Origin of the sequence: Leptotrichia trevisanii DSM 22070, assembly GCF_000482505.1 — a bacterium.
GTDB classification, from domain to species: domain Bacteria; phylum Fusobacteriota; class Fusobacteriia; order Fusobacteriales; family Leptotrichiaceae; genus Leptotrichia; species Leptotrichia trevisanii.
Genome location: NZ_KI519444.1, coordinates 1 through 46547 on the forward strand (window position 1 = coordinate 1; position 46547 = coordinate 46547).

Consider the following 46547-nt stretch of genomic DNA (forward strand, 5'->3'; position numbering starts at 1 on the left):
AAGTAGTCGTTCCCTTTTACTTCCAGTCTCATTTCCCCTCTGTCTTCCTTGATGTCGTTAAATCTTCCATATTCCATCTTCAAGGCTCCATATGGACGGAAATGTGTTCTCTCACTCAATCTTACATCATATCCCAAATCAGTCTTCAAAGCAGCACCATAAGAATGATAATCAGATTTAGCCTGGAATACGTCATCCACAACCAAATATCTACGTTTCATGTCATTAATACCTACAAATACATCTCCACCGATTGTCCATTGCAATGCCCCGTTGTAATCCTTCTTCGGTGACATTGTCTTGAACACTCCTGCTTTAAGTATTGTCTGATTTTCTTTTGATTTTCCGATGTCCTTGAACTTGAATCTGTTTGTTACAGCTCCTGCATACCATCCGCTTGAGTTACCCATCTTGATTTTTTCATCCTCATGAACGTAAGCCACACCGTAGGCATTACTTGTGTAATTAATAATTCCAGCAGTATCAGTGTTGTATTCATCTCTCATACCGAACACTTTAATCTTGTTGTTTTGTTTAGATGGATTTCTCCAGTCGTGTTTTAAGTATCTGAACTCTTTGTCCAGCAAGTTTCCAGTTGCATTGATTCTTTGTTGTAGGTTTCCATACTGGTGTCCCATCATTTCATCAAAAGCTTGGAATAACAAGATTTGTTCATTCTTTCCTATTCCATTTAATTTTTGGAACACTTGATTTTCTCTTGAACCTAATTTTTCAACACCGTATCTTTGTTCCAATCCATCTGTAAAGTTATACGTATCTTTCTTATCAACTGGTGTTGATTGATTTCCTGCCCAATGAGTATATGGTATTTTTGCTAAGTAGGCATTTTGCATAGTACCATCAGTTTGGTTTTGAGAAACTGTCGCCATCCAAGTTAATGATCCTGCATAGATATTCCACTTTTTAATTTGTGGATTTTTCTTTATCATTTCATTATATGGTTCCAATATCTTTTGTGCAACTTGGATATATTTACTTGTTGTATTTTGTGTAGCTTCATTACCCATTATTAAATCAGCTGTTTTTAAACCAGATAATGCACTTAAACCATTAATAGGATTTGTAAATCTCTTATTAGATGTGTCTATATACATACCAATCTTTGACAATTGCATATCTTTATATTCTTCAGCAGTTGTTGTTGCTAATGTTGGAACTACTGGTTTTCCATTTACAGTTATAGTTCCAGTGGTAGAACCAGCAGGTACATCTATTTTAACTCTTCCCATTGACTTTCCTAAGTCTTGTCCTCCTGAATCTTTCTTTATAACTGATGAATTAGTAGGATCTGTAACTCCATTGATATTGAAAGTTCCATAGTTCTTAATTATACCAGGGTTTGCCCCAGCTGCATTTCCTTTAGATAAAATTCCAACTGCATCTTCTGCTGATAATTCTATCTTTCCATGGTTTTCTATTGTAGAGCCATTTTTAACAACTATTCCAACTACTTTACTTAAACCAGTACCAGTAGATTTAATTGTACCATAGTTATATCCATAAGCTCCATTGTCTAAGTACATTCCAGTAGTATTACTTGCACCTAAATTTATTGTTGCTGATGAACCAGGTGCTGTACCATTATATACTTTTGTTCCTGCTTCTGTTCCATACATACCTATACTGTATTGACCATTTACATTAATAGTTCCTTCGTTAACTATATTTCCTGTGTATGCTTTTGCAGGATTACCATCTCCATTAAATCCAGCTGCCATACCTACTGCATATCTATCTTTCAATGGATCAGTAGGGTCTTTATAAGAAGCACCAACGGTTATATTTCTTCCTGCTAAGTTAGTTGCTCTTCCTCCATAAGTACTATAAATTCCTACATTTCCTAATCCATTTCCAAAGTTTATATCAGCATTATTTGTTACTGTTCCTGATGAATATAATCCATAGTTATATGAACCTATTGATGTCAATTTAGTATTATTATTAACAACTCCTGTTCTATCACTTGAATAAATATAAGTTCCATCATTTCTTAATGTTTGGTTTGCAACATTACTATTTATAGTATTTCCTTTTCCTTCATTTAAGAAACCAAATGAACTATCTCCTATTGACATAGTGCTTCCTGCATTTGCAGTTATTGTTTGTCCAGCACCTTTTGTGAAGACTCCAACGGCTTTATCAGATCCAGTATTTATTTTACTTGTTGAATCTAAAGTAACATTTCCACCTTCACTATATAGTCCTGTTCCACCATTACCAATAGTTACTATTCCTTTTTGTACTATTTCTTTTCCAAAAATACCAACAGAGTTGTTTCCAACAGTTACTGTTCCTGTATTTGTTATTTTATTTCCAGCTTGTGTTAGTATTCCTACACTAGGTTTAGAAGATGTCAATGGATTTGTCAAAGTTATATTACCTGTATTTTCTACTTCGGCTCCATTTGATATGATTCCATAGCCTTTATCACCTGTTATTTTTGCATTATTAGTTAACTTTCCTCCACCAGCAGTATAAAGTCCTACAAGTCCAGCAGTTGTTCCAACAGTATCTGTTAGTTTTACATTTGTTCCATTTACAATATTGGCTCCTGTTCCACCTTCATAGAATAAACCTACTCCTGTTCCAGTGTTTGAACCACTATATTTTAACTCAAATGTGTTTGAACCAGAAGATAAACTGCTTCCATCATTTTTAATGAATACTCCTGTTCCACCATCTTTAACTTCAATTCCATAATTTGAATTTATATTTACAGGTGATTTTTCAGCATAAACTCCTATACCTTTTTTACCTACAACTATATCTGAGCTTCCTGTTCCATTTAAATTAACTGTTGCTCTTTTAGAAACTATACCTACTGATTCATTTCCTGTTAAAGTTATCTTACCACTATTAGTTATAACTCCATTTACTGCACTTAGTTTTGATGAACTTCCATTTGTATCTCCATATAGTCCAACAGATTTATTTCCATTAACAGTTACTTGACCTTTATTTATTATTTCAAATGTCTTATCAGCAGCTGTTAATGTACCATCATTAATTTTCTTATCTGTTCCATAACTTTGTAATGAACTTGCTGATGTAAATGCAGCCATTCCTACACCTTGAGTAGTAATATTTATTTTACCTGTTGTATCATTTGTTAAGGTACTTCCATTTATTCCATAAGCGCCTATTCCATTTTCAACATTGACAACATTTTTATTATGTATTTGTCCATAACTTATATTAAGACCTATTGTTCCTGCTGATAAACTTCCACCTTTGATATCAACAGTTCCATTGTTTATAAACTGAGTCTTAGCATTATTTCCATCAGCATTAGCAGAGTCATTAGATCCCATTGCTAATCCTTTTCCTACTGTTGAACTAACAGTTTTCCCAGCATTTATAGTGACAACTTCTCTTGATAATCCTACTTTATTAAAGTCATCTGATGCATTACCTACATCAATATTTGAGTCTATATCAAATTGTCCATTAATGTAGTAAATCTTATATGAATGTTTATTATCATTAAAAGCAGCCACTTTCATAGTACTTTTTACTAAATTAGCTATTGTAGTTCCATCCCATATTTTATGTATTCCATTATTTGAAGCTAAAACTACATTATCTCCTGTAAGATTTACAGTTACGTTAGACATTCCATTATATTTTGTTGTTGTTCCTGTTGCTGCTGCATAGTCAGTAGCAGTTCCTGGAATTAATACACCATGTGATATATTTAATGTTGTAGCTCCTGTAAAGTTAATATGAGAACTACTATCAGCATTAAATGGAGTTGATGAATCATGGTCACCAGAGAAATTTTCTGAATGAGTTATTGTTCCTCCTCCAAAATTAACTCTTCCTCCATTTGTTGCGACCAATGCTCCTGATTTACCACTTCTAATTGTATTACCAGTTCCATTCAAATTGGCTACTGCATTTGCACCTGATGCCATTGCACCTATACCATAAATATCAGCATTTCCTGACACATTTACTTTTCCATTTGCTCCAGCATAAGCTCCTATATTATTGTATAAGTAAGGTTTTGTTGCAGCATCTTGTGCAGCTGCTCCATCCTTTGCAATAATATCTTTTGCTGCATTTACTACACCATTATTTTGTGCTAATGCTACTATTGAAGAATAACCCAATGCAGTTACTTTGTCTTTTGCATTTACTACACCTTTATTATCTCCTATTAAAGCTACTGATCTATTTAACTGATTAGAAGCATCTAGTTTTGCTCTTCCTGTCATAACCACAGGTTTATATAAATTAATTTCACTTGGTTTATTTGTTAATCCTGCTGCTGTCCCACCAGGCATATTAGCATTATTCCATACACCTGTTGAATAAGCAATAACTGTTCCTGTTGCTGCTTGGTTTGCATTATCATCATAAGAACTTGTAACATCTGTTGCTGCATCTCTTATTTCTGTTTGGGCTGCAGCTGCATCTTTTACTTCAGTTACATAGTTAGTTTCTCCAGTGGCATCTTTATCAGCTTTTTTAGCTTTTCCAATATCCATTACAGTACCACTTTCACTTGCAAACATGACACCATCTGTTGAATATTTTCCAAAATATATCTTTGCTGCCCCTATTTCAAGATTGTGCACTTTATCTAGATCATAATCAGGATGCTTATTTCCTTCGGCTGCTCTTGCAACACTATCAGGTGCTCCTAAATCTTTTGTAGGAACTATACCTTTTCTTTGTCCTGATTTAGAATAAACCCCAACATTTCCTACTGAACTAGATGTCATTCCAATCTTTGCATTGACATCTATTTCTCCTTGATATATACCTATTATACTTTTTGCCCAATTATCACTATTTCCTACAGGTCCTCTATTACCGTCATAATGTGGTGTTGATGATGAACCATATCTATTTCCAAAATATAGTACAGCATTTCTATTTCCATTAACATTAGTTTTTGATAATTGTATACTTGGTGTTAAATCTTTATCAACTTTTGCATAAGTTTCATCTTTAACACTACCACTATTTCTAAGATTTTCCCAGTTAGGTGAGTATCCTAAGCCTAAATAAACTATGTCATTATCTGAATTTATATTATAATCTCCTGTACTTTTAATTTTAAAAGCACCTTGAACGCCTAAAACTGTATAAATATAATTATTTTTCGCATTTATATTAGCTGTTAAACTTCCGTTGTATTCTCCTCTTTGATGCCAAGAGTTATAATCATCATTATTAAATCCTAAAGAATAATATGAAGATGGATATCCATAAAATACACTATTATATTCTCCTGTAACAGTTACATCTACACCATTTAACTGTACTTTTCCTGAATGCCAAGTTTCAGATGATATAAATGTTCCATACCCATGTAAATATCCATGTACATTTGTTATACTTCCATTCCATACTGTATGTAGAGCAATAGTTCCTATTGGATCCCATCCTTGCTTTCCTGCAACATGTACTGTTGCATCTTTAAGTGTCCATTTACTATCAGGATAGCTAGTACCAACTGCATGAATTCTTTTTCCTGTATTTAAATAAAATACATTTGGAGTTCTTCCAGAACTTGTTAAAACATTTCCTGATGCATCACGTTCATATGCAGATTCTGTCTCTGTTATTGTCCCATTTTTCCAACCTGACCAATATGTTTTATTCATACCGTCATTATTATCATTATATGTACTTCCTCCCCTTATCAAGCTACGTCCCCAAAATTTAAATGATACAACTGGTTGAGCATTTATAGTTGGTACTTTACTAGGTGCTGTCACTGGATCTGGTGTAGGTATATCCAATGATGGTGGCAACAAATTAGGTACATTTAATGCTTGTAACACTGGTGCGGCTACATTTACAGTAGGAGCTGTTACAGGATCTCTATATACATCTTTTGGTCTAATTGATGCATCAACATTCATTACTGTCAAAGGTTCTTGTTTTGGTGTTGTGCTTGCAATACCGTAGCCTAATACTCCACTTCTATTACTTGTTGAAGCTGAATATGGATTAGTTGATTTAGATAACAATCCATAATTTTTACTTAAAGGTGAAGTATATCTTTCAAAAGAATTTAAACTTCTTTGGAATATCCCTTCATAAGGATATTTTTCCTGTTTATCTCCACGTCCTTTGTATGTCCCGTTCCAGTTATTATTAAAATAATTTATACCATATTGCCAACTGCTCCAAGGTGATTTTACAACATGATCCCCTTGTTCCATTAGTTGAATAAGTTCAAGATTTGTATTTTTTAATAGTTTGTTGTTTTCTCTTCTTGTTTCCTTAACCTTTTGGTGCATACCTTTTATTGAAGATGAAATCTCCTGTTTCTGATTTTCTATGTTTTTATCCATTGTTGCTGAAAACAAATTACTTGTAACTGATACTATTCCTGTCATTAAAAATGTAACTAATGCAGAATCTGTATATTTAAAATCTTTTGTTCTTTTTGCAAATGCTCTCAAATCCTGCGAAACTTTTCTAAGATTATTTGTCATTTTGTTTTACACTCCTTAATTGTTAAATAATATTTCTGTAATTTTAAAATCCTTTTATTTCCAAAGAAAAATTTATTATTCCACACATTTAACAAACACAAAATTTACTAAATAGCCAATTTTGAACTCCTTTTATTTTAAATATGTGCATTTTCAAAAAAACTTTTGTTAAATTTTTTTTATTATACAGATACATTTGATAACAATACTTAATCATATGTTGAAATTCAAATTTTTTAATAAAAAATTCTACAAATTAATATGTTTTTACCATCACTTAACTTTGAAAAACATTTAAAGTTTTTTTATTGTTAATAAAAGTTTTTAAAAATTTATTACGATATATTGTATCAAAAACAATAAAAAAATACAAGTCATATTTTAAAAATATTTAACTTTTTTACTTAAAATTTATTCACAGAAATATTAGAGTTTATTTTAAAATTATCTTATAATTAACTTCCTTTAATATCAAACCAATGAAACTAAACAATCTTTGAAGTTAAATAATATAATCATAATTTTCAAGTTTTGCTTTATTATTACAAAAAAATCGCTGTCTTTTAAAACAACGATTAATTAAGAATTTTATTTTTTAATCAAAACAATATTTCCATTTTTACATTCCCTCTAATAATTCCCTCAATGTCCCAGAATCTGCCTTTGGTTCATTAATCGTCCTTTTCCAAGCCTTACTGCCACGTACGTTGTGAAAAAGTCCATGAGTGTGCATTAGGAACAGATGTGGACGAAGATTTTGTTTTTCCATATTTTCGACGTAATAAATCATTTTTTCTATAATTTCCTTACGGATGATATTTATTTCCTTTCCATAATATTTACCAAATTCAGTTAAAATCATAGGATTGTCGTAAATTTCACGTCCTAGCATTGTAGAATCCACGTATTTCAAATGCTCGTCAATTTCTTTGACACTTTTAATTCCACCATTGATTTCTATGTGTAAATCTGGGTTTTCATTTTTTACACGGTAAACTTCATCGTATCTCAGTGGCGGAATACTTCTATTCTGTTTTGGATCAAGTCCTGCCAGTATTGCTATTCGTGCGTGAATTATATATTTGTTCACACCAGCATTCTTCGTAATGTTAATAAAGTTCATCATATCTTCATATTTATCCAGCAATGTCCGCTCAAAAGTGTCAGGAAGTATATTTTTCCCATCAATCCCAATTCTATGTTTTATAGACACAGGTTTACTTGTTGCATCTTTCATTGCACTCACAATATCTGCCACTTCTTTTGGAAATGCCATAAGATAAGCTCCCATCATATTTCCTGAAACTCTGTCAGACGGACAACCGACATTTAAATTGATTTCATCATAATTATATTTTTCAGCAATTTTTATTGCCTCATATGCCTCTTTTGGATTAGTTGCCGCAATTTGCAGCACAATCGGATGTTCCACTTCATCAAAGCCCAGAATATACTCCAAATCCCCATTTAAAATCGCCTGTGCCGTTATCATCTCTGTATACAGCAAAACATCCTTATTTATCATTCTCACAAAATTTCTAAAATTCCTATCCGTCCTGTCCACCATCGGAGCTATACTTATCTTATTATTCACAATATTCCCTTTCATACTTTTATTCGGATTATTTTATTCAATGACTATTTTTCCCCTATCAAAATCCTATTAAGATTGGAACAAGGAGTTTACACTGATTTTTTAATTTATTGTTTTATCTTGCCTTATAATATTTCATTGCTTCGGGTAAGAATTTTCTGGCTGCTTCAATTCTGTTTTTTCCAGATGGATGTGTTGACAAAATTTCCGCACCTTTTCCTCCGCCTATCGAATCCATTCTCTCAAGAGCAGTAATTGCTTCATTTGGATTATATCCAGCCATTGCCATGAATATCATTCCATATTTGTCCGCCTCATATTCCTGCGTTCTGTTAAATTTCAGAAGAGTAATGGAAAGTCCGCTTGAAACAAGGGAAGATACAGCATTTCCACCTGTTACGGCATCTGTCACAGTCGCAGCAATTCCAGCAAGAGCCTTATTACTTGAGGCTTCCGCATGGTGTCCCCCGATAACATGTCCAATCTCATGCCCCATTACAAATGCAATTCTTGCATCAGTGTTTAGAACTGGCAATATCCCAGTGTAAAAGGCAATTTTACCACCTGGCATAGCAAACGCATTTATCTCGTTAGTTTTTATTAAATTAAATTCCCATTGTAAATCTGAAACTTTTTTTGACATTCCATTTTCATTCAGATATTGCTCCACCGCTGACGAAATTCTTCCTCCAATTCTTCTCAATCTCTGTCCATCCGCCGTGTTATTTGCAAGCAGCCCCTTTGCATTTGCCTGCTGGATAAGCTGTCTATAAGCAGAAACTGAACTTTCTGCCACACTTTTATCACTCACAAGTTTAAGCTGCCTTCTCCCTGTAAGTGGTGCCACTGTACAGCTGGCAACCATTCCTAAAGCTGTTACTAAAAACAATATTTTTGAATATTTTTTCATTATTAATTTTCTCTCCTTTTTTATTTTATAAATTATTCTTTATATAATTTTACAATTTTTTCTTATAATTTTCAATATTAATTCTCTTATAATTGTTTTAAAATTTATAAGTTACAATAAACTTTATCTCAAAATTTTTATTTGGATTTTTATTTTTCCAAAATTTAACATACAAATAAAACAAAATTCCATTGACAAATACCCCAAAAATGAAGTAAAATTTTAACAACAAAATGAGGAGGAAACTTAATGGCAAAAAGGAAAGCATCAAAAACACCATATAAAAAAAATAATAGTAAAAACAGTGGATTAAATATAACATTCGCATCAGTTTTAATTGGAATTATCGGAGCAATACTTGTATCCGCCAGCTCCTTTTACATCGTACTGAAATTTGGAGCGTTGCCATGGCCCACGATAATGGTTACGCTTTTGTCGATGATGGCACTAAAATTCTTTAAAAAGACGAATAATAAGGAAATTACGATTACACATACGATTATGAGTGCTGGTTCGATGGTAGCAGGAGGAGTTGCCTTCACGGTTCCAGCCTACATTATTATAGGTGGAAAATTAACAGACATAAATCAGCATCTGCTTTTTATCACAATTTTGATTGGAAGCGTTGCAGGTTCATTTTTGTCCTACATTTTTCGTTCAAAGCTAATTGAAGAAGAAGAATTGGAATTTCCAATTGGAGAAGCGGCATACAATCTTGTGGATTCTGGGAAAAATATTGACAGTATTCGTTATGTGGCCTTCGGAACATTATTCAGTTCTATTGTCGCCCTTTTCCGTGATTTCAGCTTTACAAAGGGAAAAACTCCTATTATTCCAGCATTAGTTTCACTAAAAAATGTGCCTTTCAGTTTTTATGTATCGCCTCTTTTAGTTGGAATCGGATATGTGCTTGGATTTGTAAATACATTTGTCTGGTTTTTAGGCGGTGCTGCTGTAATTTTTGTTGGGGAACCGCTTGCAAAAATGTTTAAAATTGCTGATTTTCCCATTATGAAAAATAGTTTTGGAATGGGATTTATGATTGGAATTGGAATTGCTGTAATTTTGAAGATTATTTTTTCAAATAAGTCAAAGAATAATTCAGAAAATAGAAGTATCATCACCAAATTATTTATTTTATCAGCCATTTCAATAATTGTAATAATTTTTATTTATAAACTTCCTATATTTCTTGCATTAGTTTTAGTCCTAATCTCGATTTTATGCACGATAATCGCAGGTTATTCGACTGGAAAGACTGGAGTTAATCCAATGGAAATTTATGCCATAATTACAATCCTAATAATTTCATTTTTAAATAAAATGTTAAATGGATTAAACATTGGCGGAATAAAATTTTCTACAAACTTAAACACTCTGACGCTATTTTTACTGGCTTGCATTATAGCTGTCGCATGCGGACTTTCTGGCGATATTCTAAACGATTTTAAATCAGGATATAAAATGAAAGTAAATCCATCGGAACAGCTTTTTGGTGAATTAATCGGCTCAATCGCAAGTTCTTTTGTAATAACATTCTTATTTTTTGTATTTTTCAAAGTCTATAAAACTATCGGTCCAGTAGAAAATACCGATTTGATAGCATTACAAGCCTCAATTGTAGCAACGGTAATAAATGGAATTCCGTTTTTGAATATTTTCTTTATTGGACTTGTAACGGGACTGCTTTTTAGCCTGTTAAATTTACCAGTTTTAACTTTTGGAATTGGAATCTATGTACCGTTTTATTTAACTTCAACTGTATTTTTAGGCGGACTTGCAAGTTTTTTTGGAAACAGAATTTCACAAAAATCTCACTCAAACCTGCTTTTAATTTCAAATGGATTAATGAGCGGAGAAGCGATTATAGGCGTTATTTTATCAATTGTTGCTTATATCAAGCTGTTTGTAAAATAAAATATCTTTATATATTTAAATTTAGACAAGATTTTGAGTTTAATCTTTTAATAAACTCACTAACAGAAAGGAAAAATAATGATTTTAGGATTTGATATTGGAAATACACATATTATACCGATTTTTTATAATGAAAATGGCGATATTCTAGCAACATTCAGAATACCGACACATCTGGAATTTACGGAAGATACTCTTTTTGTAATGTTAAAGGAATTTGCAAAAAACAGCAATTTAGAAATTTCAGATATTAAAAATATTGTTATTTCATCAGTTGTTCCAAATATTAACGAAAATTTTACAAGGCTTGGAAAAAAATATTTTAACATCAATCCAATGTTTGTAACACTTGACAATGTAGAAAATGAAATAAAAATTTTGCCAAATATGGAACGTGGTCTCGGTGCAGACAGGATTGTAGACATTTTGGCGGCAAAAAAACTATATCCAGAAAAAGAACTTTTAATAATTGATTTTGGTACAGCCACAACTTTTGACATGATAAAAGATTCCACTTATATGGGTGGCTGCATTCTTCCTGGAATCACACTTTCAATAAATGCCTTGTTTAGCAATACCGCTGCTTTACCAAAAATCGAATTTACCGAACCTGAAACAGTTTTAGGGATAAATACAATTTCGCAAATCAATGCCGGTATCTTTTACGGAAATGTTGGCGCAATAAAAGAATTAATTTTACAATACCAAAATTCCTTTCCAAACGCTTACGTTATCGCAACTGGCGGACAGGGACAAAAAATTTCAGAATATATCGAAGAAATTGATGAATATGTAGCAAAACTTGGGGAAATGGGAATTTTTGAATTTTACAGCTTAAATAAAAAAATATGATAAAGGAAATAATATGAATAAAATAGCAAAAAATATATTAATTGTCTCAATAATTACAGTAGCTGGAGCAATTGCAGCTCAAAATGTTGTTGCTGGAATTCTTTACCATGAGTACAAAATCAAGACATATTATGAAAAAGATGATAAATCTCGGAAAAATCAGGATTTTATGGTACTTCTTCATGGGATTTATGGGAAAAGTTCAGATATGGAAAGTATCGCACAAAAATTTAAAAATGATTACAGGATTATCAATATTCAGTATCCTACCACTAAGGAAACTGCTGAAGAGATTGTTGAACGTTATATAAAGCCAAATATTGAGGACGTTAATGGACAGATTTATGCTGACAATTTGCATAGAAAAATAGAAAATCAGTATTATGAAATTGATGAAAATGGAAAACGAAAAGAGAAAACAAATGATGAAAATGCACAAAAAAATGTAAAGATTAGTTTTGTAGCACACTCGATGGGAACTGGGATTTTACGATATTATTTAAAGGAAAATCCTCTTGAAAATTTAGGAAAAGTTGTATTTATTTCACCACCATCGCACGGAAGCCATCTGGCAGATGTTCCATTTGTAGACAAACTCCCAGTTATGCTTGGAAAAGTCGTTCCACAATTTAGCACAAAAAAGGATAGTTTTGTAAATCAGCTTGGCGAACCTAATTACAATTATATGATTCTGATTGGAAATAAGACAAATAATCCACTATATTCAATGATTATTCGTGGAAAGGACGATGGAATGGTGCCTTTGGAAACTGCGAAAATGGAATCTGATAATTTTAAAATTATTAATAACACTACTCACACGAGTATTTTGAAAGATAACCGAACAATGAAGGAGATTTCTGACTTTTTAAAAAGTTCTGATATAAAAGAAAATGATGAAAAAAACAACAACAAGACGAACTAACTACACAACAAAAAAAACTACAAGAACAAGAAATATTCCAAAACATGAGCACCCTTTCTTAGAAGGGATTTCCTGTGATATCTATGTTGGAAAAAAGGCTGGCATTAGTGTACGAAACGCAATCCAAAAAGCCAAAAAATCAATCACAGTAATTTCTCCCTTTTTAAGTGGAAATATGATAACTGAAGATATTTTTAGTTCATTAAATAAAGATGTGCAGGTAAATATTATTTCAAAAGATAATGAAAAAATTTATCCTTTTTTACGAAAAAACTTATTTAAATATCATTCAATGCCAGGTTTTGGAAAATTTATTATCCTCTTGGGAAAACTTATACTGATAATACTCTATTTAATTTTGTCAATTTTAATACTGGAAATTTTTACACTGTTTCTCTTTGATGTTTCCTTTATAAAGTCTGTATTTCCAATTGCAAAAGCTAATCTTTTAGCTTTAACAATTTTTCTAGGACTTTTTACATTTTTTTTAAAAACAGTAATAAAAAACAATGAATTTTACTATTCATTGCGTGATAATTTTAATATTCATATTTTAAGCAAGAACTACGATCTTCACAGCAAAATCTACATAATTGACAATAAAATTGCATTTTTAGGTTCCTTAAACTTTACCGACACAGGATTTATGCTAAATCACGAAACTTGCATAAAAACAACTGACAAAACTGCGATTAAGCACCTGAATAACGTTTATAAAGATTTGCTAAAAGTAAACTCAATATCACTAAAAGAATTGAAATATAAAATTAGCAAAAAAAATTAGAGTTGCCTAGTTTAACAATTTAGACAACTCTTTTTTTAAATACAATTACAATTAATCTATCGGATTATAGCTTCCGTCCCATTCCAACCCTAAACTGTTAGCATAATCAAAGTTATCTGTTGCAAGTTTACCAGTTCTCTTATTTACAGTATAACTGAACAAACGTGGCTCAATATTCGGATCTCTACCACATTTCGCATTATTGCTTCGCACATCAATTTCAAATTCCTCATCAGTTTCATCAACATAAAATCTCATGCATTCTATCCCTTCACTACCACCAAATTTATGCTTAACTATTGAATTTTGCACAAGTCTCACTGCTTCATTCTCACTTCTCACAGGTACAGCATTTGCCAATCCCGCACATACCAAAGAAAAAATCAAAACACCAATCTTTTTATTAAAAATTTTTTTCATCAAAACCACCTTCTCTTTCAATCTTTTTCATAATAATTATACCATATTTTTTTATAATGCAAAACTCGATTTTTAAAATAGAAATAAAATTCTATAAATTAATTTGATAGTTTTGCTAAAATTCTTAATTATTCATCTTAAAGACTTTTATAATTTTATTTATAAATATTATTATTAATAAATGTTTTTTCTTATTTTATTTATATATTTTTTAACGTAAGGGCATCAAACGCCATGCCCTTACAACCCCGCTTTACGCAAAACTTTCTTATAAAGAAAAAATAAAACTCGCTTCGTAGAAACTACGCTCAGACAGTTATTTTTTTTTAACGAAATTTTGCTTATTTAATGTTTTTCAAATTTCAGAACCATACTAAAACAGTTCTGAGTGTGAACCTAATCTATACAATACAAGTACCAGCACATTATCTATTATTTCATAAACTAACAACCAATCAGGCTCAATATGGCATTCTCTTGTTCCTTTATATTTTCCAGATAAACTATGGTCTCTATATTTATCATCAAGTTTTTCACCTTTTTCTAAAATTTTTATCACGTTAAATAATGTATCAAGGTTTTTTCTTTGTTTTTTTGCCAATTTCAAATCTTTTTTAAATTGTCCTGTAAATTTAACTTTATACACCAAGTGCCTCTCTCAACTCCTCTATGCTGTCATATCCCTTTACACTATCATCTTTTGCTATCCGTCTTCCTTCTTCAATTGCTTTCATTGTCACTTCATTTGGTTCTTCTTCCAATTTCAATTCAAAAGGGATTCTATTTTCTCTAATTGCAGTTTTTAAGAACATATTTACTGCTGTTGTCATTGTCAAGCCAAATTTGTTAAATAATTCGTTCGCTTTTTCTTTTGTTTCTTTATCAACTCTAATACTTAAATTTGCATTTGCCATAACAAATACCTCCTTTTTTCTTCATTGTATCAATTTTTAATTACATTGTCAATACAATAAACTGGTATTATTAATATTTAAAACCGAATTGATTTTATACTAAACCCCATTTAAATAAAAAATTTATTACAAACTTTTCCAACAAAGAATAAAAATTTAGTATTTCAAAATAATTAAAGTATAATTTTTAATAAACCGGCGGAGCTTTTATTTGTTCAACTACGACTGTTTGACGACTGAAAGGAGGAGTTTCGGAGTTGAATAAATAAAAGTCGTAGTCTAGCCATAGGTATTGCGTAGCAATCTTGCCACAATTTTAATTTTAGGATAAACCTTTAATGCAAGATAAGGATTTGCGGCAATGAGCAATCCTGCGAAAAAAAGAAAAAAACTAATAAAAACAGTAAAAATTAATATTAAATAAGATAGTCTAATACTAAATCCCATTATAAAATAGAAACTATATTAAGGACAAAAAATTTAATTCTTTATTAATATAGTATGTAATTCAAAATTTATTAAAAAATAGAATTATTTAACTAAAAGAAAAAGAGCAAGATGCATCCTCCCCAAACGAGAATCCTCTGCTCTTCCTATATAAATTAATAATTTCCTTTACATTATGATTTTAACTTTCACATTCTAATTAGTAATTGTTTCCATCTTTATCCTCACAGTACACATTTCCACTAGGATATTTGTAACATTTCACTCCTCTTTCAGCTCTTCTTTGACGCGCTTCTCTCCATTCATCTACGTCAAATAAACTACAACTGAACGTTGTCATAACCAATATAACCAACATAATAATCTTTTTCATAAATACACCATCTCTTTTTATATTGTTTTTTTCTATATCAAATTATCATTCCGTTTTATGTATTAACTATTTATGTGTTTTTTTATATTTTTATTATACAATATTTTGAGTTTGGGTGCACGTTACTTTATATTTTAATATTTTTCTACAACTTACTAATTTCCACTTCCAATTTATCTAACAGAAAATTAAACTGTTTTGCCACAGCCTCAATCGTTTCAATTCTTGATAAGTCAACTCCTGCCTTTTTAAGCTGTTCCATTGGGAAGTCATTTCCTCCTGAGCTTAATAATTGGATGTATTTGTCTAGTGTTTGTTTTTTCTCGCTTTCATCATTTGAATTTATCATTTTTTCATATAAAATTGCTGATGAGGCAAAGCAAGTGGCGTATTGATACACGTAAAATGGCGAGTTGAAAAAGTGTGGAACTCTTGCCCAGAAAATATAGATTAAATCATCTTTTTCGATTATATCGCCGTAATATTTGTCAAACAAATCTTCCATAATTTTGCTCAAAACTTCCGCTGTGATTGGCTCTCCAGCTTCTGCCAGCTTGTGTGCCTGATATTCATAATCTGCCAGCAATGCCTGAAAATAGAAAGTTCCAACAATATTTCCAATTTCCTGCTCTAGTAATGCGATTCTTTCTTTTGGATCATTGGTATTTTCCAGCATATAGTCGAGCAGTAATCTTTCGTTAAATGTGGAAGCCACTTCTGCTACGAAAATTGTGTAGTCTGCCATCGAGAAAGGCTGATTTTCATCTGAATAAAGAGTGTGCAAGGTATGTCCCAGTTCGTGTGCCAATGTAAATACGCTGTCTAAAGTCTTGTTGTAATTTAGAAGCATATATGGATGAACTCCGTAAACTCCAGCAGAATAGGCTCCCGTTCTTTTCCCTTTTGCCTCAAATACATCCAGCCAGCCTTCTGAAATCGCTTTTTTCATTTTTTCTACATAATTTTTTCCAAGTGGAGCAACTGAATTTAACACTATTTCCTGAGCATCATCATACTCGTATTCCTTGTCAAATTCTATTAGGTTAATTGAACCGTCAAAATTATAGTATTTTTCAAGTCCCAAAATTTTCTTTCTCAATTTTAAATATCTTTGCAATGGTTTTGTATTATTTTTCGCCGTATTGACAAGATTTAAGTAAATTTCTTCTGGAATATTGTCACTTTCCAGATGGCTTAACAAAAATGAATCGTAATTGTAGGCTTTCTTTGAAGCAATTCCTTTTTGCAAAATTGAGTTATAAATTGCCCCAATCGTATTTTTTTTCTTTTCATAAATTGTATAAAACGTCTTAAACATCAGTTTTCTGTCTTCCTGATTTCTATTTGTAGACAAAATTTTAGAATAATTGGCAGGCGTTACATCCACTTTTTCTCCAGAACTAAGCGTAACTTGAGGCCATTCCACATCCGTAACCGTAACTTCCGAATAAATGCTTCTCGGTGCTGAAAAGAATGAGCTGTAGTACGACAGCAATTTGCTTTCCTTTTCTTCCAGAATATGCTTTTGCAACCTAAATAAATTTTTTAGTCCAAATCTATAATCATCAAATTCTTTTTTTTCAATCCATTTTTGAATATTCTCACGATTATCAACCAGTTCTGAATTTACCCAGGACAATTCAGTAGAAACCTCCGCAAACAAAAACTGCACCTTCTGCAAATGCTCCACAGCCTCCTTATCCGATGAGTTCAAATCCCTCGCAAGCTGAGGATACCGATACAATTTATAAGAAATCTTATCCATCTCCTCCTGCTTCTGAAAAAACTCCAACAACTTCCCTTCGTTCCCAAATTGTCCTTTAAATCCAGCCAATTCTTTTTTCAGTTCACTAACTTTCTCAAAATCCTTCTCCCAAGCTGAATAATTTTCATAAATATCCGATAAATTCCATTTATATTCCTGTTTTATTTCATTTCTTTCCATCTTTTCATTCCTTTTCTATTTTTTATAATAATACTTTTTCAAATCCAAATGTAAAAGTTACATATTTTCAAGCCCTAAAATTACTTAATTATCAATTTGATAAAAATTTTTTAAAAAAACTATTTTTCTTTAAATTTTTCATACAAAAATAATATCAACGCAATAGGAATTATCCAACCTGCAACTGATAAAAATACCGAAAGTGCTAATTTCAGAAATGCAATCACTGCTACAATTCCAATTGCTATTACAAGACATCTTATCAATATTTCAAAATTACTTTTTGGCGTAACATCTTTCATTTTTCTACCTTCTTTCTTTAATTTAGAACATTTAAACCAAGTTCAATAAATCTATTTTTATTATTCCAAGATTCTAAATGTATTTCTTCACAAGTATGCGTTCCTTCCCCTTTTTCGTTTCCCCCTTATCCAAAAACAATTTATACTTCCCAAACCCTCTAATCGTAATCAAACTGCCAATTTCAAGCATTCTAGACTTATCCTTTTCTTCCACATAATCAACTAGAACCTTTCCTTTTTCAATCGGCTCAATTACCTTTGTCCGAGATAAATTTGTAATCGTTGAAACAATGCTGTCCAGACGCTTGGAGAGAACTGTAATTAACTTATTATCATATTTATATTGCGGAAGAATATTTTTATTTTTTGTGTCAATAATTTCAATTTCACAAGATGCTTTTCCAATTTGCTTTAATTCCGAAATAATATAATCTGCAATTTTCTCTGATACTGGAATATACCCTGATATTTTCCTGCCCTCATTTTCCAAAATCAAATCTCCCATAAGTTCCCTTTTTATATTAAGACCCATAAGACTTCCTAAAAAATCCTTATGAAGATATTCACGAAATCTTGAATCTATTGATATTTTTAACAATTTATTTGGAAATTGAAAACTATTCTCATTAAACTCATTATTACAATCCGCATAATCTTCAAATTTTTCATCATCTTGTACCAAACTTTTGTCATTTTTTCCAAAATTATCATAAACATCTCTATTTCCAGCTACAAAACTATCAGGCACAAATGCAATTTGCCGTCTATCACTATCTGCAAAAACTCCATCACAAATAACATTAAGTCCATCCATCCTTTTCCCCAGTTTCTTCCAAAAATTCGGCGTATAAAACTCCTCAGTAAAGCTCACAATCTCATATTCCTTCGCCACTTCATAAGAATTATACAATTTACTAGCCAAATACTCCATTTCTTTTGGAAATTGCCTCAAAAAATTTTCTTTTTTCATATTTCTCCATTCTTAATCCTCATTCACAACTTGTAAATTATCCCAATCTACATTTCTGTCCTTCTCTTCCCTTTTCTTCTGAAGCTCAAATTTTTCATATTCAGAAATCAAACTTCCCAGCTTTGAAATCACATACGCCACAACACCTATATCATCACCAAACCCAATAATTGGCAAAATATCAGGCACCGCATCAATCGTAGAAATCACATAAATAATCGCTCCAATAATTTTTACCTTATCCATCGTTGGAATCTTAAATTCCCCTCTTTTGTCCGCTTGCAACATTCTCACAAGAAGTCCAAACTTTGATGCAACTGCTCCTAAATTATTTTTCAACTTTCCAGCCTTTTTCAAATCTTCTGCTGTAATATTTGTTTTTTTATATTTCTCATATAATTTTTTCGCTCTTTTTAACATAATTTTCCCCCTTTCGTAAATGAAACTTTTGGTAACCTAATTATACTAAAAAATTTCTTACAATTCAACTTAAATAATTATGGATTATTTTAATTAAATTATAAAAGCTCCGCCAGTTTATTAAAACTAAAAAGTTTATTTTATTAAAGAAAAAACATTTATTATAAATTTGAATATAAATAAAATAAAAAAAGTGATATTTAAAAGTTTAAAACTCTATACATCACTTTTTTAAATTCTTATAATTTTATCCATTTAATCTCAATAGTAAATTCAATATACTTCATTTAAGTTCCATTATCATTACTTTCAATCCTTCATCAGAAATAATATGCTCCAAAAGTTTAAATCCAAAATCTCTATAAAAATTAATCAATCTAGATTCATTCTGACATTCCAACCAGACATATTTAGTATTTATCAATTCCTTTATCTTCAATAACAAATTATATGCCGAAGTTAGTAAACCTTTTCCTGTAATTTTTTTCAAAATATCATCTGAATAATTTTTCCCCAGTTGTCCCAACAAAAAACTACTTGTCATCAAATCGCCATTTCTTAATACACTTCCGCTATTACTCAGTTTCTTTTGCTGTGTTTTTGAAAGCACATTCAATTCTTCTTTTGAAAGAATTAAACTTCTATTTGCAATTGTAAAATATCCTAACATTTCTTCAATATTATCATCAAATATTAAATGGGTTGTAGAAACACATGATTTTTCGAATCTAATAGATTTTTCTTGTAAAAATATTTCTATATCATTTTTAGGATAAACTGAGATACTTTTAAATTTTTTTAATTCTTTTATAACATCTAGTTCGTCATATTTATTCAATAACTCCTGTAACCTCATTCTCTTCAATTGCTATTTCCCCTTTTTTTCTCAATTTAAATTTTTTACCTATTTCTTCTATATCAGCTTCCTCGCATTTCAAATCCTCATTTTTATTTACAGTAAATCCTTCTTCCATCATTTTAATCAGCTCTTCAGCCGCTTCCTTATTCAATTCTAAATTTTTGAAAAAACTGCTTGTAGCCATAACTATCACCCCTTATCTTTTATTTCTTAATTAATATAATTATACCACATAAGAAATAAAATTTCCACAAAATTTTAAAAAATAGTTAAAAAAATTAATACAAAAAAGGAACTGTATACTAACAATTCCTCTTTTAGTAAAAATTTATTATATTTTCATAAACATAACTTTTAAATCATTTTCAAATCCATCAATTAAGTCAAAGCCAAATTCTTTATAAAAATTTATCAACTTACTATTATTTTCACATTCTAACCAAATATATTTCACATTGACTAATTTTTTTGCTTCCAATAACAATATCCAGATTTCGTTTAACAAATCTTTTCCTGTAATTTTTTCGCCTTTTATTTCTTGTGAAAAATTTATTCCCAATTGCCCAATCAAATAACTGTTAATTTCATAACTTCCATCTTTTTTTATATTTGAACTTTGTCCTATTTTTTTTAATTTTGTTTTTGAAAAAGTCTTTACAACTTCCTTAGGAATATTTAATTTTTTATTTGCAATAGAAAAATATCCTACTAATTCATTATTTTCATTTATTAATAAATGTGTAGTTGAAAGTGTCTTTTTTTCAAATTCAATAGCATTATTATGTAAAAAATATTCAACTTCATTTGTTGTTGCAAAATTACTTTTGAAAGTTTTTAAAAATTTTTCAATTTTTTCTATTTGATTCTCTGATTCTAATAATTTTTGTAACCCCACTCTTTCTATACTCAATTTCCTCACCTTTTAACTAATTATTTTAAAATTTCTTTTATTCTTTTACTACTTTGTATTTCTTTAACATTTGAAGTCAGATTTTTTTTTGTTGTTTTCTTATCCATTATTTTAAAAAAATTATTTGCGGCTTCATTTGTAAATATTAAATCTTTTTTAAAACTTTTTGTTGCCATAACTAACCTCCCAAAATATAAAATACTATTTTAAATTTCCTAAAATATTATTTATTCTAGCCAACGTTCTTTCTTTCCCAATAACTGCGATTACCGTGTACAAATCCGCTCCTCTGGCTTTTCCTGTAATAACTGCCCTAAGTGGCATCAATACTGCTGCTGGGCCTTCTCCTATTTCATCTTGCAGTTCGTGAAGGATTTGTTTTGCTTCGTCTTCTGAAATTTCTTCATTTAATTTATTGATTTTTTCAATAAACATTTGAATGGATTTTTTACCAGTTTCTGTTTCAAGTGAAGAAGTTAATCTTTCAATTGATTTTCTTTCTTTTTTATTCATTCCTTCTTCAATTATTGGCAATTCAAATTCATCTTCAAAATAAATTGCTGCATTTACTGGCAGCTCTTTTAATGTCTGTGAACCTTCCCTTGTAATTTCCACAATTCTTTTTAATTTTGAAAATTCTTCATCTGGCAAGTTTTCATTTTCATAATAACCAGCTTGCACAAAATATGGAATAGCCAATTTTGTCAATTCATCCAAATCCTTTAATCTCATGTGATGATTGTTTACCCATCCTAATTTAACCAAGTCAAACACAGGCCCTCCAAGAGAAATTTTATCAAATGAGAAATTTTGTATCATTTCATCAATAGTAAAAATTTCCTTGTTTTCTCCAAAGCTCCATCCCATAAGTGCAAGGAAGTTTAGAAGCCCTTCTTTCAAATAACCTTCTTCTCTGTAATAGTTCAACGAAACTGGATTTTTTCTCTTAGAAATTTTAGTCTTATCCGCATTTCTTAAAAGTGGCATATGATACCATTTAGGCTCATCCCATCCAAATGCTTTGTATAACTGAATATGCTTAGGCGTAGAAGAAATCCACTCTTCTGCTCTTATAACGTGAGTTATCCCCATCAAATGATCATCAACAATATTTGCCAAATGATAAGTTGGGAATCCATCAGATTTTAACAACACTTGATCATCAATTTTACTATTCTCAAATCTAATTTCTCCTCTTAATCCATCATTTACAATAGTTTCTCCTTCATAAGGCATTTTAAGTCTAATAACATAAGGCTCTCCAGCCGCTAATTTTGCTTCCACTTCTTCTTTTGACAAGTTTCTGCAATGCCCGTCGTATCCTGGTGCTTGTTTCATAGCTGCTTGTCTTTCTCTTAATTTTTGCAATCTTTCAGCAGTACAGAAACAATAATATGCTTCCCCTTTTTCCACCAATTGTTCAGCATAATTCTTATAAATCGAAAATCTTTCCGATTGTCTATAAGGCCCAGCTTTTCCCCCAACATCTGGACCTTCATCATAATTTAGCCCAAGCCATTTCATCGCATCAAAAATCTGCTGTTCTGAATCTCCTGAAAATCTGGTTCTATCCGTATCTTCTATTCTTAAAATAAAATCTCCACCATTATGTTTTACAAACGCATAATTAAATAGTCCAATGTAGGCAGTTCCTACGTGTGGATCTCCAGTTGGAGACGGTGCTATTCTAACTCTTACTTTTTTTTCTGACATTTTTACTTTCATTCTCCTATTCTATTCTTTTTTATTTGCTTATATTATATAATAAAATTTAACTTACTGCAACTTGCTATAAAAAATTATTGATTTTTATATTCTTTGTCTGGTACTACATCTTCTTTTAAATATTTACCAACTTCTTCCAATTTTTTCTTTACTTCATCTGCAGTTATTCCATATTTTTCGAATCTCTAACTATCAAGTCGCCATTATCCTTATTTTATTTATTTTTTTCGCAGGAAAATATAGATAACAGCAGTATTCAATTATAAGAGGGTGTCTCATAAGTCAGAAATAATTTTACTAACATAAATGTTATATATTTTCAAAAATCAACAGATATTATTTTTATTGATTTTATAAATATAGTAAAATATATAAAATTTATGATTTAGTAATTTTATTTATCTTATAAGACAGCCCCCCTTCTTATCTTCCTCTATGTTTCTTTTTCTTTTTCTCCTGTTTCAATAAAAATTTTTTCTGTTTTTCAAGTTCTTTTTCTTGTTTTGTTTTAACTTTCCGTTCCCTTTTATTCTCTTCGTGTTGTAATTTTAAAATTTCTTCCGATTTTTTCAAAAATTTTTTACTTTGAAGCTCTTTTTTTATTTCCCTTTGTCTACGTTTTGGATTTTTGGCTTTCTCATTAAAATTTGACTTCATTTCATTACTAAATCGAAGATTATAAAACTTTTTTAATATAAAATCATAAATTTCATATTCTTTAGGTTCCGAACCAAAAGTTACTTTACAAACTGATAAATTATCATTTTCAAAATTTTCAAAAATTCCTACCCAAAAAGGATTTTCAAAAAAAACTGTCAATTTTCCTGAAATCTTTCTCATAATTTCAGCCTCCTTAAAAAAATTTATAATAAAGAATGGACAACCTAAGGAGGCAGGTTACTTACATTACTGCGTCTGGACTACCAACCAGAACTGTGTTTTTATCTTTATTTATATTTATCAACTTTTTACTTTTTTATCTTGCAACAAGAACAAGAATTAAAAACCCTTTACTCAATTATTTCCAAAAGTTCTTAAAGTATTTTTTTTACTTTTTTAGGCACTCTTTATCTCTATACCCAAAACTTACCATCACTAAAACTCCGTATTTCTTGAATTCAAATACACTTTTTTGGAAAAACATTTTCTACTTTAATATCTTATAGCTCTTTTATATTTATCAAAAGCATCACTTATTGCCTGCTTGTATTCTTCCTTTTCATAAAGATTTTCTAAAATATATGAATAATATATGGACTCGCTAATCCGTTCTTTCTTATCTAAATCAAAAAACTGAACAATTACAAATTTATATTTTGTTCCCTTATCTTTGCACCACTTCCCAATAGTTTCAATAATATCAACTCTATCAATAATAATTTCCTTAGCAGTTTCTTCTTTATTTGCAGGATCATTAACTGCTTGCATTACAAAAAATCGTCCATCAGCTGTTACAGCAGTTATTATTGAATTTTTAAATTTTTTTTGGATAATCTGTTTTATTTCAGTCACATTTTGATCACTTAATTGTTTATAATCAGAACCTCCATCTACCTTAACTTTCATTAAATCTTTCTCATAAGCTGCTTCTGTTTCTATTCTTTTTTTCTTTGTTTCTTCCGATAACTGTTCTGAACTTTCTTGCTTTTGACTTGTTTGTTCAGCTGTATTATTTGGCCTATTTTCATTTTCATTTTGATTATTTTTATTACCACACGAAAATGCCATTACCAGCAACATCATTACAAAAATTTTTTTCATAAAAATCCTCTTTCTGCAATAAATTAATTTGAGTATATTCAAAATTCAAGTATTCAAAAACTACTCAACAACCTCATAAACTTCCGAAAGTTCTCTTCTAGTTTTTGGAGTAATATCTTCATCTCTATATCCAAAACTTACAAAATATGAAATTCCATATTCCTTCAAATCAAAGATACCTTTTTCAGAGAAGTATTTTTCAGCCATTTCTTTATTAAATCCTTCAATTGCACAGCTGTCAACCCCAAGAGCTGCAGCCATATTCATCATATTTACCATTGCAATGTAAGTCTGTTTTGAAGCCCAGTCAAATAATGCTCTTTCATTTTCCAGCAACTTAAAATGATTTTCTTGAAATTTTGTAAAAAATTCTTTTCTAATCTTCAAATTTTCATCAGAAATATTTTTTATTTCCTTCCCAATTTTTTCAAAATACTTGCTATCACCAGTAACACCTTTTCTAGCCAATACCATAACAATATGGCTCGCCCCATTCAAGCTGTTAATTGCTCCCCAAGCAAACTCTCTCATATCATTCAGCATTTCCTCATTTTTCACAAGAATAAATTTCCAAGGCTCAAGCCCAAAAGAACTAGGAGAAAGTCTCCCTGCCTCAATAATTGCCTTAAAATCTTCGTTTGAAACAACTTTTGCCTTATCGTATTTTTTGCACGCATATCTTCTGTTAAATATTTCAAACATTTCCTTTTTTGTTAATTCTTTATCTTTTAGCATTTTTATCACTTCTTTCTGTATATTTATCATATCTTATATAAACTTTACTATTTTTTTATTTATTTAAAAAATTATTTTCTATTCTAAAATCTTGTAGCTTTTGAATACTGAGAAAACCCTTCTTTAAGTGCTTTTTTATAATCTTCATCTTCGTATTTGATTTGTAAAATATGAGAATAATAAATAGAACGACTAATTTCTTTATTCTGTTTTTTATCATAAAATTGATTAATTATAAATTTAAACTCTATACCCTTTTCCTCACACCATTCTCCAATGGTATCAATAATATCTACTCTATCAATTGTAACTTCTTTTCCTGTTAATTCTTTATTATTACCATCGGTTACGTTTTTTCTTATAAAAAATCGTCCATCTTTTGTTACGGCTATTAATTCTAAATTGTCAAATTTTTTCCGAAGCATCTTTTTTATCTCTTTTACATTACTCTCGCTAAATTGTTTAGAATTATCGTACCCGCTAACTTCAATATTCATTAATTCTTTTTCATATATTTTTTCTTCTTTATTACCACACGAAACCAAAAACAACAAAAATAATAAAAATAATCCTTTTTTTATCATGCACCGATTCCTTTCATACTTCAAATAATAATAAATTTTACTGATTTTTTATTTTCTCCATAACGTCTTTGTCAAACTTGCCAGCTCGCAACATCTCAATCTCAAATTTATATGGCGGAACTTTTTTAGCCTTTTTATCATCGCTCAAAGCCACATAAGGTGTTTCCAAAATTTTTGGCAAATGAGAAAATTTTTCAAAATGTGCAATTTTATTTAACACTTCAAATCCGATTTTTCCAAATCCTATATTTTCATGCCTATCTTTATGTGCACCGCACACATTCTTACTATCATTCAAGTGAATTACTGATATTCTGTCAATTCCAACAATTTTGTCAAACTGTTCAATAACTCCCTCAAAATCGTTTACAATATCATATCCAGCATCGTGAACGTGGCAAGTATCAAAACAAACTGTCAGTTTTTCCTTCAATTTTACACCATCAATAATTTTTGCAATTTCTTCAAAACTTCTCCCGCATTCTGTACCTTTTCCAGCCATCGTCTCAAGTGCCACAGTCGTTTTCTGATCTTTCGTCAAAACTTCATTCAATCCTTCAATAATCTTATTAATCCCAACTTCTTCACCTTCCCCAACGTGAGCGCCTGGATGAAGAACAATTCTTTTTGCTCCAATAGCATCTGTCCTTTCAATCTCCGTTCTCAAAAACTGCACTGCAATCTCAAAAGTTTCAGGCTTTACAGCATTCCCAAGATTAATTATATAAGGAGCATGCACAACAATATCATCAATATCAATATTATTCTCCTTCATAAGTTTAAGCCCAGTCTCAATATTCAGCTCATCAATCGGCTTTCTCCGTGTATTCTGTGGTGCTCCAGTATATATCATAAAAGTATTCGATCCATAAGAAACCGCTTCCTTAACCGATCCCAAAAGCATATCTTTCCCACTCATTCCCACATGTGATCCAATTTTAAAAATTTCTTTTTTCGACATTTCTATTTTACCTTTCTTTATTTCTATTGTTTCTTTTTTTTCTTCAAAACAGGAAGTTCATCATACATTGCTTCAAATAAATTCTTCAAAAACTCTTCATTTTCAACATCATCAACAAGCAACATTTTCTTTGCTCCTTCATAAGGAACTTCATGCAAAGCATTCGGCATAAGTTCTTTCGCCGATTTTACAGCCTTCACAAGAAACCTGTCATCATAAATCCCACCAATAACTTTTTCCCTATAATAAAGAATATATTCCCCCATCATCGTTCTATATCTAATATTTTCCACTTCCGACAGCTGTTCCAATACAAAATTTAAATATTCTTTACTTGAAGCCATATTTAATTCACTCCTTGCTTTTTACTTCATCTTTACAATTTTTAACTATATCAGGAATATCTTTTACTACATCTTCAATTAATTTAGAAAAATCTACTGCATTTTTAGTTGTAATAACAGATCTTCCAGTATCTGCTTCAATCTCTTTTCTAGTATTTCCTGCTATTGTTCCACCTCGTTTTGCAACTTTTTTATTTTCTTCCAAGCCATTTGGATTATGAATATTAGTTAATTCTGTGGTTGTAGCTTCTGCAAGCATATTAAGTACAAGTTCCAAAGTTGACATATTATCCCTTAAGTTTTCTTTTTTTAATCCTTTTAAATCTTTATATTCTTTGGTTGCCATTCCAGACCACGCCTTTGAAATTTCATCTGTAAGAATTGCATATTCTATTCCCTTTTTTACTCCATGCTCTTGCCAAGCATCTGTCAATTCCTTTCTAACTTGAATCGCCTGTAACCTCTGATTTATCCATTCTTTTGAATATCCTTTTTTCAAATATGTTTCCAATGCCCTGTCAATAGTTAATTCTGGATCTGTAATTTCATCTATTCTGTCTTTTCCCACTTGTGCCAACCACATTTTAAATGGTTCTGCCTTAGGAGACGGAATTGACTGAATAATTCGGAAAATTCCTTGTATATCAGCAACATCTGTTAATCTCATTTTTCCATCAGGTGCTTTTAACTTCAACTGTCGACAAATTGTCGACAATTCACTTTTTTCCTCATCTGTCATTCTTTTTTTCATTTTATACCAATAATCTCTAGCATTTACACTATCCGTTAATGCTCCTACAACATCGACAACAGAAAAATACCATTCTTCCTTTTCATTATCCCAAACAGACCTAATTTTTTTACCTTCAAATATTTGTATATTATTCTCCATTATTTGCCACCCCTTATGTAGTTTTTCGAACTTTATTAATATTTATATTATTTTGCATAATCACAAAATTTCACTCGTATTATTATCTCCACAATTTTTATAAGCATTGCAATTTCTCCCTCATCTTATAAAGAAAAATCCCTGTCGCTACACTCACATTCAATGATTCTATATTCCCATAAATCGGAATAATCGCCTTTATATCAGAATTTTCTATCAGATATTCAGACACTCCGCCACCTTCGTGTCCAAAAATAAACGCATTATTTTCGCATAATTCTATTTTTTCATAGGAAATCGAATCTTCGTGTAAAGCAGTCGCTATTTTTAAATAATTTTTATTATTCAAAAATTCCACAATTTTTTCAGGTGTTTCATAAATTATGTTTAACTTGAAAATCCCACTCATTGTAGCACGTACCGTCTTTGGATTATAAACATCTACTGAACCCTTTGTTAGAATTAAATTCTGAAAGTTTGCAGCAATCATTGTTCTAATGATAGTTCCGGCATTTCCCGGATCCTGAATATCATCCAGAATTACAACATCACCCTGTATATCCTCAATTGTATTTAAGTTTTTAGAATACAGGAATATTATTCCCTGACTATTTTCCTGAGTTGAAACTTCATCAAACAGATTATCCTTCAAAATTGTCAAGTTATCATGTCTAGAAATTTTATATTTTTCATCAAAATATTCAAATTTCGATTCCTTTACAATAATTTTATTAAAATTGATATTCTCATTTAGAAACTTTTCGCCTTCAGCCTTAAAAATACTGTTTTCATCACGATACTTCTTTTTATCCAGTTTTTTCAACAATTTATAAAATTTGTTATCTGGACTTGCTATTACATCTCTCATTTTATATTTTCCACTTTCTACTTATTTAAAAGTACAAAAATCCCAATCTATTCAATTCATAAAGCTCAATTTTAGAGGGATTTCTGTATAATTTAAAATATTTATGTTTAATTATTGTTCACAACTGTCTGTGTATTTATAAATTTTATTTTCATCTTTTATTACATCTTCACCATCTATAGTAAATGCTGCAAAGCTTTCAACATCTGCACCTTTAACTTCCTTAGTTCCACAATATACTTTATTTTTATCTTTTGCATAACCTGCCATATATTGTAAAAATGATGGAATATCAGCATTTTCAACTTTAGATAAAATATTATTTGAAGTTAATTTAGCTAATCCATTAAAATAATAAACTCCATTTTTATCTTGAAAATAACCAGTATAATTTGAATTAATTAATTCATAAAAACCGTTATTAGAATATTTAAAGGTCTTACTGTCAAAGTTTAAAGGCATTATTTCATATTTTTCATTTCCAATTTTCCCTTTCAAATAATAAACATTATTTTTATCTTTTATGAAAGAAACAAAATCTTCATGATTTTTAAATACAAATTTGTTTCCAACAAACTCCAATCCATCTGGACTTACACCGTTTATTTTATTTCCATAATAATAAACATTGTTTTTGTCTTTTGAAAATTCATCATTCAAAACCTTAAAACTTTTTCTGTCTGCACCTGCTATTTTTTTTAAGCCCATTTTATACAATTCATTTTCATAATATACATTATTTTTATCACGGAAATAATTTTCCCAGTAATCAAATATTTCAAAAGTTTTAGAATCTACTTTAGGATTTTTTACTGCAACTACTTTTACACTTTTCAGTTTATCAGTTTTTTCATCATATACTGTAACAAGTTTATATATATTTTTACTATCACTCAAAAAATTAAGTGGTATATTTCGTCTATTAACAAGCCTTACAACTTTAAAGCCATTTGGGCTTATATCATTTAGTTTTCTTCCTCTATAATAAACATTTTTTTTATCATATGAAAAATCTTCATCTTCTACAATAGTAAAACTATTTTTATCTACATCTTGTAATTGGATAACATCCATTCTTGTATAATAAATATTATTTTTATCTTTAGAATAATTGCTATCTTTCATTACTTCAAAAGTATCTTTATCAGCATTTTTTATTATAAGATACCCAGTTTCTTTGTATGGTGTTATGGCATATATGTTTTCATTATCTTTTCCATAAATAATCGTACTTGAATTACTTGAATTATTTTTTATTATTTCAAATTCTTCAGGATTTTTTATACCTAATTTTTCTCCAGAATAAAATATTTCATTTCCATTTTTAATCAAATCATTATCCAAAACTTTAAAATCTTTTTCATTTATTTTCCCAAGATTTTTAACATCTCCAAAGTAATAATACAGGTTATTCTTATCTCTGGCATAATTTGTTCCAGAAACTTCCTTAAAAGTTTGGGGATCTGCACCTTTTACAATGTCTAATCCAGCATACACATTTTTATCATCTTTGGAATATGATCCGTCTGAAATCACCTTAAATGTTTTTGGATTCGCACCTTCAATTTTTTCTCCTGAATAATAGACTGAATTTTTGTCTTTTGCATGACTATGGTCTCCCTCCAGAACCACAAACGAATTTATGTCTGCATTTAAAATTTTATCTGAATTATAAAATACATTTTTATCATCTTTTGAATAATATTGACTCAAAACTTTTATTGTTTTTGGATTTGCCCCATTTATTTTCTGAATCCATTCGTTAATTGGACTGTAAACATTATTTTTATCTTTTGAATAATTATTTGGTAGCACTTCAAAAGTTTTACTATCTACATCTTCAAAAGATTTATTTCCCCAAAAATAAACGCTTTTATCATCTTTCGCATATTTATCATTCAATATTTTAAAGGTATTCAAATCCACATTTTCAACTTTAAATCCTGAATCATCTTCTTTACCATATTTATAATAAATTTCATTATCCTTTTTCACATATTCCGCCATTCCAAAATTTGCTAAAATAAACACCCCTAATATAACTTTAAAAAATTTAGTTTTCATAAAAATTCCTTCAAATCCTTTTCTAAATAATTTATTCAAAAAATGCTTAAAAATATTTAAAACTCTTCAAAATTGAACTAGATAATTAAAAAGAATTTTAGTAGAATAATTATGATTTCTAAATTCTTTTTCAAAGCAGTCTTACTAAAATATAAATCAAAATAATTTTTACTTGTCACTCACAATCATTTTCATAAATCTTATTTTTATCCTTAACTACAACTCCCTCATCTGCATAAAATATAATAAAACTTTCTGCATCTGCACCTTTAACTTCCTTATTTTTACAATACACTCTATTCCTATCTTTTGAATATCCAAATTGAAGTTCCCTGAATGTCGGAACATCTACGCCTTCTATTTTAAAAAATAGTTTATTTTGGATATCCTCAGTTTTCTCAGTGTCCAATTTTTCCAAATTTGAATAATCAAAATAATAAATCCCGTTTTTATCTTTAAAATATCCACTGCGTTTATGAACAGGCTTAAAGGAACTGCTGTCAAATTTAAAAGGTATAAGTTTATATTTTTTTTCTTCATTTTTAGCTTTCAAAAAATAAACATTATTTTTATTTTTAAAAATTATAGCATTTTCATCTAAAATTTCAAATCCATCAGAATTTACGCCTTCCAATTTATTTCCATTATAATAAACATTCTTATCATCTTTTCCAAAGTTTGCTTCCAAACTTACAAAACTATTACTGTCAGCTGCTTCCAGTTTTTTCAATTCTTTGCCAAAATCTGCATCATAATAATAAACAGTATTTTTATCTCTATAATAAATATCAAAGTTTTTATTTATCACTTCAAAACTTTTAGTATCCACTTTTGGATTTTCTATGGTAACTAACTTAGTTTTTGCAATTTTACCACTATCTTCATCAAAAATAGTAATCAATTTATATAAATTTTTATTGTCAGTCAGGAAATAGAAAGATTCATTTCTGTTATTCAAATCTATAATTCTAAACTCACTAGAACTTATTCCATTTATTTTTTTCCCCATAAAATATACACTATTTTTATCGTAAGAGAAGTCGTTCTCATTTTCTTGAATAACAAAACTATCTTTATCAGCACCTTCCAACTTTACAACATCGTTTCGTGTAAAATAAATATTATTTTTATCTTTTGTATACATATTATTTTTCATTACTTCAAAAGAATTTACATCTGCATTTTTTATTATTTTGCTTGAATAAGTTTCATCAAATTTTGTTGATTTTGAAATTACATACACATTTTTATCATCTTTTCCGTAAATTAAATTTGGAACATTATAATACTTGCTCAAAATTATTTCAAAAGTTTCTGGACTTTTTATATTCAGTTTTTCCCCTTCTGCAAAAATTCTATTCCCATTTTTTACCACGTCAATTCCACCAGAATACAAAATTTTAAGATTTTTCTTATCAATTTTATCAATTTTCAATTCCCGATAGTAAAGATTATTTCTATCCTTTGAATAATCAGTTGTTCCAGAAAGCCTTTCAAAAGTTTTCAAATCAGCCTCTTTTATTTTTCGGCCTCCAATAAAGACGTTATTTTTATCTTTTGAATACATTTGAACAAGATCGCTAGGCTCTAAAATGACTTCAAAAGATTTTGCATCAGCTCCTTTTATTTTTTCACCAAGATAATAGACATTATTTTTATCTTTTCCATAAGCTCCATTTTCTTCTATTACTTCAAAAGTAGCCGCATCGGCATTTTTTATCTTCTGTCCAAAATTCAGAAATACATTTTTATCATCCTTCAAATAAACCTGATTTAATATTTTTATTGTATCAGGATTCGCATCCTTTATTTTATCAGAACCACTGTACACATTATTCTTATCTTTTGCGTAATAATCAGGCATTATTACCTGAAATGTACTTTTATCAACATCATATATCGGCGTTCCAGCATAATAAATATTATACTTGTCCTTTGAATAACCTTGATCAATTACCTCAAAACTATTCAAATCCTGAACATACTCAACTTCAAGAAAACTTCCTCCAATATACAATTTGCCATTATTTCTAAAATACAAAAGTTTGTCCTTATTTTTATAAAGTTTGAAATCTTTCGGATTTATCTCCATTTTTTCATCATAATTATAAATATATTTTTTATCTTTTCCATTGACTTCCCCAATTACCTGAAAAGTCTTAATATCAGCATCTATTAACTTCTTATCAAGATAAAAAACACTTTTCCCATCTTTCCCATAAATATCATTTAATTTTACAAATGTCTTAAAATCCGCATTTTCTACTTTTCTCTCATCAGCTTGCTCTGTTTCATCCTTATAGTAAACAGCGTTATCTTTTTTTATATATTCAGCTATTCCCAGATTTGCCACAAGAAAGACAAGAATTACAATTTTAGAAAGTTTGCTTTTCATAAAATTTCCTCCAACTCCTTTTATAAACAATTTATCAAAAAACATTTAAAAATATTTAAAACTTTTCAAAATTAAATCAGATAATTAAAAAGAATTTTAGCAGGATAATTATGATTTCTAAATTATGTTTTAAAGCAATCTTACCAAAATATAACTCAAAATAATTTTTACTTGTCACTCACATTCATTTTTATAAATCCTATTTTTATCCTTAACTACAACTCCCTCATCTTCCAGTACAACAGTAAAACTTGGGACATCCACCCCTTTAAATTCCTTATATTCACAATAAACTTTATTCTTATCTTTGGAATACCCATATCCAAATGCTTTAAATGTTGGAATATCAGCTCCTTCGAGTTTAATAAAGGCATTTTGTACATCCTTTGATTCTGAATTTAACAATTTACCGTAATCAAGATAATAAATTCCATTTTTATCTTTAAAATAATTACTCGTATCCTTATTCGCTATATCAAATGAAGCACCGTCAAAATTTAAAGGTACTATCTCATAGTCTCCTGTCCCAGTTTCATCTTTCCAAAAATATACACCATTTTTATTTTTAAAAATATCTGGACCAACAAATTTAAATCCTTCTGAGCTGATATTTCTAATCTGCTTCCCAAAATAATAGATATTTTTATTATCCTTTGCGAAAAAATTATCCATTTCGACAAAGCTGTTTCTATCACCACCTTCGACCTTTCTCAGTTCTTTTTTATTCATATCATAATAAAAAACGCTGTCCTTGTCTTTATAATAACTTCCTGTATCTTCTTTAACAATCTCAAAACTCGGAGCATCTACTTTTACATTCGTTACAGTAACCAATTTTGTATTTTTCAATTTATACGTTTCAGGATCAAATTCATAAATAAATTTATATAAATTTTTACTGTCTGTCAATAGTGCAAATGTTACAGAATCCCCAAAATTAACAGCTAAATCAACTATTTTAAATCCTTTTGGACTTATTCCATCTATCTTTTTCCCATAAAAATACACATTGTTCTTGTCGTAAGAAAAGCCATGTTCTCCAATAGTAAAACTGTCTTTGTCTACATCTTTTATTTTCACAACATCAGAATGCGTAAAATAAATATTATTTTTATCTCGTGAATATGCACCAATTTCCATTATTTCAAAAGAGTTTATGTCCGCATCTTTTATTACTTTACTACGAATTTTTTGTCCATTTCCTATAATTACATATATATTTTTATTGTTTTTTCCATAAATTATATTTGGATTATTGTAATAATCATTTTTTATTATTTTAAAATTTTCTGGATTTTCTATATCAAGCCTATTTCCATTAGCATAAATTCTGTTTCCATTTTTTATAATACCAAGCACTCCAGCACTCATAATTTTTAAGTTATCTTTAATTTCATCAATTTTTTTCCCAGAATAATACAAGTACTTTTTATCCTTTGAATAAGACGGCTCTTCTTTTATAATTTCAAAAGTTTTCGGATCTGCTCCTTCTATAATGTATGTTTCCAAATAAACATTATTCTTATCTTTTGAATAGTGATCAAAAGATTCTTCTGAAATTACCCGAAAAGTTTTTACATCAGCTTTTTTTATTTTTTTCCCCATTAAATACACATTGTTTTTATCTTTTCCGTAGTATTGTCCTAATGCTTCAAAAGACTTAACATCTGCATTTTTAAGTGTATTACTAAAAGAAAAATCTGAAAAAACAGTTTTATCGTCTTTTATATATACAATATTCAAAACTTTTATTGTTTTTGGATTTGCCCCTTTAATTTTTTTATGTCTTGAATACACGCTATTTTTATCTTTAGCATAGTAATTTGGCATTATTATCTGAAAAGTATCCATATCCACATCAGACAAAGTTACTCCTCCATAATAAATATTATGTTTATCTTTTGAATATTCATCATCCAGTACTTCAAAAGTATCTACATCCTCAATTTCATTAAGTTCATTTAATCCTTTTAAATCATATATTTTACCATTATTTCTAAAATATACTATTTTATCCTTATTTTTATAAAATTTAAAATCTTTTGGATTTATTTTTACTTTCTGGTTATACCAATAAAAGTTATCTTTGTCTTTTCCAATATTTTCCCCAACTGCCTGAAATGTTTTTAAATCGGCATTTTTTAGTTTTCCATCTTCATAAAAAACATTTTTACTGTCTTTCCCGTAAATTTTATTCAGCTCTACAAATGTTTTAAAATCCGCATCATTTACCTTTTTCTCATCAGTCTGCCATATTTCATCCTTATAGTAAACAGTATTATCTTTTTTTATATATTCAGCCATTCCTAGATTTGCCACAAGAAAGACAAGAATTACAATTTTAGAAAGTTTGCTTTTCATGTACTTCCTCCATAATTTTAGAAAATTTGACTATTTCTATTTCAATTTAACTGGCAACTTTTCTCCACCTAAAATATGATAATGAATATGCAAAACTTCCTGTCCGCCATTTTCTCCAATATTAGTTATAACTCTATATCCATCCTTATCTAATTCCAAAATTCTAGCCACTTTTGCTATCGTAAGCTGCAATTTTCCCAACAATAAAGCATCTTCTTCAGTTGCTGCATCCAAACTTTTGATTTCTTTTTTTGGAATTACAAGCACGTGAACTTTTGCCGCTGGATTTATATCATGAAAAGCCAGGAACTCCTCATCTTCATACACGATATTTGCTGGTATTTCCTTATCTATTATCTTTTTAAAAATTGTTGACATAAAAATCACTTCCTTATTTTATTTTTTTAAAATAGATGTGTTCAAAAACTCGATGTTTTTTTATTTTAACAAGGGGCCAAAACCCCTTGCTTCATAATAATATTTGTTCTATTAAACCTTGATAATTTCCAGACAAGTCTAACAAATATTTAGCGATAAAATTTTAATTAGAATTTTTAAGATATTTTCTAAATTACAATTCTATTTTTCCGACTCTTTTAGCGTGTCTGCCACCTTCAAATTCTGTATTTACAAATGCCTCAACACAAGCCAGCCCTAAATCTTCACCTAAAACTCTCGCTCCTAATGCTATAATATTTGCATCATTGTGAAGTCTTGCAAGTTTTGCTGTGTACTCATTGTGGCAAAGAGCTGCACGAATTCCTTTTATTTTATTTGCAGCGATAGAAATTCCAATCCCTGTTCCACAAATCAAAATCCCAAAATTCACTTCTCCACTAAGAACTTTCTTACTAACTTCCTTAGCAATATCAGGATAATCAACCGAATCCAACGTATCAGTCCCCACATTTACAATTTCATATCCTTTCCCTCTCAATTCCTGCATAATTTTATTCTTAAATTCCACTCCTGCATGATCATTTCCAATCGCTATTTTCATTTGTAAAACCTCTTTTCTTCTTATTTAATAGGTGATTAATAATTTTAGTTTATTATTATCATACCATTCCCCATTTACATAGTGAATATTTCTAATTTCTAATGAAGTTTAGTATCAGATTATTTTGTTTAATAATGGCTTTTACTATTTTTAGTATATTTTACAAAACTCTAATTTTAACAGTAATATAAATATTCAAAATAATTATTTAATAAGCTCCTCCAGCAATTCATTTGAAATTCTCTTTAATTTTCCGCTTTCATCAACAAAAACATTTACCGTTTCAGCCTTTGCCTTTAAAACTCCGTCTGAATTGTATATTTCATAAGAAAATCTGATTTTGATATTATTTATTTCCTCAATTTTTACAGAAATTTCAATTTCCTCGTCATACTTTGCTGAATTAATATATTCAATATTTAGCGTCTTTACTGGTAAAATAAATCCCATATCTTCCATATTCTTATATGGAAAAACATCCCTAAAATATTCAGTCCGTGCCATTTCCATCCATTTTAGATAATTCGAATGGTACACAACTCCCATTTTATCAGTATCGTAATAATAAACTCTAAGTTTAAAACTCTTCTTTTTCATTATATTACATTTCCTTAACTTCAATTTTTACACTTTTTCTATCTTTTTTTGCAACCGAAGACATAAGAACTCTAAGTGCTGTGATAATTCTTCCATTTTTCCCAATCACTTTCCCCATATCATCTTTTGTCACATTAATCGTAATATCCACAAATTTCCCTTTTTCATTGCTTTCAATTGTATAGCTTTCAGTCGAATCCAATAAATTTTCAACCCAAAAATCCACAGTTTCAAAATATTTACTCATTTTATTTCTTTCCTCCATTTTTTATTTAAAATTTTATTTTCTTACAATTATTATAACACAATTTCAATATTCTTATCAAATTTTGTTTATTAATTTTTTGAAGAAAATTTTTTGGTATGAATTATTATAAAATTTAATTGTAAATATCGCTTGTATGTATTTGTTTGTTTTTACAATATATAATTAATCAAAAACGTCCGATAATATAAGTTTTTCAAACACTCTTCAAAAGGATTAAAAAAAGAGTTAGGTATTTAAAATTCATAAAATCACAGTTATTTTGACTGTGTTTTTTTATCCAAAATTTTTTTTATACATAATTTTAATTTATACTTTTAAACTCTTTAAAAATAAGGTTTTATTTGATATAATATACAAATAAATTATGTTTTTAGAAAGGACTGAAAAATATGAAAAAAATGTGGGAAGGTCGATTCCATAAGGAAACTAATAAATTGTTAGAAAAATTTAATGCGTCAATTACGTTTGATAAAAGAATGTATGAAGAGGATATTACTGGGAGTATTGCACATAGCAGAATGCTTGCTAAGCAAGGGATTATTGCGGAAAATGAACAAAAAGATATTGAAAATGGGTTGCTTCAGATAAAGGATGAAATTGAAAAGGGAGAATTTGAGTTTAGAATTGAAGATGAAGATATTCATATGTCGATTGAGAAAAGGTTGACACAGATTATCGGGGCTGTGGCTGGGAAATTGCATACTGCCAGAAGCCGAAACGATCAGGTGGCTCTTGACGTGCGAATGTATGTACGAAAAGAGGCCCGTGAAATCTCAAATTTACTTGTAAAAATGGAAAATGTACTGCTAGGACTCGCTGAAAAATATAAAAATGTTATTATTCCTGGGTATACTCATTTACAAAGGGCTCAGCCAATTTTATTCTCTCATCACCTGATGGCTTACTTCCAAATGTTTAAAAGGGATATTTCAAGAATCGAGGACTTTTTGGAAAGAAGTGACGAGATGCCGCTTGGAGCAGGAGCTTTGGCTGGAACTACGTTTAATCTGGATAGACATTTCGTGGCAAAAGAACTTGGATTTTCAAAGCCTACAGAAAACAGCCTTGATTCTGTAAGCGACAGGGATTTTATAATTGAACTTGCAATGATTATTTCAGTAATTTCAATGCACTTGTCAAGATTTTCAGAAGAAATTATTATCTGGTGCACATCTGAATTTTCATTTATAAATCTGGACGATGCCTTTGCAACAGGCTCTTCAATTATGCCGCAGAAAAAAAATCCTGACATTGCCGAACTTGTAAGAGGGAAAACAGGCAGAATCTACGGAAATCTTATGGGAATTTTAACAACAATGAAGGCACTTCCGCTGGCTTACAACAAGGATATGCAGGAGGACAAGGAAGGAATTTTTGATTCAATTGACAATATCAAATTATCCATCGAAATCTTCTACCTAATGCTTGACACAATAACAGTAAACAACGAAAAAATCTACACTTCAATGCGAGCAGGTTTCCTAAATGCAACAGACGTAGCCGATTACCTTGCAAAACACAATATTCCATTCAGACAGGCACATAAAATCGTTGGAGAAATAGTATCCTACTGCGAAGATAAGAAAATCGCAATTGATGACATGAAACTCGAAGAATTTCATAAATTTTCTGAGGTTTTCAAAAATGCCATTCTTTCAGAAATCACAATTGAAAACTGCGTAAACAAGCGAAATTCATTTGGTGGAACCTCCATAAAAAATGTCGAAATGCAAATTGAAAATGGAAAGAAATTTTTAGAAACTTTATAACAGAGTTTTTTCTTTTTTATTTTTTATTTTCGTAGGATTGCTCATTGCCGCAAAACCTTATCTTGCAGTAAAAGTTTATCCTAGTAATTAAAATTGTGGCAAGATTGCTACGCAATAACCTATGGCTAGTCTACGACATTTTTCAGCACTGACAAAAAAATCGCTATGCTCAGACAGTTTTGCCAGCACAGAAAAATGCTCCGATGGAATATTTATACTAAAATCTGTTTGAAAAATGAAAATTATATTTTAATTATTTGAAAATGTTAAGTTTATATCCTTATAAATTAGTAAAAAAAATTGGTAAAATGTCGCAATTAATATTGCAATTTATGATTTATTAAAATCATTATATAAAAATACAAATGAAAGGAAAAATTATTACAATGAAAGAAATTAGGTTAGCACAAGAAAAAGATATTCCAAAAATAGAAAATTTACTGGAACAAATTTTATTAATTCATCACGAAGGTCGTCCAGACATTTTCAAGGCAACTGGGAAAAAATACACAGCAAAAGAATTAACAGAAATGTTAAACGACTCAAACAAGCCAATATTCGTAGCAACTGATAAAAATGATAACGTAATTGGCTATATTTTCTGTATTTTCAAGCAACAAACAAATCACAACGTCCTAACTGATATAAAAACGTTATTTATTGACGATCTTTGTGTTGATGAAAGCACTCGTGGGCAGAACATTGGAAAGAAATTATACGATTTTGCCTTAGATTTTGCAAAAAAAGAAGGCTGTTACAATTTAACATTGGATGCTTGGGCTGATAATGCTGGAGCTGTCAGATTTTATGAAAAATTGGGAATGAAAGTTCAGAAGTATGTTTTCGAGGAGATTTTATAATTTTAAAATCAATTTTTAAATTTTTTAAAAATATGCTATAATATGCTTAAACTCTTTAAATTAATACAAAATAAAAAGTTAGAGTTTGAATAAATAGTTACATTTTTTAAGTTTAGTTTTAAAATTTGTTACTATAAAAGTTGGTAAATTTAAAAAATTTAGGAGGAAAAATAAAATGTCTGAGGGCAGTTTATTATTACAGATTGTAATAATAATAATTTTAACGGGAATTAACGCTTTCTTTTCCAGTGCGGAAATGGCGATTGTTTCGTTAAATAAAAATAAATTAAAAATATTAATTGAAGATGGAAATAAAAAAGCAGTTTTACTTGATAATTTGCTGCAGGAACCAAGCAAATTCCTGTCTACTATTCAGGTTGGAATCACTTTAGCAAGTTTTTTTGCGTCAGCATCAGCGGCAACTGGTTTATCCCAATATTTGTCAAGTGCATTACAACCTTTGAATATTCCGTATAACTATCAAATTTCAATGATTTTAATAACTTTTCTGTTGTCATATATCACGCTTGTTTTTGGGGAACTGATTCCAAAAAGAATCGCACTTAGAAATTCAGAGAATATCGCATTATCGTCAGTTGGAGTTGTTGTGTTTATTTCAAAATTATTTTCTCCATTTGTAAAATTTTTGACATTTTCTACAAATCTGGTACTTACAATTTTGAAAATGAAGGAAGATAATATTGAAGAGAAGGTTTCTAAGGAGGAATTACGTTCACTGGTGGAAGTCGGTAAGGAACATGGTGTTATTAACGAAGCTGAACAGGAAATGATTGAAAATATTATTGAATTTGATGAGAAAATTGCACGGGAAATAATGATTCCGAGAACAAAAGTATTTTTGATTGACAAAAATATTTCGATTCACGAACTTTTTGAAAACAAGGAATTTGGAAAATATTCACGTATTCCAGTTTATGAAAATGAAGCTGACAACATTATCGGAATTTTATTAACTAAGGATTTGATGATGGAAGCCTATAAAAAGGGATTTGATAACATAAAAGTGGCTGATTTGCTGCAAGAAGCATATTTTGTACCTGAAACAAAAAATGTAAATGAACTTTTTAACGAAATGCAGCTTGAGAAAAAACACATCACTATTCTGATTGATGAATATGGAGGTTTTTCAGGAATTGTTACGCTTGAGGACTTGATTGAGGAAGTTATGGGAAATATTGCCGATGAATTTGACGATGAGGACTTGTCAATTCGTCAGTTATCACGAAATAAATACTTAATTAGTGGAGAAGTTTCATTAAATGACTTGAATGATAATTTCCACTTTGAGCTTGAATCCAAATATTATGATACTTTAAGCGGGATTTTAATTGAAAATTTAGGATACATTCCCGAAGATAATGAAAATATTGAGCCAATCACAATTAATGGTGTTGTATTCAAGCCACAACGAGTCAGAAATAAAAAAATCGAAAAAGTTGTTATGACTTTCGATAAAGATAATAAAGAAGAAGATGAAAAAGCTAAAACCAAATCAAATGAAGATGAATAATATTTTGTAACAACTAAATAATACATAGAAATGGAGTTGATTAATCAAAATGAGCATCACTAATGTTCAACAGACAAGCGGACTTAAACGACTTTTCCCGCTTCTAGCAAATGAAAATATCAATATGAAGAAGGAAATTATGGCAGGAATTACAACATTTCTTACAATGGCGTACATAATTGCCGTAAATCCAAATATTTTATCAAAAACAGGAATGAATGCAGGTGCATTAGTTACAGCAACTTGTTTTTCAGCCGCAATCGGTTGTTTTCTTATGGGACTCATCGCAAACTTGCCTTTCGCTCTTGCCTCAGGTATGGGATTAAACGCATTTTTTGCATTTACAGTTGTATTAAAAGGTGGTATCAGCTGGCAAACTGCCTTGACTGCCGTATTCTGTGAAGGGATTATATTTATATTTTTAACGCTTTTTAAAGTGCGTGAAGCCGTAGTAAATTCTATTCCAGAAAATATGAAACATGCTGTTACTGGTGGAATTGGAGTGTTTATTGCATTCGTAGGTTTTTCAGGAAGTGGACTGATTGTTTTAAGCGAATCGACCAAAGTTAGCATGGGGCATTTTTCTCCAGCCGTTATTATTTCATTTATCGGATTATTTTTAATAGCAATTCTGGATAAAAAGAATGTACGTGGTTCAATTCTTTATGGAATTATTTTAAGTTCTTTACTGGCTTGGGGATATGCACTTATAAATCCTGCACACGCAAAAGATTTAGGAATTTATTTACCATCTGGTATCTTTAAATATGAGTCAATGATGCCTGTTATGGGGAAATTAGACTTTAAGCTATTTACAGATTTTAAAACATTTGGAAATTTATTCGTTATAGTTTGTACATTCTTATTTGTAGATTTCTTTGATACTGTCGGAACATTGATAGGGGTATGCTCAAAAGCAGATATGCTGGATGAAAATGGAAACGTACCAAACGTAGGACGAGCCTTAATGGCAGACGCAATCGCAACTACAGCTGGTGCTGCACTTGGAGTTTCAACAGTTACAACTTATGTAGAAAGTTCAACAGGAGTTATCGCAGGAGGAAGAACAGGATGGACAGCCATTACAACAGGATTCCTATTCCTAATATCAATGTTTTTCTCTCCAATATTTATCTCAATACCAGGATGTGCTACAGCTCCAGCCTTAATTTACGTTGGTTACTTAATGCTAAGTTCAGTTAAAAATATAGACTTGCACGATATTCTAGAAGGTGTTCCATCTTTCATTACAATTACAACAATGGCTTTGACTTACAGTATCGGAGATGGATTAACATTAGGAATTTTATCTTATGTATTAATAAATCTGTTTTACAATTTATTCTCGAAAAAAGAAGACAGAAGGCATGTTTCGTGGGTAATGATTATTTTGGGTGCATTATTTATAGTTAAATTATTATTTATGTCATAATTAATAATCAAATAAAAAAATTTTCATAAACAAAAAATATGATCTCTTGTACATTAATTTGTATTTGAAATCATATTTTTTTATTGATTTTTAAATTTTATTCTGTTTCTAAAAAGTTATCCCATTCCTAAACTTGCCTTCTGACTCAATCGGCTCTGTTCCAGCCTTAAACAATGCTGTCCGTTTATTCACTCCATCTCTGTCAAGAAGTCCTATTTGTAAGTCAATATCTCTTGTTGTCAAGTCTTTTCTCGTAATATAATCGTCTATAAACTCAAAGACTCCAACATTGTAATTTGGTAAATCTACCACTGTCTGCATATAAGTTTTCCAGATTGGTGCAGCTGCAGCTCCTCCTGTCATTCCAGGCCCCATTGACTTGTTGTCATCGTTTCCAACGTAAACTACTGTGGCAAGAGTTGGTGTGTAACCTGTAAACCACGCTGAAACATAGTCAGAAGTTGTTCCTGTTTTTCCAGCCATTGGAATAAGCTGTCCATTTTTAAAGACTTTCGCAGATTGTCCAGTTCCATAATTTACAGCATTTTCAAGCATATAAGTTAGTATTGCGACATCTTTTGAATCGTAAACTTTTTTCATTTTTGGTTTTGCCTCATAAACGACTTCTCCGTATTTATTTTCAATTTTATAAATATATTGAGGCTGCACCTGATAACCTCCGTTTGCAAGTGCTGCATAAAACATCGCCATATCTACTGGCCTTGTGGAAATTGAACCAAGTGCCAATGTATAGTTTTTAGGAAAATCTCCTCCTACAATTCCTGCATCACGCCATACTTTTTCAGCCGAATTGATTCCAACACGCTGCAGCAGTTTTACTGGGATTATATTATTGGAAATTTCCAATGCCTTGGCAAGTGTCATACTATCCCTGAAAACTCCATCATAGTTCTTTGGACTCCAGTTTCCAATTTTTATTGGTGAATCTTCCATAACACTGTTCATTGCCATATTTTTTTGCAGTGCCGCAAGATAAACTACTGGTTTGTATGATGAACCTGGTTGTCTTAATGAACTTAATGCACGGTTAAAGTTTCCTTTTTTATAGTTTTTCCCTCCAACCATTGCTTTTACAAATCCGTTACTTGGATCAATCGAAAATAACGCACCGTTCAAATTTGCACGACTCTTCAAGTTATAATTGTTGTTAAAGGCTGAGTAGGCTGCCCTTTGTAAGTCTAAATCAACTGTTGCATAAATTTTATAACCGTCAAACAGGAATTTTTGATCTTCTTCAGGTATTTTCAATATTTTTCTCACTTCACTTAATACAACTGTTGTAAATTCAGGTGCTACATTTGAAGTCGAAATCTGTTCCTCTTCATTACGGCTTTTAATATTTCCATTTACAAATGTAATTTTTTCTTTAACTGCCTCATTATACTCCTCATCTGTTATAAATCCAAAGTTTCTCATTTGATGAAGTACAATTTTCTGTCTTTCCAACGCATTTTCTATTTTGGAGTATTTTGTCGGTGACTTAGGCAGGCTGGCTAAAATTGCCGCTTGTGCAATGGAAAGCTGTTTTGGCTGTTTATTAAAATATTTTATTGCCGCATTTTTTATACCATAAGCCCCTTGTCCAAAATAAATTGTATTCAGGTAATTTTCCAGAATTTCATCTTTTGTATATTTTCTTTCAATTTCTATTGCCAAAATTGCTTCCTTAATTTTTCTTGTCATTGTCTGTTCTGGCGACAAAAAAGCATTTTTTGCAAGCTGCTGAGTAAGTGTACTTCCCCCTTCACGTCGTCTTCCCGTAATTGTCAAAAATGCCGCTCTTGCCGTTCTTATAAAGTCAAATCCATGGTGAGTCCTAAATTTTCTGTCCTCTATCGCCAAAAACGCATTTTGTACATGCGGAGGAATTTCTCCAATACCTATTGGTGCCCTGTTTTGAACCATTATCGTATCTATCTGGTTCCCATTGATGTCATAAATTACTGAAGGTGACACAGGTGCATAACCATCTATTAAATCAACTGGCGTTTCCTTACTCACTGTATAAACAAGATAAGCTCCAGCTCCAAATGTAATTACAAATAAAAATACGAAGACTTTGAAAAAAAACGAAAATAAACTAAATTTTTTTCCAGGTTTTTCCACTTTTACTCTTTTATTATTCTTTTTCATTACTACCTCTTTTCGTAACTGTTTCAATATTTATTTAAATATTCTGAATAGAATCCATCTGTTTTTTCGCCTTCAACTGTCCACAGGCTGCTGCAATGTCCTGCCCTTTAGTTTCCCGCAATGTTACATTAACATTTTTGTCTTTTAATAATTTATAAAATTCCCTTTGTTTTTGTTTTGGCGGTGTCTTGTAGGGCTTTCCACCAACAGGGTTATAAGGAATCAAGTTCACTAAACACGAAAATGAATTTAAAAATCCAGCCAGTTCCCTCGCATCCTCAGGCTCACAATTCAAGTCATCAATCAGAATATATTCAAATGTAATCCGATTTTTAGTCTGTTTCTGATATTCCAGAAGTGATTCCTTCAGCTGTTTTACTCCCCATCTTTTATTTATCGGCATAATCTCGCTTCTTACATCATCCCTTACCGAATGCAACGAAATCGCCAAATTTATCTGATTTTCATTTTCTGTAAATTTTTTTATTCCATTCACAATCCCGCTTGTAGAAATCGTAAAATTTCTTTTTGAAAAATTCTGTCCTTTCGGGGAATTTAATATATTAATTGAACCAAGAACTGCATCATAATTTAAAAATGGCTCTCCCATTCCCATATAAACCACATTTCCCAGCTTTTCTCCACGCTGTAGCAGATGTTTCTGCACATAATAATATTGCAGTAAAATTTCGGAAATTGATAAATTTCTTTCATAAGTCATTGTCGCTGTTGCACAGAAATCACATCCGATAAGACACCCAATTTGCGAAGAAACACAAAGTGTATGCCTATTTTTATGAGAAATAAGAACACTTTCAATCAGCCTTCTATCCTTCAATTCAAACAGAAATTTCTCAGTATCCCCATCTTCCGAAACCTGATGCGTCTTAAACTCAAGTTTTGCCACATAAAATTTCTCTTTCAAAATTTCCCTGTCTTTCTTTGAAATATTGGAAAACTCATCAAAATCAAATACCAATTTATTGTGTAGCCAGTCAAAAACTTGGCTTGCATTAAACTTCTTCATCCCAATTTCAACAAATTTCTCTTGCAGATTCTCCAAGCTCATTCCCAGAATATCAATTTTTTCAATTGTATCTAAATTTTTTTCCTCTTCATTTATCATTTCGTTATCATTTCTCTCCATATTTTTTAATCTTTTCAATTTCCTCCTTTTATTTCTCCAATTTTTATTGTTTATATCATACCACATTTTACAAAAATATTA

At 30.1% G+C, this 46547-nt stretch carries 41 protein-coding genes; 8 read left to right on the forward strand and 33 right to left on the reverse strand.

Annotation, left to right across the window (positions count from 1 at the left end; genetic code table 11):
- The 3 genes from K324_RS0111195 to K324_RS0111205 form a co-directional block, all read right to left on the reverse strand.
- A partial coding sequence (locus K324_RS0111195) for an autotransporter-associated N-terminal domain-containing protein (protein WP_026749203.1) occupies positions 1–6476 on the reverse strand: 6476 nt, incomplete at its 3' end.
- 619 nt (positions 6477–7095) lie between these two features.
- The gene (gene dusA / locus K324_RS0111200; protein WP_026749204.1) at positions 7096–8085 is read right to left on the reverse strand and encodes a tRNA dihydrouridine(20/20a) synthase DusA; all 990 of its coding nucleotides are present in this window, start codon (positions 8083–8085) and stop codon (positions 7096–7098) included.
- 100 nt (positions 8086–8185) lie between these two features.
- Positions 8186–8980, reverse strand: coding sequence for a M48 family metallopeptidase (locus K324_RS0111205; RefSeq protein WP_026749205.1), 795 nt, complete (start codon positions 8978–8980; stop codon positions 8186–8188).
- 249 nt (positions 8981–9229) lie between these two features.
- On the opposite strand from K324_RS0111205, the gene K324_RS0111215 reads away from it, so the two are divergent.
- The 4 genes from K324_RS0111215 to K324_RS0111230 all read left to right on the forward strand — a co-directional run bounded on the left by K324_RS0111215 (position 9230) and on the right by K324_RS0111230 (position 13458).
- A complete protein-coding gene (locus K324_RS0111215; RefSeq protein WP_026749206.1) occupies positions 9230–10897 on the forward strand; it encodes an OPT/YSL family transporter in 1668 nt (555 codons plus the stop codon).
- A gap of 78 nt (positions 10898–10975) precedes the next feature.
- Positions 10976–11749 (forward strand): type III pantothenate kinase, encoded by a 774-nt coding sequence (locus K324_RS0111220; protein WP_026749207.1) that lies wholly within the window; start codon positions 10976–10978, stop codon positions 11747–11749.
- Positions 11750–11762: 13 nt separating this feature from the next.
- On the forward strand, positions 11763–12674 hold the full coding sequence (locus K324_RS0111225) for an esterase/lipase family protein (protein ID WP_036095714.1): 912 nt from the start codon (positions 11763–11765) through the stop codon (positions 12672–12674).
- Complete coding sequence (locus K324_RS0111230) at positions 12646–13458, forward strand: phospholipase D-like domain-containing protein (RefSeq protein ID WP_026749209.1); 813 nt, start codon at positions 12646–12648, stop codon at positions 13456–13458. Before K324_RS0111225 ends, K324_RS0111230 begins: the two co-directional genes overlap by 29 nt.
- 51 nt (positions 13459–13509) lie before the next feature.
- Here K324_RS0111230 and K324_RS0111235 read toward each other — a convergent pair whose 3' ends face one another.
- The 28 genes from K324_RS0111235 to K324_RS0111370 form a co-directional block, all read right to left on the reverse strand.
- Positions 13510–13878: a hypothetical protein gene (locus K324_RS0111235; RefSeq protein ID WP_026749210.1), complete on the reverse strand. Its 369-nt coding sequence runs from the start codon at positions 13876–13878 to the stop codon at positions 13510–13512.
- Between the two features lie 373 nt (positions 13879–14251).
- Positions 14252–14524 (reverse strand): type II toxin-antitoxin system YafQ family toxin, encoded by a 273-nt coding sequence (locus tag K324_RS0111240; RefSeq protein ID WP_211231559.1) that lies wholly within the window; start codon positions 14522–14524, stop codon positions 14252–14254.
- A complete protein-coding gene (locus K324_RS0111245; protein ID WP_026746383.1) occupies positions 14517–14792 on the reverse strand; it encodes a type II toxin-antitoxin system RelB/DinJ family antitoxin in 276 nt (91 codons plus the stop codon). Before K324_RS0111245 ends, K324_RS0111240 begins: the two co-directional genes overlap by 8 nt.
- A 646-nt stretch (positions 14793–15438) precedes the next feature.
- A complete protein-coding gene (locus tag K324_RS16135; protein WP_026749212.1) occupies positions 15439–15612 on the reverse strand; it encodes a hypothetical protein in 174 nt (57 codons plus the stop codon).
- Between the two features lie 145 nt (positions 15613–15757).
- Positions 15758–17557 (reverse strand): oligoendopeptidase F, encoded by a 1800-nt coding sequence (gene pepF, locus K324_RS0111255; RefSeq protein ID WP_026749213.1) that lies wholly within the window; start codon positions 17555–17557, stop codon positions 15758–15760.
- A gap of 119 nt (positions 17558–17676) precedes the next feature.
- On the reverse strand, positions 17677–17859 hold the full coding sequence (locus K324_RS0111260) for a hypothetical protein (RefSeq protein ID WP_006804301.1): 183 nt from the start codon (positions 17857–17859) through the stop codon (positions 17677–17679).
- 73 nt (positions 17860–17932) lie between these two features.
- Positions 17933–18829, reverse strand: a complete 897-nt coding sequence (locus K324_RS0111265; protein WP_026749214.1) for a YlmH family RNA-binding protein — start codon at positions 18827–18829, stop codon at positions 17933–17935.
- A 12-nt stretch (positions 18830–18841) separates the two neighbouring features.
- Complete coding sequence (locus K324_RS0111270) at positions 18842–19249, reverse strand: YkvA family protein (protein ID WP_026749215.1); 408 nt, start codon at positions 19247–19249, stop codon at positions 18842–18844.
- A 283-nt stretch (positions 19250–19532) separates the two neighbouring features.
- Positions 19533–20105: a hypothetical protein gene (locus tag K324_RS0111275; protein WP_036095718.1), complete on the reverse strand. Its 573-nt coding sequence runs from the start codon at positions 20103–20105 to the stop codon at positions 19533–19535.
- On the reverse strand, positions 20080–20292 hold the full coding sequence (locus tag K324_RS0111280; protein WP_026749217.1) for a hypothetical protein: 213 nt from the start codon (positions 20290–20292) through the stop codon (positions 20080–20082). The genes K324_RS0111275 and K324_RS0111280 overlap by 26 nt, the downstream gene beginning before the upstream one ends.
- A gap of 147 nt (positions 20293–20439) precedes the next feature.
- A complete protein-coding gene (locus K324_RS0111285; protein ID WP_026749218.1) occupies positions 20440–21018 on the reverse strand; it encodes an N-acetyltransferase in 579 nt (192 codons plus the stop codon).
- Between the two features lie 20 nt (positions 21019–21038).
- Positions 21039–21194 carry a hypothetical protein gene (locus K324_RS15870; protein ID WP_156906998.1) on the reverse strand — a complete coding sequence of 52 codons (156 nt, stop codon included), beginning with the start codon at positions 21192–21194 and terminating at the stop codon, positions 21039–21041.
- Positions 21195–21219: 25 nt separating this feature from the next.
- Positions 21220–22731 (reverse strand): glutamate--tRNA ligase, encoded by a 1512-nt coding sequence (gene gltX / locus K324_RS0111295; RefSeq protein ID WP_026749219.1) that lies wholly within the window; start codon positions 22729–22731, stop codon positions 21220–21222.
- A gap of 435 nt (positions 22732–23166) precedes the next feature.
- Entirely contained in the window at positions 23167–23583 is a 417-nt protein-coding gene (locus K324_RS0111300; RefSeq protein WP_026749220.1) for a YjdF family protein, read from the reverse strand.
- A gap of 312 nt (positions 23584–23895) precedes the next feature.
- Complete coding sequence (locus tag K324_RS0111305; protein WP_248615395.1) at positions 23896–24504, reverse strand: hypothetical protein; 609 nt, start codon at positions 24502–24504, stop codon at positions 23896–23898.
- A gap of 60 nt (positions 24505–24564) precedes the next feature.
- The gene (locus tag K324_RS0111310; RefSeq protein WP_026749222.1) at positions 24565–25239 is read right to left on the reverse strand and encodes an NAD(P)H-dependent oxidoreductase; all 675 of its coding nucleotides are present in this window, start codon (positions 25237–25239) and stop codon (positions 24565–24567) included.
- Positions 25240–25322: 83 nt separating this feature from the next.
- Positions 25323–25823, reverse strand: coding sequence for a hypothetical protein (locus tag K324_RS0111315; RefSeq protein ID WP_026749223.1), 501 nt, complete (start codon positions 25821–25823; stop codon positions 25323–25325).
- Positions 25824–25860: 37 nt separating this feature from the next.
- On the reverse strand, positions 25861–26784 hold the full coding sequence (locus K324_RS0111320; protein ID WP_084533639.1) for a deoxyribonuclease IV: 924 nt from the start codon (positions 26782–26784) through the stop codon (positions 25861–25863).
- Between the two features lie 23 nt (positions 26785–26807).
- Entirely contained in the window at positions 26808–27128 is a 321-nt protein-coding gene (locus K324_RS0111325; RefSeq protein WP_026749225.1) for a TfoX/Sxy family protein, read from the reverse strand.
- A 7-nt stretch (positions 27129–27135) separates the two neighbouring features.
- The gene (locus K324_RS0111330) at positions 27136–28020 is read right to left on the reverse strand and encodes a BRO family protein (RefSeq protein WP_026749226.1); all 885 of its coding nucleotides are present in this window, start codon (positions 28018–28020) and stop codon (positions 27136–27138) included.
- Positions 28021–28117: 97 nt separating this feature from the next.
- Positions 28118–28888 carry a TrmH family RNA methyltransferase gene (locus tag K324_RS0111335; protein WP_026749227.1) on the reverse strand — a complete coding sequence of 257 codons (771 nt, stop codon included), beginning with the start codon at positions 28886–28888 and terminating at the stop codon, positions 28118–28120.
- A 111-nt stretch (positions 28889–28999) separates the two neighbouring features.
- Positions 29000–30952, reverse strand: a complete 1953-nt coding sequence (locus K324_RS0111340; protein WP_026749228.1) for a DKNYY domain-containing protein — start codon at positions 30950–30952, stop codon at positions 29000–29002.
- A 175-nt stretch (positions 30953–31127) separates the two neighbouring features.
- Complete coding sequence (locus K324_RS0111345) at positions 31128–33347, reverse strand: DKNYY domain-containing protein (RefSeq protein WP_026749229.1); 2220 nt, start codon at positions 33345–33347, stop codon at positions 31128–31130.
- Positions 33348–33521: 174 nt separating this feature from the next.
- The gene (locus tag K324_RS0111350; RefSeq protein ID WP_026749230.1) at positions 33522–35708 is read right to left on the reverse strand and encodes a DKNYY domain-containing protein; all 2187 of its coding nucleotides are present in this window, start codon (positions 35706–35708) and stop codon (positions 33522–33524) included.
- Positions 35709–35744: 36 nt separating this feature from the next.
- Positions 35745–36086, reverse strand: a complete 342-nt coding sequence (locus tag K324_RS0111355) for a histidine triad nucleotide-binding protein (protein WP_026749231.1) — start codon at positions 36084–36086, stop codon at positions 35745–35747.
- Positions 36087–36279: 193 nt separating this feature from the next.
- Positions 36280–36708 (reverse strand): ribose 5-phosphate isomerase B, encoded by a 429-nt coding sequence (gene rpiB / locus K324_RS0111360; RefSeq protein WP_026749232.1) that lies wholly within the window; start codon positions 36706–36708, stop codon positions 36280–36282.
- Between the two features lie 204 nt (positions 36709–36912).
- Entirely contained in the window at positions 36913–37305 is a 393-nt protein-coding gene (locus K324_RS0111365) for an acyl-CoA thioesterase (RefSeq protein WP_026749233.1), read from the reverse strand.
- Positions 37306–37309: 4 nt separating this feature from the next.
- Entirely contained in the window at positions 37310–37552 is a 243-nt protein-coding gene (locus K324_RS0111370) for a KH domain-containing protein (RefSeq protein ID WP_026749234.1), read from the reverse strand.
- A gap of 410 nt (positions 37553–37962) precedes the next feature.
- Here K324_RS0111370 and argH point away from each other — a divergent pair, with 410 nt between their 5' ends.
- From argH to K324_RS0111390, 4 genes are all read left to right on the forward strand, one after another.
- On the forward strand, positions 37963–39342 hold the full coding sequence (gene argH / locus K324_RS0111375; RefSeq protein WP_026749235.1) for an argininosuccinate lyase: 1380 nt from the start codon (positions 37963–37965) through the stop codon (positions 39340–39342).
- 386 nt (positions 39343–39728) lie between these two features.
- Positions 39729–40202 (forward strand): GNAT family N-acetyltransferase, encoded by a 474-nt coding sequence (locus tag K324_RS0111380; protein WP_026749236.1) that lies wholly within the window; start codon positions 39729–39731, stop codon positions 40200–40202.
- Positions 40203–40377: 175 nt separating this feature from the next.
- Positions 40378–41733: a hemolysin family protein gene (locus tag K324_RS0111385; protein WP_026749237.1), complete on the forward strand. Its 1356-nt coding sequence runs from the start codon at positions 40378–40380 to the stop codon at positions 41731–41733.
- Between the two features lie 49 nt (positions 41734–41782).
- Positions 41783–43165 (forward strand): NCS2 family permease, encoded by a 1383-nt coding sequence (locus K324_RS0111390; protein ID WP_026749238.1) that lies wholly within the window; start codon positions 41783–41785, stop codon positions 43163–43165.
- Positions 43166–43273: 108 nt separating this feature from the next.
- Here the strand turns inward: K324_RS0111390 and K324_RS0111395 are convergent, their stop codons facing one another.
- Both K324_RS0111395 and rlmN read right to left on the reverse strand, forming a co-directional pair.
- Positions 43274–45319, reverse strand: coding sequence for a transglycosylase domain-containing protein (locus tag K324_RS0111395; RefSeq protein WP_026749239.1), 2046 nt, complete (start codon positions 45317–45319; stop codon positions 43274–43276).
- Between the two features lie 34 nt (positions 45320–45353).
- Positions 45354–46466 (reverse strand): dual-specificity RNA methyltransferase RlmN, encoded by a 1113-nt coding sequence (rlmN, locus tag K324_RS0111400; RefSeq protein ID WP_084533646.1) that lies wholly within the window; start codon positions 46464–46466, stop codon positions 45354–45356.
- Positions 46467–46547: the final 81 nt, after the last annotated feature.

Bases quoted from the DNA above. Each gene is read 5' to 3' on its own strand.
- rpiB (WP_026749232.1), bottom strand. From the start codon at position 36,708: ATGAAAATAGCGATTGGAAATGATCATGCAGGAGTGGAATTTAAGAAT.
- K324_RS0111305 (WP_248615395.1), bottom strand. From the start codon at position 24,504: ATGAAAAAAATTTTTGTAATGATGTTGCTGGTAATGGCATTTTCGTGT.
- K324_RS0111235 (WP_026749210.1), bottom strand. From the start codon at position 13,878: ATGAAAAAAATTTTTAATAAAAAGATTGGTGTTTTGATTTTTTCTTTG.
- K324_RS0111370 (WP_026749234.1), bottom strand. From the start codon at position 37,552: ATGAGTAAATATTTTGAAACTGTGGATTTTTGGGTTGAAAATTTATTG.
- K324_RS0111260 (WP_006804301.1), bottom strand. From the start codon at position 17,859: ATGAAAGATGTTACGCCAAAAAGTAATTTTGAAATATTGATAAGATGT.
- K324_RS0111315 (WP_026749223.1), bottom strand. From the start codon at position 25,823: ATGATAAAAAAAGGATTATTTTTATTATTTTTGTTGTTTTTGGTTTCG.
- K324_RS0111330 (WP_026749226.1), bottom strand. From the start codon at position 28,020: ATGGAGAATAATATACAAATATTTGAAGGTAAAAAAATTAGGTCTGTT.
- K324_RS0111275 (WP_036095718.1), bottom strand. From the start codon at position 20,105: ATGAGGTTACAGGAGTTATTGAATAAATATGACGAACTAGATGTTATA.
- K324_RS15870 (WP_156906998.1), bottom strand. From the start codon at position 21,194: ATGGCAACAAAAAGTTTTAAAAAAGATTTAATATTTACAAATGAAGCC.
- pepF (WP_026749213.1), bottom strand. From the start codon at position 17,557: ATGGAAAGAAATGAAATAAAACAGGAATATAAATGGAATTTATCGGAT.
- K324_RS0111385 (WP_026749237.1), top strand. From the start codon at position 40,378: ATGTCTGAGGGCAGTTTATTATTACAGATTGTAATAATAATAATTTTA.
- K324_RS16135 (WP_026749212.1), bottom strand. From the start codon at position 15,612: ATGAAAAAGATTATTATGTTGGTTATATTGGTTATGACAACGTTCAGT.
- K324_RS0111265 (WP_026749214.1), bottom strand. From the start codon at position 18,829: ATGAAAAAAGAAAATTTTTTGAGGCAATTTCCAAAAGAAATGGAGTAT.
- rlmN (WP_084533646.1), bottom strand. From the start codon at position 46,466: ATGGAGAGAAATGATAACGAAATGATAAATGAAGAGGAAAAAAATTTA.
- dusA (WP_026749204.1), bottom strand. From the start codon at position 8,085: ATGAAAGGGAATATTGTGAATAATAAGATAAGTATAGCTCCGATGGTG.
- K324_RS0111220 (WP_026749207.1), top strand. From the start codon at position 10,976: ATGATTTTAGGATTTGATATTGGAAATACACATATTATACCGATTTTT.
- K324_RS0111270 (WP_026749215.1), bottom strand. From the start codon at position 19,249: ATGTTAAAAAGAGCGAAAAAATTATATGAGAAATATAAAAAAACAAAT.
- K324_RS0111215 (WP_026749206.1), top strand. From the start codon at position 9,230: ATGGCAAAAAGGAAAGCATCAAAAACACCATATAAAAAAAATAATAGT.
- argH (WP_026749235.1), top strand. From the start codon at position 37,963: ATGAAAAAAATGTGGGAAGGTCGATTCCATAAGGAAACTAATAAATTG.
- K324_RS0111355 (WP_026749231.1), bottom strand. From the start codon at position 36,086: ATGTCAACAATTTTTAAAAAGATAATAGATAAGGAAATACCAGCAAAT.
- K324_RS0111230 (WP_026749209.1), top strand. From the start codon at position 12,646: ATGAAAAAAACAACAACAAGACGAACTAACTACACAACAAAAAAAACT.
- K324_RS0111310 (WP_026749222.1), bottom strand. From the start codon at position 25,239: ATGCTAAAAGATAAAGAATTAACAAAAAAGGAAATGTTTGAAATATTT.
- K324_RS0111280 (WP_026749217.1), bottom strand. From the start codon at position 20,292: ATGGCTACAAGCAGTTTTTTCAAAAATTTAGAATTGAATAAGGAAGCG.
- K324_RS0111300 (WP_026749220.1), bottom strand. From the start codon at position 23,583: ATGAGAAAGATTTCAGGAAAATTGACAGTTTTTTTTGAAAATCCTTTT.
- K324_RS0111380 (WP_026749236.1), top strand. From the start codon at position 39,729: ATGAAAGAAATTAGGTTAGCACAAGAAAAAGATATTCCAAAAATAGAA.
- K324_RS0111350 (WP_026749230.1), bottom strand. From the start codon at position 35,708: ATGAAAAGCAAACTTTCTAAAATTGTAATTCTTGTCTTTCTTGTGGCA.
- K324_RS0111320 (WP_084533639.1), bottom strand. From the start codon at position 26,784: ATGTCGAAAAAAGAAATTTTTAAAATTGGATCACATGTGGGAATGAGT.
- K324_RS0111365 (WP_026749233.1), bottom strand. From the start codon at position 37,305: ATGAAAAAGAAGAGTTTTAAACTTAGAGTTTATTATTACGATACTGAT.
- K324_RS0111390 (WP_026749238.1), top strand. From the start codon at position 41,783: ATGAGCATCACTAATGTTCAACAGACAAGCGGACTTAAACGACTTTTC.
- K324_RS0111345 (WP_026749229.1), bottom strand. From the start codon at position 33,347: ATGAAAAGCAAACTTTCTAAAATTGTAATTCTTGTCTTTCTTGTGGCA.
- K324_RS0111335 (WP_026749227.1), bottom strand. From the start codon at position 28,888: ATGAGAGATGTAATAGCAAGTCCAGATAACAAATTTTATAAATTGTTG.
- K324_RS0111225 (WP_036095714.1), top strand. From the start codon at position 11,763: ATGAATAAAATAGCAAAAAATATATTAATTGTCTCAATAATTACAGTA.
- K324_RS0111340 (WP_026749228.1), bottom strand. From the start codon at position 30,952: ATGAAAACTAAATTTTTTAAAGTTATATTAGGGGTGTTTATTTTAGCA.
- K324_RS0111205 (WP_026749205.1), bottom strand. From the start codon at position 8,980: ATGAAAAAATATTCAAAAATATTGTTTTTAGTAACAGCTTTAGGAATG.
- K324_RS0111395 (WP_026749239.1), bottom strand. From the start codon at position 45,319: ATGAAAAAGAATAATAAAAGAGTAAAAGTGGAAAAACCTGGAAAAAAA.
- K324_RS0111325 (WP_026749225.1), bottom strand. From the start codon at position 27,128: ATGGCTTCAAGTAAAGAATATTTAAATTTTGTATTGGAACAGCTGTCG.
- gltX (WP_026749219.1), bottom strand. From the start codon at position 22,731: ATGTCAGAAAAAAAAGTAAGAGTTAGAATAGCACCGTCTCCAACTGGA.
- K324_RS0111245 (WP_026746383.1), bottom strand. From the start codon at position 14,792: ATGGCAAATGCAAATTTAAGTATTAGAGTTGATAAAGAAACAAAAGAA.